Below are 57,671 nucleotides of genomic sequence, written 5' to 3' on the forward strand. Positions count from 1 at the left end.
TGTACAGGGCTGCGGAAACAGTCAGGGCAAACACCGCCGCTGAATTCAGGGGCCCGTCGTATTTGTTGGTCAGCATCAGTGTCTACTCTCTGGAGTCATCGGTGGCGGTGGTCGTGCAGTGAGACGAGCGTCCTGCCCAGGTCATGACGCTGTCAGGATAGCGCGCGTGAGCCTGACCCGTCCGGGGATGCCAGTCAAGCGAGCTTCCCCGGCCTCGTCCCCGGGGTGGCCGCGGCACGCCTCCACACGTGGGTCGCCGCCCCTCAGGCGTCTGGGTCCTGCCCACGCAGGAGCGCGCGCACCACATCGACGCCGGTCTCGGTGCCGAGAACGCGCCGCCGCCGGGGGTTGGAGGCGAAATAGTCAATGAGTCGCTCGAAGGCGATGTAGGAGAGTCCCGGATCCTTGAGACGCAGCCACATGACACCTTCCTCGCCATCCGAGGTCCAGTGGATGGCGGTCATGCCCTTGACGGTCTCGCCCACGCAGGTCACATCACACCAGTCCGCCATCCTGATCCGAGGAAGAATGTCTTTCTCGGCGAAGGCGAAACCCTCGGGGATGAGAATGAACTTCTGCGACTTGACGTCGCGCGGTTGTGGAAAGTACAGATACGTCTGTTTCACGAGAAGGGAAACGATAAGGAGGAACGCCCAGAGTGACATGAGAAAACCACTCTTGGGGCTCCAGGAGAATGAGAGGGGAATGAGCGAGATCAAAACGCCGCTCACTCCCCATGTGAAGCCGGCGAGCCGCATGCGACCAAAAGTGGTGTCTCCGGTGATCAACAGCTCGGTGACCGTGCGGTCCTTCTCGCGCGTCGTGGTGGCAGTGACACTCGGCGGGCGGCAGGGTGCGCGCGCGTAGGCAACGGCGGCTGGAATGAAGGCGACGAGGAGAATGCAGACGATAGTGAGCCCGTAACGCAGGCTGAGGGCGGGGAAACCGAGTGTGATGAGGGCGACGAGAATAAGTGCTGCCGCGACTCCAATGGCGTAGAAGCACGCGGGGGCGATCCATGCTCGTCGCATGATGGCGTCGGCTTGTGCTGGGGTGAGAGGACGGCGGATGAGCGTCAGGGGGAGCATGCGCCTAGCCTGCCGTCAGGATGTCGGTGACGAGCTGCGGTCCCTGCGGTGTTCCGAGCGTTGCTCGATCCTCGGGATGGGCGACAAAGTGGTTGATGAGACGCGCGAGTTGCCAGTAGCAGATGGGCATCCCCTTCATATCGAAAAGAGCCTGTCAATTTTTCTGTGTATGGGGGTTAGAGGTAGGGGGTGATTCGGTCGGGGTAGGCGGTGGTGAGTTGGGCGAGGGCTTGTTTCCAGTTGGTGGTGGTGTGTCCTTGGATGAGGCGGGTGTGTCCTGTTCGTTTGTTGGGGGGTTTGCCAGCGTCTGTGAGGCGCTGGGCGGCTCTTTTGTCTTCGATGTTGCAGATGGCGAGCCACAAGAGTTTGACGGCGGCTTCTTCGCTGGGGAAATGCCCGCGGTTCTTGGTGATTTTGCGTAGCTGGTAGTTCAAGGACTCGATAGCGTTGGTGGTGTACACGACGCGGCGCAGCATGGGCGGGAACGCCAAGAACGGCGTGAAGCGCTGCCAGGCGCGCTGCCAGGTGGCAACCGTTTGGGGGTAGCGCGCTCCCAGGTCGCTGGCCGCGAAGTCCTCCAGCGCCCCTCGGGCGGTTTCCTCGTTGGGCGCGCTGTACACGGCCTTGAGAGCCGCGGCGACGCTCTTGCGGTCCTTGTAGGACACGAAACGCATGGAGGCGCGGATTAAGTGAACGACGCAGGTTTGGACCATGGACTGGGGCCAGGTCGCTTCGATGGCTTCAGGCAGGCCAGTAAGTCCGTCGCAGCACACGATCAGGACATCGCGTAGGCCTCGGTTGGCCAGCTCGGCGCACACGTGGGCCCAAAAGGAGGCGCCTTCATCGGCTTGGACCCAGATGCCCAGCACGTGCTTGACCCCCTCCATGTCCACTCCGACCGCCAGGTGAGCGGCCCGGTTCTCCACCCTGTGATCGCATCGGACTTTGATGCGGATCGCATCCAGGTAGATCACCGGGTAGAACGCTTCTAAGGGGCGGTGCTGCCACTCCAAGACGGCCTCGCACACCGCGTCAGTGATCGTAGAAATCGTCCCAGCGCTGACCTCCACGCCCAGGGTGGAGGCCAGGTGATGGCGGATATCGCGTACCGTCATCCCCCCGGCATACAAGCTGATAATCATCGAATCCAAACCATCAAGGCGCCGCTGTCCTTTACGCACCAGGCGCGGGGTGAACGAGCCCGCCCGGTCCCGGGGAACCTCGATCTCGAAGGCTCCCACCTCCGACATCACGGTCTTCTTCGTCGTGCCGTTCCTCGTGTTCGAGCGCGCCTGCCCACTGGCCTGGCCCTTCTCATACCCCAAGTGCTCGGTCAGCTCCGCGGCCAACCCGCGCTCCAACGCCTCCTTAAGCAACGCCGGCAACAAGCCCTCGCTACCCGTCATCTCGACCTCGCCAGCATCAAGACGCTCAAACAACGCATCCAACGCCCCCGAGCGACGAAGCTCCTCCACCGTCTCACGCCCACTAGCGCGAGCCACAACAACATCATCATCATTCATCATGCATCAATCCTTTCAAACAAAAGACGGATACACAGACAATTAAACACGCCCATCGAAAACGAGCGCATCCTCGGAGTCTCGGGTGGATACGTGCATCAACTGATGCGACTCCTTGTTGGCGACGAAAAGCTCGAAACCCTCAATCTGGGGGTTGCGATCCCAACGGATACGTGTCGGGTTGTCCTGCAGGAGGGGCTGAATCGACAGGTGATCGGGCCCGAGCGTGATCAGTGGCGACCGGTGGATGCGCGAGGGGCGATATTTGCTTGTTACGAAGAGCGTGTAGGCAAGGAAAGAGAAGCAAAAGCCGATAATAATGCTGGTAATGCTCTCTGGCCGAACGAGATAGAACGCGACGGAAGCAGGTCCCCATGCCATCATCGCGATGAGGACTACAGGAGAAAAGCGAATCGCCGTTGTGTACGGATACAACGTCACTGCGCGATGCTCGACATGGAGCGCAGTTCCCCGGTGGCGACGTACAAAGCGCTCTACTCCGACGTAGATAACGCCAAGCGTGGCAAGTGACAGGTAGACAGCGAAAGGAACAGCAAAGCCCGCTGGCATAATAAAGCACAGAAAATAGCTCAAGGCGGTGCCTGCAACCAGCAATAGGATTGGTTTAAATAGCCGGTCAGCTGCATTGAGTTGTTCGTCTGCCTCGGACACGCTACGCAATGAACTTTCCGCCATCGTCTTCTCCTTCCTAGGTGACATCCCAGCATATGACATGCGGTCAGGACGCGCTGGCGGTCCCCCGGCCTCGTCCCCACCGCGCCCCCGGAAGAGCGGGGGATGCGAAACGTGATAGTTTCACCCTGGGCGCACGCGCGCCGCCGAGCACTCCCCATCCAAGGAGCCCGATCATATGAGTACCACTCCCGCCCCCCGCAACCGCGTCATCACGCGCCAAGTCGTCGAATGGGCGGCCTGGGACTGGGGGAGCGCCGCCTTCAACGCGGTCGCCACCACCTTCGTCTTCACAACCTACCTGACCAGCGACGGCGTCTTCACCGACGCTGGGACCGCCTCAAGCTGGCTCAGCAACGGCATGACCATCGCGGGACTGTTCATCGCGCTCCTCGCACCCATCACGGGTCAGCGCGCCGATCGACGAGGCCGGGGCGGGGTCTGGCTCGGATGGTTCACTGGCGCGGTCGTCGCCTGCATGCTCGCCATGTACTTCGTACACCCCGAATCGGTGCTCGGACCCAAGGGCGCCCTCATGCTCGGCATCGCCCTGCTGGGCCTGGGCAACGTGTTCTTCGAGTTCGCCTCCGTGAACTACAACGCGATGCTCAACCACCTGGGCGAGAAGGAGGACCGCGGCAAGATTTCGGGCTTCGGCTGGGCGTCCGGCTACATCGGCGGTATCGTCCTGCTGCTCATCCTCTACGTGGGCCTCATCGGCACCAACCTGCTCGGCGTCCCCACGGACGAGTACCTGCCGATCCGCATCTCCATGGTGATCGCCGCCCTGTGGCTCGGCGGCTTCGCCATTCCCGTCATCCTCCACCCGCCGCTGCCCAAAAAGATGCACACCGGCGGCGACCACGAGTCCATCTTCGACTCCTACGTCCTGCTGTGGCGCACCGTTCGCACCCTGAGCTTCGAGGCCCCGCATACCCTCTTCTTCCTCATCGCCTCCGCCGTCTTCCGCGACGGCCTGGCCGGCGTCTTCACCTTCGGAGCGGTTCTGGCCAAGACGGCCTTCGGTTTCAGCGCGGGCGAGGTCATGATCTTCGCGATCGCCGCCAATATCGTCGCCGGCCTGGCGACCGTCGCCTTCGGCTGGGTGGACGACAAGATCGGCCCGAAGAGAGTCATCATCCTGTCGCTGTCCGCCATGGTCGTCGCCGGCTTTGGCGTCTTCTTCCTCCACGCCCGCGGCCCCATCGTGTTCTGGACCCTGGGCCTGGCCCTGTGCGTCTTCGTGGGCCCCACTCAGTCCGCGTCGCGCTCCTTCCTGTCGCGCATCATCCCCGCCGGGCGCGAGGGCGAGGTCTTCGGCCTCTACGCGACGACCGGCCGCGCCGTGTCCTTCATGGCCCCCGCCATGTACGGCCTCTTCCTGCTGATCGGCAAGCGCCTGACCCCCGCCGGCGAGGACTACACCTACTGGGGCATCCTCGGCATCATGCTGATCCTCCTCGTGGGCCTGGGCCTGACCATCCCCGTGAAGGCGGACCGCGCCACGCTCCACCACATGGAGGGCTGAGCGCCCAGGGGCACGAGGCCGTCCAGGCGCGCCCCGGCCTCGTCCCCGAGGGTCCTGCGCCACACACATCGTCCCCGACGCGACCGAGCATGCTCTCGGGCGTCGGGGACGCGTCGTATATTGACCGACCTACGTGTAGTCCTTGCGGTCGCGTGAATGGACAAAGGAAGGCGCACCAAGCGTCGTTCGCCACGTCTGAATCCCAGGTGCTTGAAGGCGTTTACATCCTTCCCAATGGGCGATTTCAAGGAAACCTGATCGGTCTGTGCGATCAGCGTCGTAGCGTTCGATGACAGGAATCATGTCCGTGTCGTGACTGGCAAGAATCACCACATCGAACGCGCCGCTAACTGAAAGCTGGTAGGCCGTCAGTGCGACCAAGACATCAATGCCTTTTTCCTGTTTGCGCCAGTCGTTCACGGCTGAGTCCCACGAGTAGCGGAGGGAGCGATAGATGATTTCAACCCGTGGATCGCGAGTCCATTCAGCTTTCTGCTTCTGCGATCGGTTGTATGCTTCCGGATCTTTGTGGTTCGAAGGGCACCCTCGAAATACCATGACTTTCGCTAACTCGGCACGAGGGGGTAGATTGGGTTTCTGCGCCATGCGCTGTGGAGCCAGGGCCTCTTCCCTGCGCTTGATGACTTCTTCGGCGAAAAGCAGTGGATGGATGAGGGATTCATGTTTTGGGATTCCTGGCGGGGTAAAACGATCATGCCCAGTCAGGTGCATGTTCTGATAGTCCATGATGACGGCAACAGACGCAACCATTTCTTTTCTCCTATGAAAAGGCTCGCCAGTCCCGGAGGACGGCGAGCAGCTATGCGCATCATGGTACACCGGAAGCGCGGTGGGAGCAAACTGGTCCAGTTTGCTGAAAAAATCACGAGGTTGAGCTGACCCTGTGAAGTTGAAGAACCCTTGTTGTGAGGAAGTCTGCGTGTGGTGCCGTGCGGGGATGAACGACCTGAGGGGCCTCGCGCGCCACATCCACCGGGACAACGACGGTGGCCTCATCGCTCCCGGAGTAGCCGACGGCGGGCTGGGGGTCGTAGGATCGCTGCTTGTCCGCCTGGGGCGTGGGAAAGCTCCGCTGGAAGCTGACGATGATGACGACGGCCGCGATGACGAGCAGGACGAGTACGCCGACGCGCAGGGGCGCATCTGTGCGGCTGGCAGGCTTCGCTGCTGGTGCGCTGTTAGGCGTGCGATCGTTTACGGGACGCTCCTTCGCTGCGAACGGTGTTATGCCTCTGGCTGCGTCGGCGTGAAGGCGATGATCTGGCCGTTCGAGACGCCGACGAGCAGGTCGTCGAAGGCCCACACGAGGTTCTCCGCGCGATCCAGGTCACTGGCCACGTAGAGGGTCAGGCCATCCAGATCGACGAAGTACGAGGCCATCGTGGAGCCCTCATTGAGGCGAACGTAGGCCACCGTAGCGCCGGAGTCGGCGCGCAGGTCCGATACCTCGAAATCGTGCTTCCCATACGTGGATCCGAAGTAATCGGGCATATTGACGGAGCGCTTGTTCGCTGACGCGGTTGGGTACACGTGCAGTGTCGTGTCGTCGTGAGCGCGGCCCGCGTAGTAGAGGTCATCGTGCTTGAGATAGACGTAGGCTGTGGTCCACGGCGCTTGGTGGGAGGTGTCCCGCAGGAAGTCGGTGAGCTCCCCCAGCGTCGGGGTATGACCGTCGTAGGTCGGGCGTACGCCCCCGCTATGGATGTAGTCGGTCTCCACGAAGCGTCCCGTGGTGTCGTAGACGCTAAAGCTTTTCTCCCTCTCCACGACGAGCCCGTCGCTTGCGGGGATGAGCGTCGGGGGCTGTGATGCGGCGTTCTTGGGATCCTTCCCGAGGGTCGTGACCGCTCCCGTGCGAGGGTCCACGATCTGCGGGGCGAAGGTGGCTAGGCGAACGGGCACGATGACGGCGGCCGTCGAACCCTCGCCAATGACGCCGTTCGATGGGTGTGTCACCTCTGAGAACAGCAGGCCGCTGGCTTGTTGCGGCGAAGTCGCCGCGCTCCAGCGCTGCGTCCACGTGCCCGATTCGAGCACCCATCCGGTGCAGGTTGCGACCGTGTCGCAGGTGACCAGGTTGCCGTCGACGACCCCGATGGGTAGGTCGGCTCCCCAGGGGGCCAGGCTCTGGCCGCCGGTCGACTTGTCGACGATGATGCCGCCGATCAGGAGCTGGGTCTCGGTGACGATGGGGGCGGGCGCCCTCACGGCGCCGGCGCTGGGAGAGTGGGGTCCGGTTGTGGTCCAGACAGTGACGGGCTCCTTCCCGGAGATGTCGTAGGCGGTCACCCTCGTGTCAGCGTCGTCCTGCGCGCCCTCGAGCACGGCGTACAGGGTGGTTCCCTCTGTGATCAGCAGCGGCGCGGGTGAATCGTCGTCCAGCGGGATCGTCCACGCCGTCGCGAGGCCCGACACCCACTGAGGAGACAGCTCGTTCGTGTTGGCTGCCGTCCCGTGGTAGCCGATCGGGGTGGGATCCATTGACGACTCTGAGGCTGTCGGGGACGGTGTGGGGTCGGGGTCATCGTGGTGGATGTGGCGTCCCGTTGTCGCTGAGCCGACGAGGGTTCCGCTGATGCCGCCGACGGCGGCCGAGGCGACCAGAGCGGCGACGATCCCGAGCACCTGGAGGGACTTGCGCGCGCGCCGCGGGCTGGCGGCAGCGTCGACTGTCGGCGCGGAAAAGCCCTGCTGAGCGTTCACCGCAGAGGCGGTGCGGGCGTCCTGAGGCGGCTGGGGCGCCGGGGACTGGGTCGTCGGCTGGGGGACCGGTGGCTGGGTAATCGGGCTGCCCGTGCTCTGATGATCGTCGTTGCTCATACAACGTTTCTATCACACCCGCGCGCCGGGCAGTACCGGTTGGTCACCTCGGCGTCGTCAGGAGGAAGCCGGAACGAAGGCCGTGACTCCCGTCTTGCTGGTGCCGATCAGCATGTCGTCGAAGACCCACGTGTGCGATTCCGCTGCGTCAAGCTCGGCAGAGTTGAAGTTCTTATTCGTCGCCGTGTTGAAGAAGTAGCTGCCCTTCGGCGCGAGGGGGAAGTCGCGGATGTACATGGCCGATCCGTCGGCGCTCGCGCGCACGTCTTTGACCAGGAAGATACAACTGTCGGTCTGGTACGGACGGATGTTGTCGGGGACCGAGACCGTGCGCGTCGACGCGTCGGAGGTCAGGGTGAGCTCCAGCGTGGCGCAGTCATTGCCCGTGATCTCAACAACGCCCGTCGTCCATGAGGCGGTCTTGTCCTTCGTGAAGAAGTCACTGAGCTGCGCCAGCGTCGGAGCTCCTCCATCGCGCGTGGGCTGCGTGCCGTACCGATTTTGGCTGAAGGTCCCCCGAATGCCGCCGACGCTATCGTAGGCATACTTAGTCTTGAGCCATGGAGCTACGATGACACCGTCGCTTGCCTGGTCGAGGTCGTAGGAGCTTGTGTCGTCATATGGATCGCCCAGGTTCGTGAGCTCGCCGGTGTGGACGTTGAGGAGCTGGGGGACCTCGTCGTAGCCGGGGACAATGAGAATCGAGGCCTGCTCGCCGCTGCCGATAAGGGCACTGTCAGGGGTCGTGTAGTCCATGTGACCCAGGCCGTAGAAGCTCTGTTTCACCGTCGTCGCTTTCCAGACCTCAGTCCAGCCGCCGGAGTCCTGCGACCAGCCCGTGCAGTGGCCGTCGGTGAGGCAGGTGACCACGATGCCCTCGGAGACGCCCATGGGGTATGCCTCGCCCCAGGGGGCCTGGGTTATCGTCCCCGTCGCCTTATCGATAACGAGGTCGCGGAAAAAGAGTAGATCGTCATCCCAGACGAACTGAGGAGTGAAGGTTTTGTACGTGTGCGTCGACGTCTCAGCGTTCGTCTTCCACAGGAGCCTCGGCTCGGTTCCAGACACGTCGTAGGCCATGACCGTCACGCTCCGGCCCCGCGACGTCGTCGCCCGATCGAAGAAGGCGAGGTAGAGAGTCGACCCCTCAGCGTGGACGTGTGGGGCGAAGATAAACCTCTTGGGGTCGATGGGGATCGTCCATGCGACCGCGATTCCCGACGCCCACTCGGGCGACAGGGAGTGAGTGTTGAGCGCTGTTCCGCGGTATCCGGGCTCGCGGACCGGCTCGCCCGCCTGCTGCGAGAACGAGCGGAAAAAGGACGTCCCAATCACGATCGCGACGACGCAGGCACAGGCGATCAGGATGAGGCGCAGGTGCTTTTTCACGGGGGTAACGGATTCGCCGGAATCCTCGTGAGGCTCCGGTGCGTGTCCGTGGGTGATCGATTCGTGCTCGCCCGCGTCCTCGGCCGGGGACGAGGCCGGGGCTTGGATCGTCGGTCCGGGTGCGGTCGGCGCGGCCTCCGTTTCCGCCTGACCAGCCACGGCCTCGTCGTCGGACGTGGGTGGGGCGAACCTGAGGAGCTCCCCAATGTCGGGCAGAGGATCAACGCTGGGGTGGGGCGCGACGTCCGACCCCGGGACGCCTGCCTCCGACGTGCCGGTGTCCGCCTGGCCAGCCACGGCCTCGTCGTCGGACGTGGGTGGAGCGAACCTGAGGAGCTCCTCAATGTCGGGCAGGGGCGCCAGGTCCGGCAGCGGCGCGAAACCCATGTGCCCCGCGGTCTCGTCCCCACTCTCGCCCGAGGGGAGGGGTTGCGTCCCGTCGGGCGGGGACCAGCGCAAGTCGTCATTGCTCATGGGGCGTTTGTACCACACGCGCGTGCCGGCTGGCGCGGATCGGCCGCCTCGGCCCCGTACGACTCGTCCCCGACGCGACCGAGCATGCTCTCGGGCGTCGGGGACGAGTCGTGTAGAGAACCGCTTACAGGGTCCGTGGCGTCACGGCGATGACTTCGCCGCTACGCGCCCCGACGAGCAAGTCGTCGAAGACCCACACCAGGTTCGTGGCCTCGTCCAGCTCCGGCGACACGTAGGTCAACTCCCGTTCCATGCCGAAGAAGAAGGGACCGGTGGGGGACGACGGCAAGCACTGGACGAACAGCGCCTTACCGTCTGCGCTGGCGCGCATCTGTGTGGCAGGCCAGTTGGCCGGCAGGGCGTGGTCGGAGTATGACTCACCGGGGTTGATCGTGCGGCTGGAGTTCCCGCTGGTCGGGCTCACCGCCAGGAGATGACCGTTGACGTCCCCCGAATAGGGTTGCTCGACGGTGGCCGTCGTCCACGGGGCGCCGCCCTGCGTCATGAAAGAACTGAGTTCTGCCACGCTCGGGAGAGCGCGGTCTGACGCCGGGAAACGGTCGAGCGTCCACCCCGCCCCGACAGTGCCCACGACCTCGCCCGCGGTGTTGTAGGCAATACTCTCCTTCTCGTCGGCGACCAGTACTCCGTCGCTCGCCAGCGTGACCCTGGAGGCGGAAGGGCCTGCCGTGGAGGGGGCCTCCCCGAGCGTCGTGAGTGCGCCCGTGGCCGGGTTGATGAGCTGCGGGGCCTGGTGGGCCTCGTCGACCGGGACGGCCACGGCAGCGCCCGCGCCGCTGCCGATGACGGCGCTCGCGGGAGCCGTCAGACCCGAGTGGGCCAGGCCCGCGCGGCGCTGGGGTGAGGTCGTCGTGGACCACAGCCTCGTCCACGCGCCCGAGTCGCGGGACCAGCCGGAGCACGAGCTGAAGGTGTCGCAGGTGACGAGGACGCCGCCCGCCACCCCCATCGGCAGGTCGGAACCCCAGGGCGCCTGCGTCTGGGTACCGGTCGAGCGATCAACGATGATGTTGCTGAGGAGGATCTCCTCCTGTGTCGAGACGGAGGACGGGAACGCGTCGGCGCGAATTCGGGACGGTTGGGGCCCGGTCGTGGTCCACTGGGCGACCGGCTCGCTGCCCGACACGTCGTAGGCGGACACGGTGGTCACGGCCTCGCTCCCGCTCCCGTAGGCGAGCACGTACAGGGTCGACCCCTCTGCGATCAGATGCGCGGGCAGAAGAGCGTCGCTGGTGGGCAGGGTCCAGGCCGTTGCGACGCCCGAGGCCCACGCGCCGGAGAGCTCGTTCGTGTTGGTGGCCGTCCCCCGGTAGCCTGTCGCATCCGGGTTCGTCTGCTGCTCCGAGCCGGTGATGTGCGGAGGTGGGGTCGCCGCCGGGCCGGGCAGCTGGTGGGCGCTCGTGCTCAGCGAGGGCGCGAGGAAAGCCCCGAGGCTCGCGACGAGCGCGACGCCCGTCGTCAGGAAGAGGCGCGTCGGTCGCATGGGCGTCGTCCTCGCGGAGGCCGCGTACTGGGGGGCGTTGGTGCTCATGGGTGTGTCATTTCTGTCGTCGCTCGGGGTGGGGCGCGGGCGGGTGTTCAGGGGTTGGAGCCTCACGAGGCCTTCGGCGTGAACGCCACGACGCCGTCGATTGTCACGCCGATGGCCAGGTCGTCGAAGGCCCACGAGAGGTCCTCGGCGTCGTGGAACTCCGCCGACCCATGTCCCTGGCCGCTGGCCTTGTCGAAGAAGAAGCGGTTACCCGTGGTATTGGCTTCGACGGACTCGACGTACACGACCGACACGTCGGCGCCGGCGCGGACCTCTGAGGGCCAAAAAGTGCTGAAGTGGTACTGGTCGTTGTTGGCGGGATCAAGATCGAATGCTGGGCTTCCGTCACTCGGCGTCACCGTGAGGGCGACGGCCCCCGTCTGGGCAGTGACCACGGCATTCGACCACGCGGGCAGGCCTCCGACCAGGAAATCGGTGAGTTCCGATGTGGAGGGCACGCGTCCGTCGCGCGTTGGTCTTCTCAGCGACTTCTCGTAGGAGTGAACTCCCGTGATGAAGCCGTCGGCGTCGTAGGCGACGACAAGGTCGTCGTTGAACGCCACGATCCCATCGCTGGCAATGGCGAAAGACACCACGTTGTTGTCCCTATCCCTAAAGGGGCTCGCAGAGGCGGCGTCCGTGACCTGCCCGGTCCGCGGATCAAGGAGCTGCACCAGGTGAGTCGGCGAGTCGACGGGCAGGACGACCGACTGGTGTTCCCCGGTGCCGATCACGGGAGTATCTGGATAGGTGAGCATGGTCGACCTGCGCAGGCCGCCCTCTTGGCTGGCCGTGCTTGTCTCCCACCGGCGCACCCACGAGGAGGACTCCTGCGTCCAGCCCGAGCACGCCTGTTTGCCATCGCACGCCACGACGACGCCGTCAACGGCCGCGAGCGCCTTCGACCCCTCCCATGGGGCCAGGGACTGGGCGCCCGTCGCCTTGTCGATGACGATGCTTCCGACGATGAACTGGTCTCCATCTGACACGAAGGTGGGGCGCCCGAAGGACTCGGGAAGAGAGCCCGTCGTGCGCCACAGCTCGCGCGGCTGCTCGGAGGAGATGTCGAAGGCCGCGACGGTGGCCTGGTGGCTGGCATGGTCGGGGTTTTCGAAGAACACGTACAGGGTGGTGCCCTCAACGGTCGTGATCGCGCGGGGGCCGTACTGTGAGGACGGGAAGGGGATCCTCCACGCCGTCTCGACGCCCGAGGCCCAGGCGGGGGAGATCGCTCCCGTGCTCGTGGAGGACCCCGAGTAGCCGACGGTAGGGGCGGAGGTGAATGAATGGTGAGGGTCCTGACCCCCCAGGGTCTGCGTGAGCTGACGGATGCCGAGGACGGCGACGATGACGACGATGACGCACAGCAGAGCCACGAGGAGGACTGGCCTCCCGCGTCTCCTCGCGTGGGGCCGCGCATTGGCGGGCTGGGGGATTGGGGGCGTCCCGCTCGGCGACACCCACTGCTCGGCCTGCGGGGGAGTGTTTGTGCCCGGATGATCGTCATTGCTCATGTGTCGTTTCTACCATAGGGCAATTGCGGTGTGGTAATCCGATGCCGGCCTCAGGAGGAGGCGGGCACGAAGGCCGTGATACCCGTTGTGCTCATGCCGATCAGCATGTCGTCGAAGACCCAGGTCAGCTGCGTGGCCTGCGTGAGGCTTCTCGATGAGTCCGAGGAACCGTCGGCGGTATCGATGACGTAGCTGGTCCGATCCCGGGGGGCGAGGGACCTGACATAGAGGGCCGAGCCGTCCGCGCTGACACGCAGATCCTCCGGGGTGAGTGCGCAGTCATCGCGAGTGTACAGGCGTGCGGCATTGGGGACGGGGGCCTCGCGAGTCGAGTCGTCGGACGTGAGAGCGACCTCGAGCGTGCACTCGCCGGTGCCGGTCATGCGCGCTGTCCCCGTTGCCCACTCAGCCTTGCCCTGCGCCATAAAGGCCTCGATCTGCGACGTGGTCGCACGTGTGCCATCCATGCTGGGCACCGGCAGATTGTGCTCGGCTGTAAACGTCGACTGGAAGTTACCCTCGCTGTCGAAGACCCAGCCGCGAGAAGTGGACTTCTCGAAGACGATGAAGCCGTCGGAGGCGACCTCGACCAGTCGATCCGTGGCATCCCCGTCGTGACTGCTCAGGCTCGTGACTGCCCCGGAATGGACATCGATGATCTGCGGGAGCTCATTGCTGGCGGTGGGGACCAGGACGGAGGTGCGTTCGCCGCTGCCGGAGACGACGGTGCCCGCGGGAGCAAAGCCCAGATTGTTCTCACGCACCCCGTCGCTGGCCTGTGTTGCCGTGGTCGTCGTCCATAGGTTCGTCCATTCGTCGCCCTCCTGCGTCCACCCGCTGCACGTCGTTGTGGCCGAGCACGTCACCACGATGTTCTCGGCGAACGCGAGCGGAAAATCCTTGCCCCAGGGGGCCGAGGCCTCGTTCCCCGTCGCCTTGTCGAGGATGGTGCCCCGGAAAAAAATCTGGTCGTCGCCTGAGACGAACGCCGGCGCGTAGTCGGACTGGGCCGCCGGGGTGTCCGTGCGGACAGGCGTTGCCCACAGGGGTTGGGGCATACGCCCGGTCAGGTCGTAGGCCCCAACAGTGTAGGTGGAACTATTCGCGTGCATAGCGACGCCGTAGGCCACGTACAGGGTCGAGCCCTCCACGTGCATCGGGTGCGTCACGTTGGCCACTCCACTGGGCGTAGGAATTGTCCACGCGGTACTAATACCTGCGGCCCATGCGGGCGACAGAGCGTGCGTGTTTTGTGCGGTGCCGCTGTAACCGGGCGACGGCGTTGTCGGTGCCTGTGTGCTTGCCAGGTACGGCATCCTGACGGGAGCCGGGGTATTGGCCTTATTGCCGAGGTGGACCAGGTGGGCGATGAGGAGGGCGGCGGAAAAGACGAGCCAGAACGCGATCCTGAGGTTCCTGGAGGCTGTCTTGGTCTCTTCCTCGCTCGGGAGTTGCCTGGGTGCCGTGGCGTTGGTCGGCGCGGTGGTGCTGTCGGGCTCCGCCTGGGACGAGGCCGTGGCCACGCTCGTCGGTCTTGAGGCAGGCGTGCGCTTCGTAGTGGCTGAGCGCTTGCGAGAGCCCCGACGGCCGGGAGGAGCGTACTTGCTCAGTTCGGCCTTGGAGTACGCGTGGGGCGTGTCCGGCGCGGCAACGAAGTGAGTGGTCGGGTCGGCCTGCGCCGAGGCGTCGGTGCCCGCCCGGGTTGCCCCGGCCTCGTCATCGCCGGATGGAGGGGAGAACCTGGAGAGTGCGTCCCCCTCGGTCGCGGAGTCACAGTGTGTCTCGTCGGATGGGTGCCGGCGCGGCTCGTCGTTGCTCATGAGTCGTTTCTATGGGAGGGCAGTCGTGGTGTGGTGATAGGACGGTGATCTCAGGAGGAGGCCGGTACGAAGGCCGTGATACCCGTTGTGCTCATGCCGATCAGCATGTCGTCGAAGACCCACATGGTCTGTTTCGGCAGGTTGAGAAGGTTTGATGTGTAGGCGAGCCCGTTGGCGGTATCGATGAAGTACCGTCTCTCGTCCTGGTAGCTGAAGGTATCGGCGTAGAGAACCGAACCGTCCGCACTCACGCGTACTTCCCCAGGATTGAAGTAGCACGAGCTGGTCATGTACGTGCTCAGCACGCCGGGGACCGGGGTTGTGTGCGTGGACCCGTCGGAGGTGAGGGTGACCTGGATGGAACAGCCGTCCTCACCGAGGAGGCCTACCGTGCCCGTCGCCCAATTCGCGGTCTTCGTCGTCATGAAGGTCGTGATATCCGCGGTGCTCGGATTGTTGCCGTCACGGCTGACTGCGGGTAGACGGCGGTACCCGCCTGCGGAGAACGTGGATTGGAGGGCGCCCGAGCTATCGAGAAGGAGCCCCTGTTGTTGGCTGGCGTCGACGATGATGAAGCCGTCGGTTGCCACCTCGACGTATTGGCCGAGGCCTGACTGATCAGGAATGGGCAGCGTCGATGTTTCGCCGGTATGGATGTTGATGATCTGCGGGGCTTCCTGATAGTTGGAGGGAACCAGGAAGGAAGCTAGCGCGCCACTGCCGGAGAGGGTAGTGCCCGCGGGGGAATAGCCCAAGCCCTGGTAAGCCCACCCGTAGGAGGTCTGGGAAATCGTTGTCGTCGTCCACAGGTTCGTCCACTCGCCGGATGCCTGCGTCCATCCGTTGCAGGTGGATGGCGGCGTGCAGGTCACCACGATGCCCTCGGCCTGCGCGAGGGGAATCTCTATGCCCCACGGAGCCTGGGTGTGTTCGCCGGTTGCCTTGTCGACGACTACGTCGTGGAAAAAGAGCTGGGTTTCGTTCGACAGGAACGCGGGCTCGTAGGTGACGACCGCTGAATTTTCCGTGGGTCCGACCGTGTCCCACAGGAGGGCGGGTTCCTCACCGGACAAGTCGTAGGCCACGACTCTGAGGGTGGAGCCGCTTTGGTCCGTGCCCCTTGCTGTGGTGGCGATGTAGAGGACCTGACCATCGACATACATATGTGGTGTCAATCGAGTCATTTCTGGCGGCAGCTCGAGCGTCCACGCGGTGGCCACGCCCGACGCCCACTGAGGCGACATCGAGTGCGTGTTCGTGGCGCTCCCGCGGTACCCGGGGTCGCGGGGCGGCAGATTCTCCGCACGTTCGCGTACCTGAGTGCTCGTCGCAGCGGTGGCGTCCGCCGACGGCTTCGACGAAGGCACCGATGAGGACCCGAACAGACCGGGAACGAAGAGAACAATCCCGACGCTGAGCGAGGCAACGCCGGCGAGCGCGATCATGACGACGGACGGTTTGCGCTTGACAGCTGTCGTGTCCACCCACGTCCGCGAGGGCTCGGGGTCTGGGGCGCGCAGCGCAGTCGGCGTCCGGTCGCCTTCGGACGTCCTCCGCGACGAGGCCGTGGCGGCCGCTATGGACGCGACGTCACGCGAGGCAGGTTGTGGCTCCTCCGAGGTGGCCTCGTCTGGCAGCAGCTCGAATGCGCTTACGGAAGTGCTGGCCAGCACAGCGGCACCGCGAACGTTCCTCGCCGGGGCTTCCTCGGCCTGGGGCCAGGCGACGACGCTCTCCATCGGCTCTTTCTCATCGTCAGGTGCTGTCGGCTCTTCCGTGAGGGGCTGCGCGATGGCCGGCTGCGGCGCGAGCTCGGGCAGGGGTGCGACGCCCGCGAGCAGGTCCATCTCCTGCGGACCTTCTGGTTGTGCCTGTTCGGTGATCGCCTCGTCGGCGGGCGGGGTCAGAGTGAAGAAATCATCGAAATCCGGCAGAGGCGCTAGCTCCGGCAGAGGGGCGAGCTCGGGTAGCGGACTAAAGGTCGGAAGGTCACCAAACTCGGGGAAATCCGGGGTATTGGCCAACGGCTCCCCGTCCCGTCCACCGGAGGGGCGAGACTGCGCCTCGTCGTCGGGACTGCGGTGGGGGTCGTCGTTGCTCATGAGACGTTTCTATCATGCAACCGGGCCCGGAGTGCACTCGCGGCAGTGAACGGGAATGCGGGCAGGCCTCACGCTCGGCAGCCTCGACGGTGCCGAGCATTCGACAATGGGGGACCTACTCGGCGCGCACCATGAGGACGCTTGCCAGCGCGGCCACGCCCTCGCCTCGTCCCGTGAAACCCAGGTGATCCGACGTCGTTGCCGACACGGTGACCGTGCCGCCCGCGATCTCGCTCATGACCGTGCAGGCCTCGGGCAGGCGAGCCGCCATGCGCGGGCGGTTGCCGACCACCTGCACGGTCGCGTTGCCCAGCACCCACCCGGCCTCGGCGGCCATGCGGCGCACCTCCTCAAGGAGCGCGCGCCCCGACGCGCCCGCCCACTCGGGGCGATCCACGCCGAAGACCGTGCCGAGCTCGCCCAGGCCCGTGGCCAGCAGCATCGCGTCGCACAGCGCGTGCGCGGCGACGTCGGCGTCCGAATGGCCCTCAAGGGGGCGCTCGCCCGGCCACTCCAGGCACGCGACCATCAGCGGGCGCGGCGAATCGGGGGCGGCGAACGCGTGGACGTCAACCGCTTGGCCGACGCGGAAAGGCAGATCAGTCATGGAACCAGGGTAGCGTCACGACGAGCGGGGCGTGAAGGCCACGACTCCCTCCCAGGTCACCACGATGAGCAGGTCGTCAAAGGCCCACGTCAGGTTGGTCGCGTCCCTCAACGCCGGAGGGGTCAGGACCCTGGAGCCCTCCAGGTCAAGCACGTAGACGGTGTGCTCCCGCCACTCCTTGGTCTCGAGCACCATCGCTGCACCGTTAGCGCTGGCCCGCATCGAGCTCGGCTGGAAGGAACACAGGAATGCGTTGGTCTGCACCGTGTTGATGCGAGGCAGCGTCTTCGGCGGCAGGTCCGCACTGGGGAAGAACACGATGTCCTCGCACGTGCTTGCGTCGAAGCCGGCCGTTCCTGATGTCCAGGACGCCCTGCCGTCGCGCAAGAAGGCGCGCAGCTCCTCCAGAGTCGGGGGCGGGCCGTCATCCGTCGCGACGGCGTCCGCGTCGCGCCCTGTGAAGCGCTCGATAACCGCGCCGCTGGGATCAAGCAGCGTCACCTCGCTGTTCGTGTCGACGACCGCGATGCCGTCACTCGCACGATAGTAGACGGGCCGCGAGCGGAGCGATCCCGGGTCCTCTCCGATACGGGTGTACTTCCCCGTGCGAATATTGATCAACGACGGGGCGCTCTTGATGCTGCCAAGCGAGATGAAGGAAGCCTGCGCCCCGGTGCCCACGACGTGCGATCCGTGCAGGTGCCACGTGTTGATCAGGCCTATCGTTGAGCCCGTCTGTGTCGTCCACACGCGCCTCCAGGACCCCGATTCCTGTGTCCAGCCGGAGCATGTCGCCGCACTCCCACAGGTGACGACAATGTCGTCCACGGCCGCCATTGCGATGTCGCTCACCCACGGCGCCTGCGTTTGCTCGCCTGTGCGCCCATCCACGATGGCGTTGCCGACCAGCAGCGTGGTGCCGTAGGGAATGATCTGACCAGCCCGGTATCTGAGCGTCGTGTGCGCCTGTCCCCCGTTGGACACCCACAGTTGGCGCGGCGAGTCCGAGGCGATGTCGTAGGCGGCGAGCGTCAGATTGCCGTTCGTGTGCTCGGCGGAGGCGACGTACAGGGTCGTGCCCTCAACGAGCAGGTTCTGCGTGACTGCCGTCGAGTCCTTGCGTTTCTCGTTGGGTATCACCCACGCCGTGTCGACGCCCGACGCCCAGGCTTCGGAGAGCACACCCGTATTCGTCGCCGTCCCCGTGTAGCCCCGGGACCGCACAGCGGGACGCCCGTAAGCGAATCCCCACAGGGCCGTGATGGCGACGACGACAAGGACCGTCAACGCCCCGGTGACGAGAAGCGGATTCTTCCACAGCTTCTCGGGAGCGCGGCGCGTCGACGAGGCCGTGGCGCCCACGTCTGCTTCGTGACCGGGTGCGGGTGTCGACCGTGCGGCCCGCGCGGGCGTGGGTGCCGAGCGTTTGTCGGGGGCGGCCGTCGGAGCGCTCGCGGCGAGCCGCTCGGCAGCTTCCTGGGCGAGCCGCGCCCGACGCTCACGCCTGCGCTTACGCCATCCCTTCCTCCGCCTCTTGGTGCCCGGCGGAGCCCACTTGGAATAGTTGTTGCTCATGAATCATGCACCTGACGAGGAGGGCGTGAAGGCCAGGATCCCTTCGCTGCTCACCACGATGAACAGGTCGTCGAAGGCCCACGTCATCTCCTTGACACCCCTCAGCGTGACGGCGTGGTGGGTGTTGTTGACCATGTCGAGGGCGACGATGCGATCCTGGTGCCCCTCATGTGTCCCCACGAACGCGGCGCTGCCGTCAAGGGAGGCGCGCAGCTGGGTCGGGGAGAAGGAACAGGGGGAGGAACTGCTCGACGACAGCTGCTTGACGTCATCGACCCAACGAGGGGGGTAGTCGCCGGTGGGGGTGAGCGCAAGAGTGGTGCAGTAATCCCCTTCGACCCGCGCCGTGCCCGTCGTCCACGACGCCGTGCCGTCCGAGTAGAAGGCCTTCAGCTCCTCCAGCGTTGGCGTTCGTCCATCCTCGCTCGGCACCACGCCTTGTGCCCTGCTGCCCTCCTCGAACGTGTCGACGAGACGCCCCGTGACGTCGTAGGCCTCCATTGCTTTGGAGGAACGAATGACGACGACTCCGTCCAGCGCCAGTCGGAAATCCGACATGGCCGAGAGGTTCGCGCGCTCCGAATCGCCGAGCGTAACGATCTCTCCCGTGTGAGCGTTAACGAGCTGCAGGTTGTAGTGATAGTCGACGGGGACGAGGACAGAGGCCTCCTCGCTGAACCCGACGACCCGTCCCCCACCGTTCTTCCACGCGTCGCTGCCACGCGACTGCCTCGATGTGATGGTCTGCCACAGTCGAGTCCACGAACCGGACTGAATTGTCCACCCCGAGCAGGTCTCCAGAAACGAGCAAGTCACCACGACCTCGTCGACGGAGGCCATCAGCGTGTCCTCGCCCCACGGTGCCTCCTGCTGGCTGCCCGTCCCCTTAGACACGAGGATCGAATCAATGGCAAGCCAATCACCGGCCGACACCATATTCGGCGCGTCCAATGACATCGGATCCGCACGATTGTCTGCCTGCACCGCCCACGTCTGGCGCGGCTGCGCCGACGAAATATCGTAGGCACTCACCCCAAGCGAACCGCCGAACTCCGGAGCGGCCACGTACATGGTCGCACCCTCGACAAGCACCGACTGAACATACGCGCCGTCCGCCGACGAACCGGGAAGCGTCCACGCCGTCTCGACGCCCGACGCCCAATCCGGGGACAGCACGCCCGTATTCGTCGCCGCACCCACGTAACCCTGGGTGCGCGCACTCGTCACCGAGTTCGACGCGAGCATCGAGTGAGCGAAGACCACGACGATGAGAGCGCCGAGGATGAAGGCCGCCACGCCCAGCGGCCGCCGCCTCTCCGCGCCTTCCCTCCAACGAAAGGTCTGCGCCGGCTCCGCCGCGGCGCTGGGCTTACTCGCTCCGGCCGCACCCGAGCGCCGAGACCTGGCACGTTTGCGCGCCGGTGGAGCCGGGCGCTCACGCACAGGAACGTCCTCCCGCACACCCGAGCTGACCGACATGTCAGCCTTTGTGGGCACAGCGTTTGACGGGGCCGAATCCCGGCCAGGCCCCGACCTCGCCGACTCCTCGCCCTCGGCCGGGGGTGCCCACCTGTCGTCGTCGATACTCACCCGTCGTTTCTATCACACACCACCTGGCCGCGCCCACACCGCCTCCCCGCCCCGGCCTCGTCAAAACGTGACGAAGGACGACCCCCCTCGCTTCACACGCGCACACTCCGATAGGATCGGCCCGTGCGTTACATTTCGACCCGACGAGGCCCCACCACGCCCACCCGCTCCTTCAGCGACATTCTGCTGGAGGGCCTGGCGCCCGACGGCGGCCTCTACCTGCCCGAGGAATACCCGACGCTGTCTCGCTCCGACCTGGACGAGCTGCGCATCGTCCTGCGCGAGGAGGGCTACGCGGCGATGGCGGCCGGCATCCTGTCCCTCTTCGTCGACGACATCGACGCTAGCGACCTGTGCGCGATTACGGCCCGCGCCTACTCCACCCCCGCCTTCTCCGACCCGCAGATCGTGCCCGTTACCGCCCTGGAAGGCACCGACCTGCACATCGCCCACCTGTCGAACGGCCCCACCGCCGCCTTCAAAGACATGGCGATGCAGCTCCTCGGTGAACTCTTCGAATACGAGCTCACCCGCCGCGGCGACTGGCTCACCATCGTGGGCGCCACCTCCGGCGACACCGGCTCCTCCGCCGAATACGCACTGCGCGGCCGACGCGGCCTCTCCGTCGTCATGCTCACCCCCGCCGGGCGCATGACCGCCTTCCAGCGCGCCCAAATGTTCTCCCTCCTCGACTCCAACATCGTCAACGTCGCCGTCGACGGCGTCTTCGACGACTGCCAGGACCTGGTCAAGGCCATCAACATGGACGCCGACTTCAAAGCCACCTGGCACGTGGGCGCCGTCAACTCCATCAACTGGGCGCGCCTGCTCGCCCAGGTCTGCTACTACGTCGCCACCTGGCTGCGCGTCACCGAGGAAGGGGCCGACGCCTCGTCCACGGTCAGCGTCGTCGTGCCCTCGGGCAACTTCGGTAACGTGTGCGCCGCCCACATCGCCCGCCAGATGGGCCTGCCGCTGGGCACCCTCGTCGTCGCCACCAACGAAAACGACGTCCTCGACGAGTTCTTCCGCACCGGCGTCTACCGCCCCCGCTCCTCCGCGGACACGCTGGCCACCTCCAGCCCGTCCATGGACATCTCCAAGGCCTCGAACTTCGAGCGCTTCATCTTCGACCTGCTGGGCCGCGACGGCGACGCCACCCGTGCCCTCTTCGACGAGGCCCTGGCCCGCGACGGCTACTTCGACCTGTCCGGCACGCCCGAGTTCGCCTCCCTGCGCGACACCTACGGCTTCATCTCCGGCACCTCCACGCACGCCGACCGCCTCGCCGAGATCGCGCGCACGGAGAAGGAAAGCGGCTACCTCCTCGACCCGCACACCGCCGACGGCGTCCACGTCGCCCGCGCGGTGCGCCCCCAGATCGAGGGCCCGCTCGTCGTCATGGAGACCGCGCTGCCCGTCAAGTTCGCCGACACGATCCTTGAGGCCACCGGGCACCTCCCGCCCGTGCCCGAGCGCTTCGCCGGCATCGAAGGACGCGAAGAGCGCGTCACGCCGCTGGCCAACTCCGCCGAGGACCTCAAGGTCCTCATCCGCGAGCGCGTGCGCCCCGGCGCCTGAGTTTTCCCTGACTCGACGAGGCCCGAGCCCCCACCTGCGAACCCGCGCGGTTGCGTGGGCGGGGCCCGGGCCTCGTTACATACTCCCGGGACGCGCCCGTTTCCTTCGCCTCCCCTCCCTGCCAGGTAGGATTGATGCCATGCTGCACCTGTACGACTCCAAGAGCGCCCGCATCCAGCCCCTGAACCCGGTCACCCCCGGCAAGGTCGGCATCTACCTGTGTGGCGCCACCGTGCAGGGCTCCCCGCACGTCGGCCACCTGCGCGCCGCCGTCTCCTTCGACACCCTCATCCGCTGGCTGCGCCGCAGCGGCTACCAGGTCACCTACGTCCGCAACGTCACCGACATCGACGACAAGATCCTCACCAAGTCGGCCGAGGCCGGCTGGGACTGGTGGGCCTGGGCATACCGCTTCGAGCGCGAATTCACGCAGGCATACGAGACCCTCGGCGTTGAGGCCCCCACCTACGAGCCTCGCGCCACCGGACACATCCCCGACCAAATCGACCTCGTCCAGCGCCTCATCGACGCGGGACACGCATACTCGGACGGGCGCGGCAACGTCTACTTCGACGTCCACTCCCAGCCCGACTACGGGTCGCTCACCCGCCAGCGCCTGGTCGACATGCGCACCACCGAGGACGACGCTCAGATCGACGAAGCCGTCGAGGCCGGCAAGCGCGACCCCCGCGACTTCGCCCTCTGGAAGGCCACCAAGCCCGGCGAGCCGGCCACGGCCTCGTGGGACAGCCCCTGGGGGCGCGGCCGACCCGGCTGGCACCTCGAATGCTCCGCCATGTCGCGGCGCTACCTCGGCGACGAATTCGACATCCACGGCGGCGGCATCGACCTGCGCTTCCCGCACCACGAGAACGAGCAGGCCCAATCCCACGGCGCCGGCTGGCCGTTCGCGCGCCTGTGGGTCCACAACGCGTGGGTGACCACCAAGGGCGAGAAGATGTCCAAGTCCCTGGGCAACGTCCTCTCCATTGGCGCGCTGACCGAGGAGTATCCGGCCGTCGCCGTGCGCTGGGCCCTGTCGACCGTCCACCACCGCTCCGCCATCGAATGGGGCCCCGAGACCCTGCCCGCCGCGCACGCCGCCTGGGAGAAGTTCTCCACCTTCGTGGCCCGCGCCATCGAGGCCGCCGGGGAAGCTCCGGCTTTCGAGATTGCGCTTGCGCCCGCCGACCTGCCCGAGGCCTTCGTCGCCGCCATGGACGACGACCTCAACGTCGCCGGCGCGCTCGCGGTCCTGCACGAGCACCTCAAGGCCGGCAACGCTGCGCTGGCCGCTGGGGACGTGTCCGGCGTGTACCGCGAGCAGGTCCTGGTTCGCTCCATGCTGGACGTGCTGGGCCTCGATCCGGCCTCCGAGCAGTGGCGCGGTCAGGCCGGCATCGGCGCGGGCGCCTCTGGTGCTGCTGCGGCCGAGCACTCGGCGCTGGATGCGCTGGTTCGGGCCGTGCTGTCCGAGCGGGCTGCTGCCCGCGCCGCCAAGGACTGGGCGCGCGCCGACGAGCTGCGCGACCGCCTCGCCGCCGCCGGCGTCACCGTCGCGGACGGCCGCGACGGCGCCACGTGGAGTGTTGGCTGATTCGCTGTGTGCTGAGGCCCCGGCGCGAGCTCCCGGGGCCTTGTGCGTGTCGCATTCCCGCCGGCGCAAAACCTCATCAAACGTAGCGAGCTCCCGGGGCCTTGTGCATGTCGGCCGTCGTCTCGCAGATTCCGCGTTTGTTCTTGTGATTGGGTGCGCTGCACCCGATCCGTAGGCAATGCACCCCTTCTGTTCGGGTGCAGCGGCCCATAACGGGTGCAGCGCCCCATAACGGGTGTCGCGGCCCATAACGGGTGCAGCGCCACACAACGGGTGCAGCGGACCTCGCGTTGTTTCGGCTGTCGCTAGGCCCGCCCGTCCTCCGCGCGGCGCGATGTTCTCGTGCCGCTCAGTCGCCTCGCTGGCGTGGTTCCCCAGAAATGTCGCATGCAATTCACTTCCGCGTATTTCAAGGTTTGAAATCGGATCGTTGATATTCTGCGGTTTTCTCGATCCCTATGAAATGTGAGGGTACCCAAATTGCATGCGACTTTTGGGGTGAGCAGGGTTTTGTCTGGGCGTTACTCTGGAGTTAGGGTGAAGCCTTCCCGCAGAAGAAACGCGAGGTGGGGAGGTGGTAAGGCGAAAGGCAGGAGGATCAGCATGGAGTACGTGGCGCTGCTGCGCGGCATCAACGTCGGCGGCACAAACAAGGTCGTCATGAGCGAGCTGCGCGAGCAGGTCGCCGCCGCAGGCTTCGGACGCGTGCGCACCTACATCAACAGCGGCAACCTCCTCTTCGAGGCCGAGGCCTCGCGCGAGGACGTGGCCCAGAGGGTCGAGGACCTCCTGGCGAGCCGCTACGACTTCCCGATCCGAGTGGCACTCCTGACGGCGCAGGACTATCTCGAGGAGCTACACAACCTGCCCGACTGGTGGCACGGCGATGTAGCACGCCGAGATGCCCTGTTCTACACGCGTGGACTGGACCGAGACCACGTGCGCCAGCGCATCGAGGCCATGGAACTGGGCGACGAGGCCGTTTATTTCGGTGAGCACGCCGTGTTCTGGGGCAAGTTTCACGAGAAGGAATTCCTCAAGACCGCCTACCACAAGCGCCTCCTGCGCGAGGACTTCTACCGCGAGGTGACGATCCGCTCCGGCTCGACGGTCGAGAAGATCGCGGCGATGCTCGCGCGGGAGTGAGACGACGCCCGCTCGGCGGCATCGGCGAGGCCCCAGCGAGTGTGGGCGCGGTGTGCGTGAGGGGGGGCGTCGTGCTGCCAGGCGCCGTGATCGCAGGGTTCCCCAGAAATGTCGCATGCAATTCCCTTGCCTGTATTTCAAGGTTTGAAATCAGATCGTTGAAATTCTGCGGGTTTCTCGATGCCTAAGAAAAGGTAGGGTACCCAAATTGCATGCGACTTTTGGGGAGAGCGGTGGGGTAGAAGAGACGAGGAAGGCGCGGCGTAGCGCGGAACCTGCCCGATCGTGATTTTGGCCCCCGCGCGCGCCCCTGCGGCCCCGATGCGGCCCAAAACCCGTAGGCTGGTGTCAGTTCATGAGAAAACGAGGAGACACCATGGCCTCACACAGCGGGCGCCCCGGCGCCATCCGTAAGAAGGGCACGAAGAAGGGCGCGCAGGTCGGCACCGGCGGCCACTCGCGCCGCCGCCTCGAAGGCAAGGGCCCGACCCCCAAGGCCGAGGACCGCACCTACCATCCGGCCTACAAGCGCAAGGTGAAGCGCGAGGCCCGCGAGGCCCAGGAGGCCGCGATCGCGCGCGCCCGCGCCAAGTCCTCGATCCGCGTCAAGCCGGGCCATGAGCTGATCGCCGGCCGTAACCCCGTGGCCGAGGCCGCCCGCGCCTCGGTGCCGATCGAGCGCGTCTTCATCCTCGACAACGTGAAGGATGACCGCGTGGAGGAGGTCGTGCGCCTCGCCAGCGCCATGGGTGCTCCCGTTTACGAGGTCACCCGCCGTGACCTGGACGTCGCGACTGATGGCGCCGTCCACCAGGGCGTCGCCATCGAGGTGCGCGGCTACGAGTACGCAGACGCCTCGGACCTGATCGCCGGGTCGCTCCAGCAGCTGGGCCACCCGCTCCTCGTCGCCCTCGACCAGGTGACGGACCCCCATAACTTGGGCGCGGTCCTGCGTAGCGCGGGCGCGTTCGGTGCGGATGGCGTCATCATCCCCGAGCGCCGCAGCGCGGGCGTCAACACGACCGCGTGGAAGGTGTCGGCCGGCGCGGCTGCCCGCGTGCCCGTGGCTCGCGCGACGAACCTCGTGCGCGCCCTCGAAGAGGCCAAGGCGGCCGGCTACTTCGTGGTCGGCCTGGACGGCGGGGGAGACGCGCCCCTGCGTGGCCTGTCGCTGGCGGACGGCCCCCTCGTGGTCGTGACCGGCGCCGAGGGTGCGGGCCTGTCCCGCCTCGTGCGCGAGACCTGCGACCAGATCGTGTCGATCCCGATCGCGTCGACCGTCGAGTCCCTCAACGCGGCCGTCGCGACGGGCATCGCCCTGTACGAGGTCGCCTCCCTGCGCGCGCAGAGCTGAGTATTCCGAACTGTCTGTCGTCTCGCCGTGGGCGCGCGCTAGCGCCTGCGGCGAGACTCCTTTGTGGCGGCCTGGCGCATTGCGATCACGTTCCGTCCCGCGAAGAGGTGGTCTGTTGGTAGATCGCCCTCAAAGAGGAGCTCGGGCTGTGCAAGCAGTAGCTCATCGAGCTGCAACGTGACGGCGAGGTCCTGGAGGTAGTGGCCGATGTCTTCCTTGGTGGTGGGGGTGTTGCGCTGGCTCACCCGGGTATCGAAGCACCACACCTCGCTCGCGACTCGTCCGCCGAGCGACAAGGACCGTGCTGCAACCAGGATTCGTGACGTCTGAAGGCGTGTGGGTGCCTGTGGCTGAGAGTCAGAATGGGGGAACAGGTCGCTGCGCACAATCGGGTCAGCCACGGTGGAAAATAGTTCGCGCATCGTATCGAGGCCGTCGGCGATCTCGGTGCCAACCCACCCGTTCAGGGTGAGCTGATCGCGCATCCCCGGCGTTTCCACCGGGGTGCTTCTCCACTTCGATGCCCAGTAGTTGATGCAGCGAGCGGCCGCCTCATGCGGATCGGTTGCGATGAGAGCGTGCAGGTACCTGCGACGGAAGACGATCCGGCGCAGTGAGAAACCTGGGGTCATGATCGCTCCTTCGACGGGAGGAACTTGGTGACGGGATCGAGGAAGCTGCCCCGCATCCGGTTGAGGTTGTCGGGGGAGAGGGGGTGGTCCTCGGGCAGTTCCTCACCATCGACGAGGCGCGGGGGTCCCACGAGGACGCCCTGCTGGAAGAGAGCGGTGTGCAGATACTCGAAGACGCGGGCGAAGGGATCCTTGCCGGGGCGGGCGCGCTGAATCGCCGTATCCCAGGGGAAACACCACAGCTCAGTGGATGCCTGTGCGGCGTCGGGCGAGGGTCGCGCCGCGATAATGATGCGTGTCTTGTTGAGGTGGCGCAGCTGCGCGCGCACCGCCTTCGCCGACAGCTGGATGGCAAGGCCGCCCAAGGCGAGGGCTGGGGAGATCTCGGCGACATCCAGAAGGGTGTCGTGGTCGCGGATGCGCGACCGTTTTCGGTTTTCGGCCTGTCCGGGCATGACCGTGACCTCGGTGCCCGACCAGCCGATGCCCGCGAAACGCTCGGACATTGTGGTCGACTCGCGCTTGATGCCGATGGTGCGCCAAAACGCCGCGCAACGCGCGACGGCCTCCGCCGGTGGACACGACACGGTGTACACCGTCATGGGGCGCCTCTTCAGGAGGGAATTCAGCGGCAGATGCGGGGGAGTGATATCCATCGGCATTCCTGGGGGTCGGGGTAACGAGGCCAGGCTAGCAGTGTGAGGCGCCCGCTCACATATCGGGCCGCTATGATCGCCCCATGAGCGTCCTTGGAACCGTCATCGTCGGCATCGTCATCCTCATCGGAGTGATTGGCGCGGTCGTGCAGATTTGGCCGTCCGCGCCCGTCGTCGGCGGCGCGATCCTCGTGTGGTCGTGGATGACGGGCACGCGCTCCGCGTGGATCATCTTCGCGATTGCGGCGATCGTCCTCATCGTCGGAACGGTCCTGAAATACGTGATCCCCGCCCGCGGCATGAACAAGGCGGGAATCCCCCAATCCACGCTCGTGTGGGGCGCCGTCGGCGGCGTCGTCGGCTGGTTCATCGGACTGCCCCTCGGCCTCGTCCTCGGCATGATTGTCGCCATCTTCGGTGTCGAATACCTGCGCAGCCGCGACACTGCCAGCGCCTGGACGGCCACCCTCCACGCCCTCAAGGCCTTCGGCTGGACAATCGCCATCGAGCTGATCGCCGCCCTCACGAGCGCCACAGCGTGGGGCGTCGGCGTCGCCCTGGCCGCCACCGGAAACTGACGCGACCAGCCGGTACCCCGGCCTCGTCGTTCCTCCGGTACGATGGGTCTGTTGCGCGCACCCGCGCGACTCACCCAACTTAACGGAGATACTCATGCCCGCCGTCATCGTGCTCGGCGCCCAATGGGGCGACGAAGGCAAAGGCAAGGCCACTGACCAGCTCGGCCAGCACACCGACCTCGTCGTGAAGTTCAACGGAGGCAACAACGCCGGACACACCGTCGTGATCGACGGCGACAAGTACGCGCTGCACCTCCTGCCCGCCGGAATCCTCTCCGAAGGCGTCACCCCCATCATCGGCAACGGCGTCGTCGTCGACCTGGACGTGCTCTTCGAGGAGCTCGAGGACATCACCTCGCGCGGCGTCGACTGCTCGCGCCTGCGCATCTCCTCCAACGCGCACATCATACCCCCGTACAACCGCCTCATGGACCAGGCGAACGAGCGTGCGCGCGGCAATAACCTGATCGGTACGACGGGTCGAGGTATCGGCCCCACCTACGCCGACAAGATGAACCGTATCGGCCTGCGCATCCAGGACCTCTTCCACCCCGAGGAGCTGCGCGCCAAGGTCGAGGCCGCCCTGGCCCCCAAGAACACCATTTTCGAGGCCGTGGACCTGCAGGTGCTCGACCCCGCCGAGGTGGCCGACCACCTCCTGTCCTTCGCGGAGCGCGTCAAGCCGATGCTGTGCGACGTGTCCCTCGTTGTCAACGACGCGCTGGACCGCGGCGAGACCGTCCTCTTCGAGGGCGGCCAGGCCACGATGCTCGACATCGACCACGGCACCTACCCCTTCGTGACCTCCTCCAACCCGACCGCGGGCGGCGCGCTCACCGGCTCCGGCGTGGGCCCGACCCGCATCGACCGAGTCGTCGGCGTCGCCAAGGCGTACACGACGCGCGTCGGCGAGGGCCCGTTCCCCACGGAACTGGACGACGAGGTCGGCGAGGCCCTGCGCGCCAAGGGCGGCGAATTCGGCGTGACCACCGGTCGCCCGCGCCGCACCGGCTGGTTCGACGCCGTCGTCATGCGATACGCGACGCGCATCAACGGCCTGACCGACATCTGCCTGACGAAGCTTGACGTGCTCTCCGGCTACGACACGATCCCCGTGTGTGTCGCCTACGAGGTCGACGGAGTGCGCACCGAGGAAATGCCCCTCGATCAGGCCGGCTTCGAGGCCGCCGTGCCCGTGTACGAGGAGCTGCCCGGCTGGAGCGAGGACATTTCGCAGTGCCGTTCCTTCGAGGAGCTGCCCCAGGCCGCCCAGGACTACATCACGCGCCTGGAGGAGCTGTCGCGCTGCCGCATCCAATCGATCGGCGTGGGTCCGGGCCGCGAGGCCACGATCGTGCGCTATCCGCTCATGTGACGGCTCACTGAGACACTAGTGGGGGCCGGTGCCGCGTTGCGGCGCCGGCCCCCACCCGTTTGACGCGCCGCCGTCGGCGCGCATGTACGACGAAGCACGCCGAACCGAATGCGCCTGTCGGCGCGAAGGCCGCTCGTAGCGGCAGAGTGTGGAGCCCGGGGCATACCGGTCCGGCGTGCCCCTCAACCCTACGACTAAGCCCCGCGCGCACGCTCGCCGTGGGGGCGTGGATCAACCCACACAGGGGAGTGCGCCACAGTCGCCACCGCGTCGACCACCAACGACGAGGCCGTGGCCGCCTTCCCCGCGAACCCTCCCATCCCCCGTGGCGGAGCCGACCCGCCTGGGCGGCCCCGGCCTCGTCGAGTGCCCACATGTGGGACCATGGAAGCGTGATGACATCGACCCCGCCCACGCGCCCCCGAACCAACCGCGGGCGCCGCCGCGACACCCTGGCCACCCGGCGTGTGCCCAACAGCATCGGCACCCTCACCGTCACCCTGCTGGCGGTCCTCACGATCGTCGCGTGGTGGCTGCCCGGCTCACGATGGAGCGTCGGCCCCATCGTCGCGCTCGCCTCCTTCCTCCTGGCCCTCGGGTGGCCGACCCTGGCGCGGCTGCACATGCCGTGGCTCGCGCAGGCGGTCCTCGCCCTCGGCGGGGCGCTGACCCCCATGGCCGTCGCCTACTGGAAGAACCTCGACATCGCTGTCCCGCTGACCGGCATCGCGCTGGTCGCGCTGGTGGCCGCCACCATCCTCGACGCGCCCGCGCCGCGCGACCACTCGGTGGGGCACACGAGCGAACACTGGGGCTCCACTGCGCTCAGCGCCGCGCTCGCCTCGTCCGTGACCGCGCTCCTCATCATCACGTCGGCCTCCATGTGGGTCTCCCTCACCGTCCACGAGCGCTGGTCCGTCATCGTCCCCATGGCCGCCCTGATCGCCATCGTCGGCGCGGCGGCTGCACGCGCCGGGCGCAGCGCGAAAGCCGGCGTCGTCATGGCGATGCTCGCGGGCATCGTCGCGGGCCTGGTCGCCGCGTCGATCGCCTGGTTCCTCGGGGAGACATCGGACCTGCTGCCCGTCGTCTTCCCCTTCATCGCCAAGCGTTTCGGCGACTTCGCCGCATTCCTGACCCTGGGCGGCGTCACCGGCTTCGGCGTCGGCTTCGCCGTGTCGGTCGTTGACGCGCTCCTGGGCGAGCGCGCCTCCTCCGCGCAGCTCGCCAACGTTCTGGGCCGAGGCGCCGCGAAGTTCCTCGTCGCCGCCCTGCCCGTCTACGCGATGATCCGCATCGGCGGCATCTGAGGTATCTCGGCGGCTGAGTTATCGAGGTGTCTCAGGCCCCACGGTGTCTCATACCCCACGGTGTTTCAGGCCCCACCCGGGCCAGGTGCTGCCCGCCCCCGTGCCGCGCGCGCTGCCCGCGCCTCGTCCCTGTGCGCCCCCCGCGCCGCGCGGTGCGCGCGCACGCCACGCGCACGCCACGCGCGCACGCCACGCGCGCTGCCCGTGCCCACGCCACGCGCGCTGCCCGTGCCCACGCGTTAGGCTGGAGGCATGATGGTGATACCCGCTGACTTGCCCGCACTCGTCGCTCCCGTCGCGTGGATGCTCGGAACCTGGGAGGGGTGGGGCATGCGCGCCGTCGCGCCCACCCCCGGCCAGGATCGGCCCGCCGAGGACGCTCCCGCCGACGCCCCCGTCGTCGAGGAGATCCGCGGTGACGTCGTCGGCGAGCAGATGCGCCTGGTGACCCGCGTGTACGCGGGCCAGGCCTCGGTCCCGGTCGATCCCACGTGGGACGCCGCGCAGGGCCTGGCCGTGATCCAGAAGGGCGACCTGATCAGCGAAGAGACCCTGTACGTGTCCGTCGCCCCCTCCGACGCGCCGCTGCCCCCGCCCGGCCAGTACAACTCCCGCGAGTTCACTGCGACGTCCGCCTCCACTGAGGGCCACAGCGCCGTGTGGGACGGCGTGAGCGTCGGCCCGCGCGTGCAGATGGTCTCCGACGCGATCGCGCTCGGCGCGGACGCGACCCGCCTGACGCACCTGGGCCGCATGTTCGGCCTGGTCGCCGGCGAGCTCATGTGGACGCAGGAGCGCACGCTCGACGGCGAGGACGAGGCCGACGTCGAAATCTCCGGCCGACTGCACCGCACCGAGCAGGCCTCGACCGCCTCCGGTGAGGTCATCGACGGCATCGACGACTCCCGGGAAGGTTTCCTTGTCTGAGTCCGCGCTCGATTCCGAGTTCGTCGACGAGGCCGTGGCCTCCTTCGGCGCGACCCCGCACTTCGGGGACCCGTCGGGGGAACAGTGGGCCCTCGAGTCCGGGCGTGCGCTGGTGCGCCGCCCGGACCTGGCGGTCATCTCCGTGTCGGGGGCCGATCGGCTCACCTGGCTGACGTCGCTGGCCTCCCAGGTCGTCACCGGCCTCGTGCCCGGCGCGAGCCGCGAGCTGCTGATCCTCTCGCCCGAGGGGCGCGTTGAGCACTGGGCGGGCGCGAGCGACGACGGGGAGGCGCTGCACCTGATCGTGGAGCGTGCGGATTGTTCGGGATTCGTGGAGTTCCTAGACTCGATGCGCTTCGCGCTGCGCGTTTCTGTTGCCGAGCGCGACGTCGCCGTGTTCTCCTCGGTGCGCGTAGGCGCAAACACGCCCGAGGCTGTGGCCGGCCTACCCGGTCACCTGTGGACCTGGGAGGACCCGTGGCCTGGTGTGGTCGAGGGCGGGGCCGCCTACTTCCAGGGAGCGCGCCATCCCGGCGCGCGTACCCCCATGATGTTTCACGCTGTTTCACGGCAGGCCGCGGACGAGTTCGAGGCCGCGTGGCTTGCCGACGGAGCTGTTTCCGGCGCTACCGAGGCAAACGCAGCGCCCTCTTCTGCTCCCGCCGCGGTACCCTCCTCGGTGTCGTCCCCAGCAGGCGGTAAGCGCCGCCGAGCCGGGTACCTGGCGTGGGAGGCGATGCGCATCGCCGCGTGGAAGCCGCGCCTGGGCCGCGACACCGACGCCCGCGCGATCCCACCCGAGGTCGACTGGCTGCGAACCGCCGTCCACACGTCGAAGGGCTGCTACCGCGGGCAGGAAACCATTGCCCGAGTCCTGAACCTGGGGCGGCCTCCGCGCCGCCTCACCTACCTGCAGCTGGACGGCTCTCGCTCCGACCTGCCCGCGCCGGGCACCCCCATCGAGGTGGGCGGGCGCCAGGTCGGCGTCATTACCTCCTCGGCCCGCCACGCGGACGAGGGCCCCATCGCACTCGCGCTCATCGCCCGCGCCGTGCCCGTGACCACTGTGTTTGACATCGACGGTGTCGCCGCCGCCCAGGAGGAGATCGTGCCCGTCCATGGCAAGTCCTCCGTCTCGCCGCAGACCCGCCCGGGTGCCGACCTCTCCCGCGAGGCCGGCCAGCGCGGCGGTTCCACGGGCTTCGGTGGCCTCGGCTCGGCCCTGGGGGCGCGCTGATGCGCGCCGTCATCCAGCGCGCCACCTCCGGCGAAGTCCGCGTCGGGGGCCGCGTCGTCGGCCGCCTCGTCTTCGATCCTGTCGACGAGGCCGGGGCTGGCTGTGCGGGGCCTGCCTCGTCGGGCGGGGTCGTGTCCAGTCCCGGCGAGCAGAACCCAGCCACCCCCGCGGGGGAGTGGTCCAGCGGAGCACGCCAAGGCCTCGTCGTCCTCCTGGGCGTCCAGCGTGGCGACGGCCCCGACCAGGTCGCCACGGTCGCCCGCAAGATCGCCGAGCTGCGCATCCTCGACGACGAGCGTTCCGCGCTCGATGTGGGTGCCCCGATTCTCGTGATCTCGCAGTTCACCCTGTACGGGGACACCCGCAAGGGGCGCCGCCCGTCGTGGGCGCACGCCGCTCCCGGGGAGGAGGCCGAGCCCCTCGTCGACGCGGTCGTCGCTGACCTGCGAGGCCGGGGCCTGCACGTGGAAACCGGCCAGTTCGGGGCGATGATGGAGGTCTGCCTGGTCAACGATGGCCCGTTCACGGTCCTCGTCGAGGCATAATGCGCCAGGGATTGTGGGCCTGGAGCTACGGGCCTGGTCCCCGGTTGCCGGGCTGCGCCGGGCACGGTCGGCCGCGAGAGGGTGCGCGTGAGAGTACCCAGTGACGTGGTGTTCCAGCACTTAGCGGGGCATTACACCGGTTAGTAGGTGGTGTGATGCTCCCGTACTGGTGTAGTGCTTCCGACGCGGGGCATGTTTTTGGAGTCGTGTTCCTGGTGTTGTGGCGTGGGTCATCTTCGACGTGTCTTCGCCTGTTTGTCCTGGTGTTGTGGCTCGCCTTCGCTGGCTGCTTGGGGGGAATTACGACCATAGGAGGTGTGTGGCGGCGTGTCGCCGGCGTGTCGGTGGTCTATGGTTGCAAAATCCCCCGCGGGTTGCTCAAAGTGCAGTCCACTTCGGCAAAATGTGTCGGAAATGGGGTGTTTGGGGCGAGGTGGACTGCGGTTTGAGCGCGGTGTCGTGAGGTGAGGGGGCTGCGGTTTGAGCGCGGGTCTCGATGGGACGTTATGAACGGATACCGCGTGCTGATCGTCGCTGAGGTCGCGGTGTGGCGGGAGTCGTTGCAGGTGAGTCGGCGTCGTCGAGGAGCTGCGGCCGAGCCATCGCAGGAGAATCGACGCGTTGTGGCGTCGGGGGCGGTTCGGAGGGTTGATGGTTTCCCAACAATGTCGCATGCAATTCCCATGTAAACCTTTGAAACATTGAAATGGTGTCGTTGGAATTGCAACGTTTGTGGCGAATATTGAAAGTTCAGGTAATTGAATTGCATGCGAGATTGAGGGGCGTTGTGGAGGGGTCTGGCGTTCATTGGCGTCCTCATCTTGCCCGGGCCTCGGCGCGCTGCCGCCAGCCCCAGTCCCGGTGCCCTGCTCCCAGCCTCCGCACCCAGCCCCAGCCTCAGCGCTCGGCGCGAGTCGCTGGCGTTCGGTACGCCGGCGCGCTGCCTTAGCCGCGGGCCCTTGGCCTCGTACCCCGGCCTCGTACCCCGGCCTCGTCCCTGCGCCCGTCCCTGCGCCGAGGGCGAAAGCGCGCGCACGCCGCCGGAGCTTTCCGTAGGCTGTAATCAGTCAACTGGGACGGGTGTGTGCCGAGCTGCGGTGCCTGCCCCGAAGCAAGGAGAGACATGTTCGAACGCTTTACCGATCGCGCACGCCGTGTCGTCGTGCTCGCGCAGGACGAGGCCCGCGGTCTTAAGCACAATTACATCGGCACGGAGCACCTGCTGCTCGGCCTGATCTCTGAGGGCGAGGGCGTCGCGGCGAAGGCCCTGGAGACGATGGGCATCAAGGGCGAGGCCGTGCGCGCCTCGGTCATTGAGATCATCGGCGAGGGCGAGAAGCCGGTTGAGGGTCACATTCCCTTCACGCCGCGCGCGAAGCGCGTCTTCGAGCTGAGCTTGCGTGAGGCCCTCCAGCTGGGCCACAACTACATTGGCACGGAGCATCTGCTGCTCGGCCTCCTCAAGGAGGGCGAGGGTGTGGCCGCCCAGGTCCTCACCAAGCAGGGCGCGGACCTGGCGCAGGTGCGTCAGACCGTCATCCAGATGCTCAGCGGCTACCAGCGTGGTGACGAGGAGGGCCGCGAGTCCGTGGGCGCGGGCGTGGGCGGCTCTGGTGGTCCCGAGCGCTCGAACTCTGCGATCCTCGAGCAGTTCGGCCGCAACCTGACGCAGGCCGCGCGAGAGAACAAGCTGGACCCCGTCATCGGCCGCCGCGTCGAGATGGAGCGCGTCATGCAGGTCCTGTCGCGCCGCACGAAGAATAACCCGGTCCTGATTGGCGAGCCTGGCGTTGGTAAGACGGCGGTCGTCGAGGGCCTCGCCCAGGCGATCGTGCACGGCGACGTGCCCGAGACCATCAAGGATAAGCAGATTTACAGCCTCGATATGGGGTCGCTGGTTGCGGGTTCGCGCTACCGCGGCGACTTCGAGGAGCGCCTGAAGAAGGTCCTGAAGGAGATTCGCACGCGCGGCGACATCATCTTGTTCATCGACGAGATTCACACGCTTGTGGGTGCGGGTGCGGCAGAGGGCTCGATCGACGCTGCACAGATGCTCAAGCCGATGCTGGCGCGCGGCGAGCTCCAGACGATCGGCGCGACGACGAACGACGAGTACCGCAAGCACATCGAGAAGGACGCGGCTCTCGAGCGTCGTTTCCAGCCGGTGAAGGTCGAGGAGCCCAGCGTCGAGGAGACGGTGGAGATTCTCAAGGGCCTGCGCGACCGCTATGAGGCGCACCATCGCGTCATCATCACGGATGCCGCGATCCAGGCGGCCGCCGAGCTGGCGGACCGCTACATTTCGGATCGGTTCCTCCCCGATAAGGCGATCGACTTGGTCGACGAGGCCGGGGCGCGTCTGCGCATCCGTCGCATGACTGCGCCGCCGGAGCTGCGCGAGCTGGACGAGAAGATCGCCGAGGTGCGCCGCAACAAGGAGGCGGCCATCGACGATCAGGACTTCGAGAAGGCCGCGTCGCTGCGCGACGAGGAGTCGAAGCTCGCCGATGAACGCAAGGCGAAGGAGGAGGCGTGGAAGGGCGGCGAGTCTGACGAGATCGCCGAGGTCGGGGATCAGGAGATCGCCGAGGTCTTGGCCATGTCGACGGGTATCCCGGTCGTGCGCCTCACTCAGACGGAGACCGCGAAGCTGCTCAAGATGGAAGATGAGCTGCACAAGCGCGTCATCGGCCAGGACGAGGCTGTCAAGGCCCTCGCCCAGTCGATTCGTCGCACGCGCTCGGGTCTGAAGGATCCGAACCGTCCCGGCGGCTCATTCATCTTCGCGGGCCCGACGGGCGTGGGTAAGACCGAGCTGGCGAAGGCCCTCGCAGAGTTCCTCTTCGGCGACGAGGATGCCCTGATCCAGCTGGATATGTCCGAGTTCTCGGAGAAGCACACGGCCTCGCGCCTCTTCGGTGCGCCTCCCGGCTACGTCGGCTACGACGAGGGTGGCCAGCTCACGGAGAAGGTGCGCCGCAAGCCGTTCTCGGTCGTCCTCTTCGACGAGGTCGAGAAGGCTCACCCGGACATCTTCAACTCGCTGCTCCAGATCCTGGAGGAGGGGCGCCTGACGGATTCGCAGGGCCGCAAGGTGGACTTCAAGAACACCGTCATCATCATGACGACGAACCTGGGTACCCGCGACATTAACAAGGGTGTCCTGACGGGCTTCCAGACGGCGGATAACTCGACGCACGACTACGGTCGCATGAAGGCGAAGGTCGCGGAGGAGCTCAAGCAGCACTTCCGTCCCGAGTTCCTCAACCGTGTCGACGACACGATCGTGTTCCCGCCGCTGACGAAGCCGGAGATTGCTCGCATCGTCGACCTGATGATCGCGAAGCTGGCCAAGCGGATGGAGGCGCAGGATATGCGCCTGCAGCTGACGGATGAGGCTCGCGAACTGCTGGCCGACGTGGGCTTTGATCCGGTCCTCGGCGCGCGCCCGCTGCGTCGCGCGATTCAGCGGGAAATCGAGGATGCGCTGTCCGAGCGCATCCTGTTTGGAGAGCTGCAACCCGGTCAGGTTGTCACGGTTGGCGTTACCGGAGAGGGTAAGGAGCGGACTTTCACCTTCAACGGAGAGTGATTTACTCGCCAATTGTCCAGGCGTGACAAACCCCATATTGCCTAAGAGCGGCCCGTCTCACAAGGATGGGCCGCTCTCTGGTTGTCAAGTAATCACACCTCTGATAGATTCTCATTAACCATGGATGTCTTGCGAAGTCATGCCACACTATCTGCGAGGCACTGTTCGTGATATGAGAGAGGGTCTATGAACGCACAAGCGCGACGAAACCTGACCAGCGCGAGACGACGCCTGCCGGCGCTCGTCCTCATGCTGGTCGTTGTTGCGCTCTGCGTCGCCGGCGTCATCTACAAGGGTGCCGAAATCACCCAGGTTGACGTCAACGATGGCGGAATTTGGGTGACAAACAAGTCCAAGCAGATGGTCGGGCACCTCGACTATGAGGCCCGAATCCTTGACGGGGCGCTGCGGACGGAGGCTACCAACTTCGACGTCGGTCAGTCCGCCGAAACCGTCACTGTCTCCGACCTGACCTCACTTACTGTTGCCCCGGTCAATGTTACGCAGGTGTCCCTCGGGTCCCCGACGGCGCTGCCCGCGGGCTCGGCCGTCATGCAGGGTGGAGACGTCCTCGGCGTGCTCAATGCGACGGATGGCACACTGTGGACGACCTCGGCCACCTCCCCGAGCCCCACCGCCCTCTCCGACGGCGCCGCCGTGGCCTCGAACATGGGTGCGAGCGCCTTCGTGACCGGCATGGACGGAACCGTCTACGCCCTCTCCTCCTCCGGCACCCTGACGACCGTGAAGCGCCAGGGTTCCGTCGACCAGGCGAAGACCTCGACGATTGAGGGCATCCCCGCCGACGCCCAGCTGTCCATGACGGTCGTCGGCGACCAGGTCGTCGCCCTCGACTCCGCGTCCAACACTCTTTTCCTGCCCGGCGGCCGCACCCTCAACCTGAACGCCGCCGGCGTCGAGGAGGGCGGCGTCCTCCAGCAGGCGGGTCCCAAGGCGGACTCCGTTCTCCTGGCGACCCCTTCCACCCTGGTGACGATCCCCCTCAAGGGCGCCGCTCCCACGATCACCCCAGCCGCTGAGGGCTCGCCCGTCGGCACCCCCGCGGCCCCCGTGCGCCACGAGGGCTGCGCCTACGGCGCCTGGACCGGCTCGGGCGCCTACCTGCGCTCGTGCGACGACCCCGCCTCCAACAGGCAGCAGGTCGTCGACACGCTCACGAGCGCCCGCGAGATCGTCTTCCGCACCAACCGTAAGGCCATCGTCCTCAACGACGTCGCCCAGGGCAGCGTGTGGCTGCCCGACTCGAACATGGTCCTCATGGACAACTGGGACGAGGTCGAAAACCAGCTCGAGGAAACCGAGGAGGAGCAGGATAGCCCCCAGCTCACCAACGAGATCGCCGACCCCGAGCAGCGCGAGGAGAACACCCCGCCCGAGGCAGTGGATGACGAGTTCGGTATCCGCCCGGGGCGCTCGACGATCCTGCCGGTCCTGGACAACGACTCCGACCTTGACGGAGACGTCCTGACCGCCTCCCCGACCTCCCAGCCGGCGTGGGGCGCGGTCACCGCTGCGCGCTCGGGACGAGCCCTGCAGATCACGGGCGTGAGCGTGGATCAGACCGGATCGACGTCCTTCTCCTACGAGGCCTCGGACGGCCTCGCGTCCGCCGCCGCGCGCGTGCAGGTCACGATCCACCCCTACGGGCAAAACGAGGCCCCCACGCAGCTGCGAGCCTCCTCCGTCAAGATCGGCGCGGGTGCCCAGATCCAGTACCAGGCGCTGAGCGACTGGCGCGACCCCGACGGCGACCCGATCTACCTGAAGAACGCCGAGGCCCCCGAGGGGCTGAGCGTCACCTTCACCGAGGACGGCTCCCTGACCATCACCGAGGAGGGCGGCTCCGCCGGCCCCAAGACCGTGGTCCTGACCGTCGCTGACGACCAGGGCGGCGAGACGCGCGGTGAACTCACCGTCAACGTCCAGGAGCCGGGCAACCTGCCGCCCACGGCCAACGGTGACCTCTACCAGGCCCACCCCGGCGAGACGGTGACCCTCGACCCGCTGAAGAACGACACGGATCCCAACGGCGACTCGCTGAGCCTGGCCGCCGTGTCCGGCGCGCCCGCTGGCGCCTCCATCACGCCGGATCTGGACCGCGGCACCATCGACTTTGTCGCGGCTTCTCCCGGCTCCTACTCCTTCGCCTACACGGTCTCCGACGGCATCGCGTCGACGCTGGGCATGATCCGCGTCGAGGTCGTCGAGGCCGCTGCGCTGCCGCCCGTCGCCGAGGACGATACCGCGGTCCTGCCGCAGGGTGGCTCGGTGCTGGTGGCGCCCCTGGGCAACGATTACGATCCCACGGGCGGCGTCTTGACGATCACCTCGATCGACTACTCCTCCGTTCCCGGCCTCGAGGTCGCCCTCATCGACCGCCACCTGCTGCGCGTGACCGCGCCCGCGGGCCTCGACAAGAGCGTGTCCTTCTCATACTCCGTCACCAACGGCCAGGGATCGGCCACCGCTCAGGTGACCGTCATCCCGGGTGCCTCCGACCGCACGGACCTGCCGCCCGTCCTCAAGCCCGACCGAGCCAAGGTGCGCGTCGGCGACGTCGGAACCGTGTCCGTCCTGTCCAACGACCGCTCCCCGGCCGGCCTGAACCTGCAGGTCGAGTCGACGCTCGAGTACGACCCGACCACCGCCCTGGGCACGCCCTTCGTGACCGGCAACCAGGTGCGCCTCGAGGCCGGGGACACCCCCGGCACGATGGATGTCACCTACTCCGTCATCGACTCCGCGGGCAACCGCGCCTCCAGCACCGTCACCTTCGAGGTCTTGGCCGCCTCCGACTCCAACCAGGCGCCGCGACCCCGCGACATCACGGCGTGGGCGACGGCCGGGCAGACCGCCCGCATCCCGGTGACCCTAGACGGCATCGACCCGGACGGCGACTCCGTGACCCTCAAGAGCCTGGACTCTTCGCCGCAGAAGGGGTCGGCGACCGCGAAGGCCACGTGGATCGAGTACACGCCGAACGCTGACGCGTCGGGCACGGATTCCTTCACCTACACGGTTGAGGACCGCCAGGGCGCCCGTGCTTCGGCGCGCGTGCGCGTCGCCGTCACGCCCGTCCCGGCGCTCAACCAGAACCCCGTCGCCGTGCCCGACACGGTCCTGACCCGACCCGACCGTATGGTGACCGTCAACGTCCTGGCCAACGACCTCGACCCGGACGGCGATCCCCTGACCCTGGAAGAGGGCAGCCTCGAGACGGCCACGCCCGAGCTCGACCCCCAGGTCCGCTCGACCACGACCGTCCAGGTGCACACGCCCTCCCAGGCCGGCACCTACCTCGTGTCCTACACGGTGAGCGACGGCCGCGGCGGGGTCGCGCGCGGCACGCTGACGGTGTATGTCCAGGACGACGCGCCCCTGAAGGCGCCGATCGCCCGCGACGACTACGTCGCCTACGAGGACCTGCCGACCGATGGTTCCGCCGTGCGCGTGAAGGTCCTCGACAACGACGAGGACCCCGACGGCAGCATCGACGAGCTGACCGTGACCACCGCCGAGGCGGGCGTGAGCGTCTCCGGCTCCGAGCTGCTCATTCCCGTCACGGACTCCAAGCGCCTCGTCGTCTACACGATCACCGACCGCGATGGCCTCACGAACTCGGCCGTCGTCACGATCCCCGGACGCGACTCGACCGCGCCCTTCCTGAGCTCGGCGAACCTGCCGATCGAGATGGACGCGGGTACCTCGCGCACGATCAACCTGTCGGATTACGTCATCACTCGCGCCGGGCGCACCCCGCGCCTCGTCGAGGGCTCCTCCCCAGTGCCCCAGAACGGCCTCGACTCCGTCGTGGCTGACTCGGACACGCAGCTCACCCTGACCGCCAACGCCTCGTTCTCGGGCAACTCCGCGTTCCTCATCCAGGTCGCGGACGGCGACAGCAGCGACGCCGGCGCGCTGAGCGCCTCCCTGTCGCTGCCCGTGCGCATCAAGGCGACCACGAACCAGCCGCCCACCTTCACTCCGACCGCGATCCGCGTCGAGGCCGGCGGCGAGGCCGTGACCCAGAACCTCGCGCTGGGCGTGCGCGACCCCGAGGGCGTGGACGTCACGACCTTCACCTACGCGATGGACTCCTCGCCGTCCACCATCACGGCGTCCCTGTCGGGCACCACCCTGACCGTGTCCGCCCCCGAGGGAACCCCGAAAGGTTCCGCGGGGTCGATCGCGGTGAGCGTCACCGACGAGGACAACAACAAGGTCAGCGCGCAGATTCCCGTCGAGGTCGTCGTCTCCGACAAGCCGCTCATCCAGGTGCCCGCGTACACTCTGACCGCCAAGATCGGCGACACGGTGAGCGTCGACGTGGCGTCCTCCGCGACCAACCCGTACCCGGAGTCGCCGATCACCCTGGAGAGCGCCACGCTGTCTGCGGGCAGCGCGACTGTCGCCACGTCGGGCACGACCGTGTCGGTCACCCCGAGCGCGTCCGGCACGATCACCGTCAGCTTCAAGGTCAACGACAAGCTGGGCGACCCCGCGCGCGCCGTCCAGGGAACCATTACCGTCACGGTGACGGGCAAGCCGGCCGCCCCTACGCGCGTGACGGCCGAGGCCGAGGGATCGAATGGCGCTCGCGTGACCTTCAACGCGCCGGAGTCCAACGGCTCCCCGATCACCGAGTACCGCGTCTTCGACCAGACGGGACGCCAGGTCGCCACCTGCTCCACCAACGTCTGTAGCGTCGCGGGCCTGAGCGACGGCCAGACCTACTCCTTCACCGTCGAGGCGGTCAACAAGGAGGGCACGTCCGAGCGTTCGACGGCCTCGAACACCATCACGATCTCCGGTGCGCCGGGACGCCCCGGCACCCCCCAGCTGTCGGCCGGAAACACGACGATTAGCGCGTCGTGGTCCGCTCCCGTCGACAACGGCTCTGCGATCACCGGCTACATCGCGACCGCGACGACCGCGACCGGCGAGGCGGGCTACTGCGAGACCACCGGCGTGACCTCCTGCGTCATCCAGGGGCTCAAGAACGGTCAGACCTACACGGTGACGGTGCGGGCACGCAACGCCAAGGGAGAGTCCGCGCCCTCGTTCGGCGCGAAGGCAACCCCGACCGCACCCCTGGCGGACCCGGACACGCCCTCCATCATGAGCGCAACCGTGCGCAACGCGGCAGACCGCAACAAGGTGGAGATCACCCTGACGTGGAGCTACTTCAAGTCTGGCGGTGAGGGCTGGGGCGCCACGACGGTCACCGTCAACGGTGAATCCAAGACCGTGTCCGGTGGCTCTGGCAATGAGACGAACGGAACAGGCACGACGACCATGACCGTCAATCGCGCGGACGTGCTGCGGGCGACCGTGACGGTGAGCAACACGGGAGGCCGCACGGCCACCTCGCCCGCCAAGAACTACACCCCGCCCGCGCTCGAGCCCGAGCACGAGGCCAAGACCACTCCGCTCGCCCCCGACGCGCCGAGGATGGGCCCGACCTCGGACAACGCCCTGGGCAAGATTCGCATCACCAACGTGCGCCTGAAGGAAGGCAACGGCTACACGGTCAACGACCTGGAGATGTACTACCAGGACAGCGCGGAGGGCTGCACGACCAACGGCAACCCCGTCGCCTTCAACAACGGTCAGACCGCCGATTTTGATCTCGGCCCGCTTACCCCGGGTTCGACGATGACCTTCTACTTCTGCCAGCGCGGCAAGAAGGATGACGGCTCCTACGTCTGGAGCCCGGTGACGGCGGCTAGCGGCACGGTCGGCAACGGCCAGCGGTCGGGCCCCGATGATGACGACGACACCCCGATCCCCGTGTTCAACGTGTCGGTGACCCCCTACATCAACAGCGCGTCCGTGTCGTGGACTGTGCCCGCCGGCGTTAACCCCGCGCAGATCAGCGTGTGGGTGAAGGGAATGGAAGGGTCGACCAAGCAGACGTTCAGTGGTCCGATGACCTCGTGGACGGTCTCGGGTCTGGCGCCGGTCAACCAGTACACGGTTGTCGTCGAGATGGTCAGCGCTGGCGGGGCACACCGTCAGGTCGAAGCCACCTTCACAACCACCGAAGCCGCGGAGAATGTCGGCGCGACTTTCGACGGAAAAACCACGTGTTCGAACGGACAGGAATGCGGCTCGATGACGCTGACAGCCAAACGAGCCTCCCAGTTCGGACCGGGGGTCACCCTCGTCTGCACGGTCAGCACCGGGCGCCCCGCCCAAAACACCGAATTCCGCTTCTCACGGGACACGCCGAGCATACCGGGTATCCTGACGGAAGCAATCACCGCCAAAGAGCTCAATGCGCGGAACGTCGTAAAGAGCTGCCGAGTCGAATAGACCACCCCTGATCGAGCAATACTAGAAACGTAGGACAACTCATGACCCTTTCCATTGAGGACGCAACCCGGTTCGCCCAGGTCTTCAAGGGCCTCGTCGACGGCGTGTCGGTCGCGGTTCTGGACAAGCGCCAGGCAGTGCGACTCGCGCTGACGACCATGTTCGCAGGCGGTCACCTCCTGCTAGAAGACGCCCCCGGTACCGGCAAGACCGCGCTGGCGCGCGCCATCAGCGCCACCATCGACGGCACGCACTCGCGTATCCAGTTCACCCCCGACCTGCTGCCCTCGGATATCACGGGCGTCAACATGTTCAACCAGAAGACGGGCGAGTGGGTCTTCCACGCCGGCCCCGTCTTCGCGGAGATCGTCCTGGCCGACGAGATTAACCGCGCCTCGCCCAAGACCCAGTCCGCGCTCCTGGAGGTCATGGAAGAAGCCCAGGTGACGGTCGACGGCGTGCGCCGCCCCGCGCCCCAGCCCTTCATGGTCATCGCGACCCAGAACCCCGTCGAGCAGGCCGGCACCTACCCGCTGCCCGAGGCCCAGCTGGACCGCTTCCTCATGAAGACCTCCATCGGCTACCCCTCGCGCGCCGCCATGATCGACGTCCTCGACGGCTCGGCCGCGCCCGACCGCTCGAAGAATCTGCGTCCCCTCGTGAGCGGCAAGGACATCGTCGCCTGGTCGGCCCTGGCCTCGGGAAACCACACGGACCGCGCCGTCCTCGACTACGTGGCCGCCCTCGCTGAGGCAACCCGCGAGGACGAGTCCTCGCTGCTGGGTGTGTCCACCCGTGGCGCCATCGGCATGGTGCGCTGCGCCCGCGTGTGGGCGGCCGCGCAGGGCCGTAACTTCGTCCTGCCCGACGACATCAAGGCCCTGGCCGTGCCCGTGTGGGCGCACCGCATTATCGTCGACCCGGACGCCGCGTTCTCGGGCGCGACCTCCGAGGGCGTCATCCAGCGTGCCCTGACCTCGGTGCCCGCCCCGGCGGTGGGCGCGTAACGCGCCGATCTGCGACCGCGATGGAAGGGACGCGCAGGGAACACTCGACGATGGTCTCGCCCCGCAGGGCGCAGGCCTCCCGTCCGCATCCCCTCAAAGCCCTGGCGAGCGCGGTGACGCCCACCGGGTGGGCGCTCGTCGTGCTTATCGCGGTGGCCCTCATCCTGGCGGCGACGCTGGAGTGGGTCGAGGCCCTGGCGTGCGCGCTCGCCGGCGTCGTCGCCCTGGTCCTGGCCGCCACCCGCGTCGCCTGGAAGTCCCCGCACGTCGTGTCGATTCGCGTGCCGAACGAGCGCATCGTCGCAGGCCAGACGGCCGTCGGCGAGATTTTGGTGCGCAACGAGCGCGCCCGCCCGGTGCGCTCGGGCATTATCGAGCTCCCGATCGGTTCGGGCACGGGCGAATTCGTGGTGCCGCCGCTGGGCTCCCACGAGAAGTGGGACGAGATGTTCCTGATCTCCTCGCGTCACCGCGGCCTCATTCACGTCGGCCCGGCCCGCGCCGTGCGCTCCGACGCCCTGGGCCTGCTGCGCCGCGTGCGCGTGTGGGACGAGCCCGTCGTCCTGCACGTGCACCCGCGCACGGTGCGCGTGCCCTTCGACGCGACCGGCTTCCAGCTGGACGTCGAGGGCGTGTCCACCGGCAAGCTGTCCAGCTCGGACGTGTCCTTCCATGCGCTGCGCGACTACGAGCCGGGCGACGATCGACGCGCCGTGCACTGGCAGTCCACGGCCCGCCTCGGAAAGCTCATCGTGCGCCAGTACGAGGAGACGCACCGCTCCCACCACGTCATCGTGCTGGACACCTCCCGCGACGCATGGGACTACGACTCCTTCGAGACGGCCGTGTCGGTCGCGGGCTCGCTGGGCCTGGCGAACCTGCGCGAATCCCGCCCGGTGTCGGTGACGACGACGGAGACGTGGCTGCCCTCGACGGTCGCGATGCGGCTCCTGGACTCTCTGTCCGAGGTCTCTGCGCGCTCCTTCGGTGACCTGGCCCTGCGCGTGCGCGAGGCCGTGGCGCAGCGCCCCGGTGTCTCCGCCCTCACGCTTATCGTCGGTCCTCAGACTACCGATTCGGACGCCGCGCACCTGGCCCGCCTGGCGCCCATCGACGTGCCCGTTTCCATCATTCGCATCGGCGCTGATCGGGCGCGCGGACGCCGCGACCTCGGCCGAGGCGTCCTCCTCGACTGTTCGACCCTGGATGACCTGCCGCGCATCATCGTCGCCGGGGGTCTCGCATGAGTAATTCCACCAACACGAAGCCTCGCGCTCAGCGCATCGACTCCCAGGACGAGGCCGTGGCGGCCCCGCCCGTCAAGACCGAGCCGCACGCGCAGGCGGAGCCTATCCAGCCGTCCCCGCCCCCCGCCTCGGGGTCGGGTGCCGAGAAGCACGCGCCCAAGCCGAGGACCACGCGTAATCGCCTGCTCACGATCACTCAGCGCTTCGCGACCTATCGCACGCGCATGCCGCTGTGGTCGCTGCTGGTCCTCGCCCTCCTTTTTGTCGGCCCGGTCGCCGCGTTCGAGCCCGTCTTCGGCGGGGGAGTGGGGGCGATCGCCGCGGGCGCCGGCGTGGCGTGCGGCCTGGGAATCGCCGCCGCATCGACCAGGTGGCGCTGGGACGCGGTCACGACCGTCCTTGCTGTCCTGGCGACCTACTTCCTGCTGGGCAGCGCCGCGGCCCTGCGCTCCGAGGCCCTCTTCGGCGTCCTGCCCACCGGTAAGACGCTGCAGGTCATGGTCCTGGGGTCCTTCCGCGCGTGGAAGGACCTGCTGACGCTCACCGCGCCGGTGTCCGCCTACTCGGGCCCCGCCCTCGTACCGTGGATGAGTGGCCTCGTGCTGGCGGCCCTCGCCGGCCTGATCACCGCCCGCGCGGGGCGCGCGATCCTAGGATCCATTCCCCTGGTGCTCATGGCCGTCGTTTCCGTCTTCTTTGGCCTGTCTGAGCACCCGCTGCCCGTGTGGGCGGTCCTGGCGTGGTGGGGGACGTTGGCCGCCTGGTGGGCCGCCGCCGCCCAGTATCAGCGCATCACGCTGGGCCAGGACGTCCTGGTCGGGCGCTCGGGCGCGCGCGGCTCCGAGAACACCCTCGGACGCCAGTCCCGCTCGACCGTGTACGTGGGGACCCGCATCGTCGGCGCCCTCCTCATGATCGCTATCTCCGTGGGCGTGGCTTTACCGGCCGCGTCCTGGCTGGGGTCGGGGGGCACGCGCGTCGTGGGCCGCGACCTCGTGGAGCCGCCGCTGGACATCCAGGACTACCCCTCGCCCATGGCCTCGTTCCGCCACTACACGACCGACCTGAAGGACGAGACCCTCCTGACCGTGTCGGACCTGCCCGAAAACCAGCGCGTGCGCATCGCCGCGATGGACGTGTACAACGGCACGACCTTCGGCATGTCCGAGACGAGGGGAGACGGCCACACCGGCTACATTCCCGTCGAGACGACCATCCCCGGTCGCGAGGCGGGCGGCGAGGCCGTGGAGGTGTCCACCATCGGCATGTCGGGGCCGTGGGTTCCCGTCCTGGGCACGCCCTCGCAGATCACGTTCTCCGGAGCCGACGCGGACGCGCAGAAGGACGGCCTGTTCTTCGACTTGTGGTCCAACGCGGCGCTGACGACTGGGCCCGCCGGAACCATGACCTACTCCGTCGAGGCGACGTTCACGGACCCCGTGCGCGACGAGGACCTGGAGTCGCTGGCGGTCGTGCCCAACACGGTCCGGGACACGAACGTCCCCGAGGGGATCGCCACGAAGACCTCGGAGCTCACGCAGAACGCGACGACGTCCCTCGCGGCGGCCCGCGCCATCGAGCACTACCTGTCGACGAACGGCTTCTACCTCAACGAGAACACGCAGTTCTCGCGTCCGGGCGTGCGCACCGACCGCCTGGAGCGGATGCTGTCCGGGGACGAGAACCTGATCGGCGACGACCAGCAGTACACGGCCCTCATGGCGCTCATGCTCCACCAGATGGGCATCAACGCCCGCGTCGTCATGGGCGCCTACCCGGAGGGCGGCTCCCAGGGCGGCGCCGCCTCCCTGCGTGGCTCCGACATTCGCGCGTGGGTCGAGGTCGAGTTCGCGGGTGGCATCTGGGCCGTCTTCGATCCGACGCCGCCGCGCGACCACACGCCGCAGACGCAGGTCCCCAAGCCTCGCTCCGTGCCGCGCCCGCAGGTCCTCCAGCCGCCGGAGCCCCCGGAGGCGCCCGCCGAGCTGCCTCCCACGACGCGCGACCAGAACGCGGATCCGACCAAGGAACCAGAGGATCCCTTCCCGTGGGGTGTCGTCGTCGGCATCGCTGGCGGATTCCTGCTGCTCCTGCTGCCGCCGCTCGCGGTCTTGGCCTACAAGGCGGGGCGTCGTCGCCGCCGGCGCCGCTCGGCCGCGGTGAGCGCCCTGATCGGCTCGTGGGATGAGGTCGTGGACTTGGCGGCCGACTCGGGCCTGAGTATTGAGGTGGGTCGCACCCGCCAGGAGACGGCCTGGTCGTTGGCCTCGCAGTGGGATCTCGGCGAGCACCCGGGCGACCCCTTCGCCCTGGTGACGGGCGAGGTGCGCCACGGCGATGACGGGTCGATTGACTCCATCGAGTTCGACGAGGCCTCGGCCTCCTCGGGACGTTACGTGATCGACGGGTGGAGCCGCTTCGGCGACGACGTTCCCGCGCCGGTCGTGATCGCGCGCTACGCGGACGTCGCGGACTTCGCGTCCCACGGCGCCTCCCGCGACCGTGCGCGCGACGCGTGGGTGCAGGTGGGCGAGCTGCGTGCGCAGGTGGCCAAGCGTTCCGGTTTCTTCGCGCGGGTGCGTCGCGCGCTGTCCCTGCGTAGCCTGCGCATGCGCCGCAAGCTGCGCCTGAGCGCGTCCATCGCGCGCACGATGCATGAGGAGAAGAAGCAGTGAGCCCAGCTGTGGCCGGCATGCGCGGACCCGAGATCCCCGGTTTCCGGTGGGTGCGCCCGCTGGGGCAGGGCGGTTTCGCCGACGTGTTCTTGTACCGTCAGGAGCTGCCCAGCCGCGACGTGGCGATCAAGGTGGTGCGCGCCCAGGGCGATGAGCGCGGCACGCAGGAGCTGCACCGCGAGGCCGACGCGATGACGCTGCTGGCGGGACACCCGTCGGTGGTGGAGCTGCACGGCGTGGGGACGACGTCCGACGGACGCGCCTACCTGGTCATGGAGTACTGCCCGGTCGCGGATCTGCTCACGCAGGTTCGAGCGCGCCCGATGTCGCTGGAGACGGCGCTGGACACGATGATCAAGGTGTGTGGCGTCGTCGAGATGTTCCACCGCCAGGGCTACGTGCACCGCGACATCAAGCCGTCGAATATCATGCTGGACGCATACGGGAAGCCGGTGCTCGCGGATTTTGGTGTGGCCTCGAAGGTGGGTCGCCTGGAGGTCGGCGCGTTTGACGGTTTCTCGGTGCTGTGGGCGCCGCCGGAGCAGCAGGACGTGAATTCCCCGGCCTCGCCCTTGCAGGATGTGTGGGCGCTCGCCTCGACGACGTGGACGTTTATCACGGGTCGCAGCCCGTTCGAGGATCCGATCGGCGATAATTCGGCGGCGTCGATCGCTAATCGCGTGCAGCGGGGGCGTATGCGCGGCCTGGGGCGCGCGGATGCGCCGGCGGAGCTGGAGCGCGTGTTGCGCGCGGCGATGGCGGTTGATCCGCGGGAGCGCACGCCCTCGGCGATGGAGTTCGGGCAGGGACTGCAGCGCGTCCAACAGGAGCTGGGCCTGCCCCGCACGGAGATGGAGATCAAGGAGAAGCGCTCCAAGGCCTTCGCCGCGCCCGCCGCCGGGGACCAGAAGACGCGCCTGCGCGGCGCGCCGGTCATCGACCCGGATAAGACGCGCCTGCGCTCGTCCACGTATTCCTTCGAGGGCGGGGCCGGCTCGGGCGGCGTCGAGGCCGTGGCTGATTCGTGGAAGATTGATCGTTCCTCGGACGCGGACGAGGCCTCGGAGCGTCGCGTGGTTGAGGAGTCCTCCTCGTCGAAGCGCGGGATGAGCCCGGTGGCGGGTGTGATCTTGGCGCTGCTGGCCGCGGTGATCGCCGCCGGCCTGGCGGTGGGTATGCTGCGCGGGGAGGGGTCTTTCACACGCATCGCTCCCGCGCAGGAGACGACGAGCGCCTCGACGAGGCCGGAGGACGCGCTCGGCGCGGCCCCACCGCAGGTGACGAACCTGTCGGGGGAGTACGCCGACGGCACGGTGACGTGGACGTGGAGCGCGCCGCAGGGCGCCGCCCAGGCCGACCTCACCTACACGTATGAGTCGTCGGGCGCGGGCGCAAGCGCGAGCGGCAGCGTCGAGACGACGACCGTGAGCGTGGACGGGGCCAGCGGCGAGAACTGCATGCAGATCACGACGGTGTCGCGTTCGTCTGGGCGAATGTCGGATCCGGTGCGCCAGTGCACGGTCGTTCCCTGACCGCGCGTGTGGCGCCTCACGGGGTGTGGAGCGGGGGTCGTACCCCCCTTTGTTTTGAGATAGGCTGTTGAGGACCCTGCGTTCGGGCGGGGCAGGTTGTTGGGAGAGTGGTGAGCATCGTGGCGAAAAGTGACCGCGCCGTGAAGGCGCTTCGTCGGGTGTCGCGTCGTCTTCCCGCGATCGGTGTGTTGCTGCTGGCGTCGATTCTCGTCGTCGTTGCACTCATCCATCGCGGCATTGAGGTGACGGAGCTCGACGTGGACGACGGCGGCATCTGGGTGTCGAAGGGGTCGGACCTGTCTCTGGGCCACTTGAACTACGATGCGCTGACCTTCGACGGCTTCGTGTCGACGCCGAGCGCGCAGGTCTCCCTGGGCCAGGATGGGCGCACGGTGACGATCGGCGATGAGACGACTCACTCCGTGTCTTCCGTCGACGTGGCGGGCATGAAGCTGGGCGGTGCGATCACGGTGCCGGAGGGCTCGCAGGTCGCGCAGGGCGCAACGACGCTCGCGGTCCTCGACGCGTCGGCCGGATACCTGTGGGTGGGGGACGCGAACCGTCCCGACGCCCTGAAGTACGACGACACGGAGGCCATCGCCGACGGCTTGGCCGGGGGCGTGGTGACGGTGTCGATGAAGGGCACTGTCTACGCCTACGCGCCGCAGTACGCGACGCTGACGACGGTGTCGCGCGCGGGGGCGACCTGGTCGGTGTCGAAGTCCACGCTCAGCGGTATTTCCGCTGGCGATGACCTGTCGATCACCGCGGTCGGCGACAAGCCCGTCATTTACGACGCGACGACCAATACCCTCGTGCTGCCCTCGGGGCGCACGCGCGCGCTCAACGGGGATGGGATCGCCCCGGGCGCGTCCCTGCAGATGGCGGGCCCGGCCTCGTCCTCGGTGCTCCTGGCGACCGCCGATTCTCTCGTGAGCGTGCCGCTGGACGGCGGCGCCCCCACCGTGACGCCGGCGCAGGAGGGGTCGAGCATCGGCGGCGTCCCCGCGCCCCCGGCCTTCCACCAGGGCTGCGCATACGGCGCGTGGGGCACCTCGGGTGCGGCGATCCGCGTGTGTGAGAGCGGCACCCAGCGTTATTCGAACGTCGAGAACCTGGCCACGTCGAAGCAGCCGGTCTTCCGCGTCAACCGCACCCGCATCGTCCTCAACGACGTCGATGCCGGCACCGTGTGGCTGCCCGACCGCGACATGATCATGGTCGACAACTGGGATCAGGACAACCCGGACGCCAACGAGGTCGAGTCGGACGAATCCAACCCCGACCTGCTCGAGCAGATCAGCGACCCGCAGCGCAACGAGAAGAACACGCCCCCCACAGCCGTCGACGACGACTTCGGCGTGCGCCCCGGAAAGTCCACGCTCCTGCCCGTTTTGCAGAACGACTCTGATTCCGACGGTGACGTGCTCACCGCGGAGGCGACCTCGCAGCCTTCCTTCGGCTCGGTCGTCGTCACGCGCGGCGGGCGCGCCCTGCAGATCACGGGCGTCGGCGACGACGCGCAGGGGACCAGTTCCTTCACCTATTCCGCCTCCGACGGCCTGGCCTCGGCCACCGCGAACGTCTCCCTGCGCGTGCACCCGTGGAGCGAGAACGTCGGCCCCAAGCGCGTCCACGACGCCAACGTCAAGCTCGGCGCGGACGCGCAGATTGAATACAACGTCCTGGCCGACTGGATCGACCCGGATGGCGACCAGATCTTCCTGGAGAGGGCCGAGGGCTCCGAGGGCCTGTCGGTTCAGTTCTCCGAAGACGGTACCCTGTCGATCCGCGACATCGGCGCCAGCACGGGCGCCCACACGGTGTCCGTGTACGTGTCCGACGGCTGGCTGACCACCGAGGGTGAGCTGACCGTCCTCGTCCAGGAGCCCGGCAACATCGCGCCGATCGCGAACGCTGACTTCTACGTCGCGCGCGTGGGCGAACCCCTGGTGGTCGCGCCGCTGGCGAACGACACGGACCCCAACGGCGACGTTCTGACGCTCACGAAGGTCTCGACCGCGCCCGCGTCGACGACGCTGGTGCCCGACCTGGAGCTGGGTGTCGTGACCTTCACGGGCTCGCAGGTGGGCTCCTACGAGTTCACCTACACCGTCAGCGACGGGCCCGAGGCCGTCGTCGGCGTCGTGCGCGTGGACGTCGTCGCCGGCGACGAACACGCGGCACCGGTCGCCGAGGACGATATCGCGATCCTGCCCAGCGGTGGCTCCGCCCTGGTCGCACCCCTGGCCAACGACACGGATCCCTCCGGCGGCGTCCTCGTCGTCCAGTCCATCGAGGTCGACTCTGACGCGGGCATCGAGGTGGCCCTCATCGACCGCCACCTCCTGCGCGTGACCGCGCCCGCCGGCCTCGACGACATCGCGCGCTTCACCTACACGGTGTCCAACGGCTCGGGCGCCGCCACGGCCTCGGTGGCCGTCATTCCGACGCGCGCGAAGGACGATCGCGCCCCGCTCGAGCTGCAAGACGACTCGGCGAAGGTGCGCGTGGGTGACATCGCCTCCATCCAGGTCCTCGCGAACGACCGTTCGCCCTCCGGCCTGCAGATGAGCGTGTCCTCGTCCCTGGCGGGCACGGTCGACTCCGAGTACGGACACGCCTTCGTGACCGGTAACCTGGTGCGTTTCGAGGCCGGGCAGAAGACGGGCCGCGTCGACGTGACCTACACGGTGACCGACAGCGCCGGCAACACGGCCAGCGCGACGGCAACCTTCAACGTCATCGGCGCCGAGCAGGCGAATTCCGCGCCCCAGCCCAAGGCTCTGACGGCGTGGGCGGCCGCCGGCCAGACGACGCGCATCCCGGTGCCCCTCAACGGCATCGACCCGGACGGCGACTCCGTGACCCTGGTGGGCATCGACCAGCCTCCGACGATGGGCACGGCGACGCTGGGCACCGAGTGGATCGAGTACACGCCGAACTCGGATGCTTCCGGCACGGACGTGTTCACCTACACGGTCGAGGATCGCCTGGGCCGCCAGGCGAAGGCGCGCGTGCGCGTGGGCGTGGCACCGCCCTCGGAACTTAACCACAACCCGGTTGCGCTGCCCGACGTCATCCAGGCGCGCCCGTCGCGCACCATCGAGGTCAACGTCTTGTCGAACGACGTCGATCCCGACGGCGACACCCTGAAGCTGCGCGAGGGATCCCTGGAGTCCTCGAACAGCCAGGTGCAGGCCTCGGTCGTGTCGGCCACCTCCGTGTCGCTGACGACGCCCGCCGAGGAGAATCCTTTCGTCGTCACCTACGTGGTCGAGGACGGCCGCGGCGGATCCGCGACGGGTCAGTTGACGGTGAACGTCGCCGCGGACGCGCCGCTCATGGCGCCGATCGCGCGCGACGACCTCGTGTCGCTGTCCGACATGCCGCGTGACGGCGCCCCGGTCGAGGTCAGCGTGCTCGCCAACGACGAGGATCCGGATGGCGCCCTGTCGGAGCTGACGATCTCCTCGAGCGCCGACGGCGTGAGCGTGGATAACACGACGCACAAGGTGACGGTGACACCGCAGACGGATCGCCGCCTCGTGGTCTACTCGATCACGGACCAGGACGGGCTGTCCTCCTCGGCGGTCGTGTCGGTGCCCGGCGCGGAACGCAAGGTGCCCGCGGTGAACCCCTCGCGCGTGCCGATCCGCCTGAAGGCGGGGGAGTCCAAGACCCTGTCCCTCGACGATTTCGTGATGGTCAAGCGCGACGCGCACGCCTACATTCGCGACGTGTCGACCGTGCGCGGGGGCGCCGGCCTGACGAACCTGACGGCCGACGAGACGTCCATTTCTTTCACCGTCGATTCGAGCTACGTGGGTAAGACCTTCGTGAACGTCGAGGTCTTCGACGGGCGCGAAGGGGACGAGTCAGCGTCCTCGGCGTCGCTGACCCTGCCGATCCAGGTGGAGGCCACGCAGAACCACCCGCCGACGATCACGCCGACGGTGATCCGCGTCGCGTCGGGCGAAGAGACGTCCGTGAACCTGCCGCTGATGGTCTCCGACCCGGATACGCCCGACCCGTCGTCCTTCACCTACCGCGTGTCGGACATCCCCTCGGGTATCACGGTGCGTAATGAGTCGGAGACCCGCCTGGCGGTGAGCGCGGAGGCCGGTACGAGGCCGGGGTCCGCCGGCTCGCTGACGCTGAGCGTGGACGATGGCTCGGGCAGCCCGGTGAGCGCGAAGGTGCCGATCGAGGTCGTGGCCTCGACGCGCCCGCTCATCCAGACGTCCCTCGCGCAGATCGTCGCGGATGCGGGCAGCACCGTGAACGTGGATCTGACGCAGTACACGACGAACCCGTTCCCGGACACGCCGATCACGATTCAGCGGGCGACCGTTGAGGTCGGCGAGGGCACGGTGGACCCGCAGGGCACGGTCCTGGCGGTGAGCCCGCGCGCGGGCTTCCACGGGAACATGGTGATCGTCTATCGAGTGATCGATAAGACGCTGGATTCCTCGCGCGTGGTCGAGGGCCGCGTGTCGGTGACGGTGCGCGACCGCCCGGATCGCCCCGAGAACGTTCATGCCACCGCGACGGGTCCGGGCCGCGCCTCCGTGTCCTTCACGCCGGGCGCCGATAACGGTGCGCGCATCACGCAGTACATGGTGACGAGCTCGCAGGGTGGGGGCGCGGTGTGTCAGCAGACGGTGTGTGAGGTGTCGGGTCTGACCAACGGCGCTTGGCACAAGTTCACCGTCGTTGCCCGCAACGCCGTCGGCGATTCCGACCCGTCGGAGGCCTCGGCGGAGGTCCAGGTCGACGCGACGCCGGCCAAGATGGCCGTGCCGACCCTGTCGGCGGGCAACGGTCAGGTCACCGTGACTTGGAGCGCTCCGGACAACGAGGGGTCCCCGATCACGAAGTATGAGATCGCGGTCAATGGCGGCGATGGCTCCAGCAAGCAGACGACGGCCGACGCCTCCGCTACGTCGGCGACAATCGGCGACCTGGAGAACGGCGTCAACTACACGGTGTCGATCGTCGCCCGGAATGGCGCGGAGAAGCAGGCCGAGTGGTCCCAGCCGGCGAACACGACCCCGCACGGCAAGCCGGATCCCGCCAGTGCGATCGCGCTGAGGCACGTGGGCTCGAGCGCCGACGGGTCGACGGGTTCCGTCGACGTCTCGTGGAAGCTTGGCCGCTCCGGTGGCACCAACTGGGGGCCCACGACCGTGACCGTGGACGGGCTGGATCCGATAACGGTCGACGGCTCGACCGCCTTCGTCCATGTCGACGGCGTCACCCCCGGCAACTCGGTGTCCGTGACCGTGGATCTGTCCAACGCCGAGGGCGACCATTCGACGTCGACTCAGAGCTTCTCGCTATCGACCGTGCCCATGCCGATCGGTGCTCCGACGCTCGAGGGCACGGGCAAGCACGGCGAGCTGGTGGTCAGGAACCTGACCAAGGCGCCCGGTAACGGCTTCGCCGTCGGCGAGTTGAGCCTGCGCTACTCCTCGGATCCGGGCTCGTGTGTCAATGGTTCGGAGGCTCGCGACGGCATGCTCATCGAGGGCAGCGGTATTGCTGCGCGCACCTACTACTTCTGCCAGGTGGGTCTGGCGACCTCGGGTGAGACGGTTGCGTCGACTCCCGTGCGCGCCGATGGACAGCCCATCGCGCCCCCGACCCTGCAGGGCGTGACGGTCTCGAAGGCCGGGCCCGGCGCGGTCCGCGTGAATGTGGCCGTCGCCGAGGCCTACCCGGCCATGACGGAGTTGACGGTGACGGTGGGTGGCCAGCAGGTCAACATGTTGGGCTCGCAATCCGTCGTGGTCAACAACCTCCCCGAGGGCGCGCAGGTGAGCGCCCACGTGGTTGCCAGGAATTCGCAGGGCGAGGCCTCGGCGGACTCCAACGGCATCACCACCGAGCTGGGCGTGTCCACCAAGTGGGTCGAGAACTGCAGCCCGGGCGTCGCCGGGCAGGTCCCCGGCCAGGCGTGCCACACCTTCAACCTGGTGGCCCCCGGCTTTACGCCGGGCGTGTCCGTCCAGCACGTGTGCCGCGTCTCCTCCGACGTCGATCCCGGCCACCCCCGCGAGGTCATCGTGGGCGGCCCCGAGGTCGAGTCCGGCATCGCGACGCGGGCCGGCTCGCAGGCCGAGCTGAACGGGGCGGTGCGAGTGGAAAGCTGCGAGCCGCGCCGGTAGCGGCCGGGGCGTGAGAGGAACCGATCTGATGGGAGGAACGCCATGAAGCGTGTGAAGGCCGACATCGGCCTGACGGAACGACCGCGCGTCCTGCGGGCCGTCGCCTCGGCGCGTACCGCGCTGGATCGTCGTCTCCGCGCGATCCCGGGAATGCGCTACGTGCTGGCCGCGTGCGGCATCGTCACCCCCTTCGGGTGGCTGGTGATCGCCTCGGCGATCGCGGGACTGGTTGTCGCGGGAGTCGTGGGATGGGCCGAGGCCTTCGCGCTGGCCATCGCGTGCGTGGCCCTGCTGGTCATCGCGATCGTGCTCGTCGCCGCCCCCTCGCCCTACCGCGTGTCGCTGCGCCTGCCCCAGGAGAGGGTGACGGCCGGGCAGACGGCTCTGGGCGAGATCCGCGTCGTCAACGACACCTCCCGCCGCGGCGGCTCCGAGGTCATCGAGCTGCCCATCGGCGCCGGCGTCGCCGAGTTCGTCATCCCGGGCGTGCCCTCCCACCGGACGTGGGACGAGTTCTTCTCCGTCGTGACCCGCCGCCGCGGCGTCATCGAGATCGGCCCGGCCCGCACCGTGCGCTCTGACGGCCTGGGCCTGCTGCGCCGCGTGCGTTCCTGGGATAACCCGGTGACCCTCTACGTCCATCCGCGCACGGTGCGCGTGCCTTTCGACGCGACCGGCTTCCAGGTCGACGTCGAGGGCGTGGTGACGGCGAAGCTGTCCAGCTCCGACGTGTCCTTCCACGCGCTGCGCGACTACGAGCCGGGCGACGATCGACGCGCCGTGCACTGGCAGTCCACGGCGCGCCTCGGCAAGCTCATCGTGCGCCAGTACGAGGAGACGCACCGCTCCCACCACCTGATCGTGCTCGACACGGCGCGCTCCTCCTGGGATCGTGACGCCTTCGAGGACGGGGTGTCGGTGGCCGCTTCCCTCGCCCTGGCGGGGATTTCCGCCTCGCGCACGGTGTCTTTTGCCGCGGGCAAGCGGTGGATTCCGGCGACCGGGGCGGTCAGCATGCTCGACTCCCTGGCCTCACTGACGTACTCCGGGCGTTCGAACATCACGGCGCTCGTGCGCCGCGCCTTCGCCTCGTGCCCGTCGGCCTCCTACGTCAGCGTCATCGCGTCCCCCGCGGTCACGGACGAGGAGGCCGCGCACCTCGCGCAGGTCACTCCCCGCGACGTGACTGTACAGATCCTGCGCATTAACCCGAAGCAGCGCGCGCGTCGGCGGAGCTTGGAGGGCGGCGTGCTTTTCGATTGTCCGTCGCTGCGCGAGCTGGCGCATTTGGTGGGTGATATCCGGTGACTGTCGATGCTCTTGGTCGCGCCAGGCCCCGCCTGCCGCTCCTGTCCTTCGTCGCGTTGGCCGTGCTCTTTGCGGGGCCGGTCCTCACGCACGAGGCCGTCTTCGGGTCGTCCGTCGGCCTGATCGCCGCCGGTTCAGGCGTCGCGGTCGGCCTGCTTATCGCGGCTGCCTCGACGCGCTGGTCGTGGGACACGCTCTCGACCCTCGCGGCGCTGCTCGTCGCCTACTTCCTGCTGGGCGGCCCGATCGCCCTGCCGTCGACCGTGCGCTGGGGCGTCGTGCCCACGACGGACACGCTGCTGACCCTCGTGCGCGGCTCGGTGAGCTCGTGGAAGGACCTCCTGACGCTGACGCCGCCGGCGGCCTCCTACGTGGGCCCCGCGCTGGTCCCGTGGATCACGGGCCTGCTGTGCGCGCTGATCTCCGGCCTCGTCTCGGTGCGGTGGGGGCGTCCGCTCCTGGGCATCATCCCCGTCGCCGTGATGGGCGTCGTGGGTCTGGCTTTCGGCCTGTCCGGTGTCGTGCCGCCCGTGTGGCCGTTCATGGTGTGGTTCGCGGGCGCGTTCCTGT

General features: G+C 67.6%; 37 protein-coding genes (2 of these 37 only partly in view). 20 read left to right on the top strand and 17 right to left on the bottom strand.

Features of this window, described 5'->3' with window-relative positions; all coding sequences use genetic code 11:
• The 5 genes from QU663_RS01235 to QU663_RS01255 all read right to left on the bottom strand — a co-directional run.
• On the bottom strand, window positions 1–76 hold the beginning of the coding sequence (locus tag QU663_RS01235; protein WP_021612713.1) for a hypothetical protein. 770 nt of this gene lie to the left of the window's left edge; 76 of the gene's 846 nt are visible here — the first part of the coding sequence; the start codon lies at window positions 74–76; its stop codon lies off the left edge, out of view.
• A gap of 187 nt (window positions 77–263) precedes the next feature.
• Window positions 264–1,088 carry a hypothetical protein gene (locus tag QU663_RS01240; protein ID WP_021612712.1) on the bottom strand — a complete coding sequence of 275 codons (825 nt, stop codon included), beginning with the start codon at window positions 1,086–1,088 and terminating at the stop codon, window positions 264–266.
• A gap of 4 nt (window positions 1,089–1,092) precedes the next feature.
• A complete protein-coding gene (locus QU663_RS01245; RefSeq protein WP_304990632.1) occupies window positions 1,093–1,227 on the bottom strand; it encodes a hypothetical protein in 135 nt (44 codons plus the stop codon).
• A 37-nt stretch (window positions 1,228–1,264) separates the two neighbouring features.
• Window positions 1,265–2,614, bottom strand: coding sequence for an IS256 family transposase (locus QU663_RS01250; protein ID WP_304990633.1), 1,350 nt, complete (start codon window positions 2,612–2,614; stop codon window positions 1,265–1,267).
• Between the two features lie 39 nt (window positions 2,615–2,653).
• The gene (locus QU663_RS01255) at window positions 2,654–3,307 is read right to left on the bottom strand and encodes a hypothetical protein (RefSeq protein ID WP_034480571.1); all 654 of its coding nucleotides are present in this window, start codon (window positions 3,305–3,307) and stop codon (window positions 2,654–2,656) included.
• 175 nt (window positions 3,308–3,482) lie between these two features.
• Between QU663_RS01255 and QU663_RS01260 the strand changes: the two genes are divergently transcribed.
• Window positions 3,483–4,832, top strand: a complete 1,350-nt coding sequence (locus tag QU663_RS01260; protein ID WP_009059402.1) for an MFS transporter — start codon at window positions 3,483–3,485, stop codon at window positions 4,830–4,832.
• A 129-nt stretch (window positions 4,833–4,961) separates the two neighbouring features.
• Here QU663_RS01260 and QU663_RS01265 read toward each other — a convergent pair whose 3' ends face one another.
• From QU663_RS01265 to QU663_RS01310, 10 genes are all read right to left on the bottom strand, one after another.
• On the bottom strand, window positions 4,962–5,603 hold the full coding sequence (locus QU663_RS01265; RefSeq protein WP_051267737.1) for an NYN domain-containing protein: 642 nt from the start codon (window positions 5,601–5,603) through the stop codon (window positions 4,962–4,964).
• 474 nt (window positions 5,604–6,077) lie between these two features.
• Complete coding sequence (locus QU663_RS01270) at window positions 6,078–7,673, bottom strand: hypothetical protein (protein WP_021611193.1); 1,596 nt, start codon at window positions 7,671–7,673, stop codon at window positions 6,078–6,080.
• Window positions 7,674–7,730: 57 nt separating this feature from the next.
• On the bottom strand, window positions 7,731–9,536 hold the full coding sequence (locus QU663_RS01275) for a hypothetical protein (protein ID WP_021611192.1): 1,806 nt from the start codon (window positions 9,534–9,536) through the stop codon (window positions 7,731–7,733).
• 124 nt (window positions 9,537–9,660) lie between these two features.
• Window positions 9,661–11,088 (bottom strand): hypothetical protein, encoded by a 1,428-nt coding sequence (locus tag QU663_RS01280; RefSeq protein WP_021611191.1) that lies wholly within the window; start codon window positions 11,086–11,088, stop codon window positions 9,661–9,663.
• Window positions 11,089–11,150: 62 nt separating this feature from the next.
• The gene (locus QU663_RS01285; protein WP_021611190.1) at window positions 11,151–12,602 is read right to left on the bottom strand and encodes a hypothetical protein; all 1,452 of its coding nucleotides are present in this window, start codon (window positions 12,600–12,602) and stop codon (window positions 11,151–11,153) included.
• 50 nt (window positions 12,603–12,652) lie between these two features.
• Window positions 12,653–14,422 carry a hypothetical protein gene (locus QU663_RS01290; RefSeq protein WP_156912122.1) on the bottom strand — a complete coding sequence of 590 codons (1,770 nt, stop codon included), beginning with the start codon at window positions 14,420–14,422 and terminating at the stop codon, window positions 12,653–12,655.
• Window positions 14,423–14,472: 50 nt separating this feature from the next.
• The gene (locus QU663_RS01295; protein WP_021611187.1) at window positions 14,473–16,524 is read right to left on the bottom strand and encodes a hypothetical protein; all 2,052 of its coding nucleotides are present in this window, start codon (window positions 16,522–16,524) and stop codon (window positions 14,473–14,475) included.
• 115 nt (window positions 16,525–16,639) lie between these two features.
• Window positions 16,640–17,131, bottom strand: coding sequence for a 2-C-methyl-D-erythritol 2,4-cyclodiphosphate synthase (ispF, locus tag QU663_RS01300; RefSeq protein WP_021611186.1), 492 nt, complete (start codon window positions 17,129–17,131; stop codon window positions 16,640–16,642).
• Window positions 17,132–17,146: 15 nt separating this feature from the next.
• The gene (locus QU663_RS01305) at window positions 17,147–18,706 is read right to left on the bottom strand and encodes a hypothetical protein (RefSeq protein ID WP_156912121.1); all 1,560 of its coding nucleotides are present in this window, start codon (window positions 18,704–18,706) and stop codon (window positions 17,147–17,149) included.
• Between the two features lie 3 nt (window positions 18,707–18,709).
• Complete coding sequence (locus QU663_RS01310; protein ID WP_304990634.1) at window positions 18,710–20,185, bottom strand: hypothetical protein; 1,476 nt, start codon at window positions 20,183–20,185, stop codon at window positions 18,710–18,712.
• A 234-nt stretch (window positions 20,186–20,419) separates the two neighbouring features.
• On the opposite strand from QU663_RS01310, the gene thrC reads away from it, so the two are divergent.
• The 4 genes from thrC to rlmB all read left to right on the top strand — a co-directional run bounded on the left by thrC (window position 20,420) and on the right by rlmB (window position 25,974).
• Window positions 20,420–21,877: a threonine synthase gene (gene thrC, locus QU663_RS01315; RefSeq protein ID WP_021611182.1), complete on the top strand. Its 1,458-nt coding sequence runs from the start codon at window positions 20,420–20,422 to the stop codon at window positions 21,875–21,877.
• A 139-nt stretch (window positions 21,878–22,016) separates the two neighbouring features.
• Window positions 22,017–23,474 (top strand): cysteine--tRNA ligase, encoded by a 1,458-nt coding sequence (gene cysS / locus QU663_RS01320; RefSeq protein WP_304990635.1) that lies wholly within the window; start codon window positions 22,017–22,019, stop codon window positions 23,472–23,474.
• A gap of 603 nt (window positions 23,475–24,077) precedes the next feature.
• Entirely contained in the window at window positions 24,078–24,620 is a 543-nt protein-coding gene (locus tag QU663_RS01325) for a DUF1697 domain-containing protein (RefSeq protein ID WP_021610777.1), read from the top strand.
• A gap of 376 nt (window positions 24,621–24,996) precedes the next feature.
• The gene (rlmB, locus tag QU663_RS01330) at window positions 24,997–25,974 is read left to right on the top strand and encodes a 23S rRNA (guanosine(2251)-2'-O)-methyltransferase RlmB (RefSeq protein WP_021610779.1); all 978 of its coding nucleotides are present in this window, start codon (window positions 24,997–24,999) and stop codon (window positions 25,972–25,974) included.
• A gap of 38 nt (window positions 25,975–26,012) precedes the next feature.
• Here rlmB and QU663_RS01335 read toward each other — a convergent pair whose 3' ends face one another.
• Window positions 26,013–26,606 carry a hypothetical protein gene (locus tag QU663_RS01335; RefSeq protein WP_021610780.1) on the bottom strand — a complete coding sequence of 198 codons (594 nt, stop codon included), beginning with the start codon at window positions 26,604–26,606 and terminating at the stop codon, window positions 26,013–26,015.
• Window positions 26,603–27,262: a hypothetical protein gene (locus QU663_RS01340; RefSeq protein WP_034480157.1), complete on the bottom strand. Its 660-nt coding sequence runs from the start codon at window positions 27,260–27,262 to the stop codon at window positions 26,603–26,605. Before QU663_RS01340 ends, QU663_RS01335 begins: the two co-directional genes overlap by 4 nt.
• Before the next feature lie 83 nt (window positions 27,263–27,345).
• On the opposite strand from QU663_RS01340, the gene QU663_RS01345 reads away from it, so the two are divergent.
• From QU663_RS01345 to QU663_RS01415, 15 genes are all read left to right on the top strand, one after another.
• Complete coding sequence (locus QU663_RS01345; protein ID WP_021610782.1) at window positions 27,346–27,840, top strand: DUF456 domain-containing protein; 495 nt, start codon at window positions 27,346–27,348, stop codon at window positions 27,838–27,840.
• 94 nt (window positions 27,841–27,934) lie between these two features.
• Complete coding sequence (locus QU663_RS01350; RefSeq protein WP_021610783.1) at window positions 27,935–29,215, top strand: adenylosuccinate synthase; 1,281 nt, start codon at window positions 27,935–27,937, stop codon at window positions 29,213–29,215.
• Between the two features lie 395 nt (window positions 29,216–29,610).
• Entirely contained in the window at window positions 29,611–30,525 is a 915-nt protein-coding gene (locus tag QU663_RS01355) for a hypothetical protein (protein ID WP_232210898.1), read from the top strand.
• A 252-nt stretch (window positions 30,526–30,777) separates the two neighbouring features.
• Window positions 30,778–31,452 carry a heme-binding beta-barrel domain-containing protein gene (locus QU663_RS01360; RefSeq protein WP_021612463.1) on the top strand — a complete coding sequence of 225 codons (675 nt, stop codon included), beginning with the start codon at window positions 30,778–30,780 and terminating at the stop codon, window positions 31,450–31,452.
• A complete protein-coding gene (locus QU663_RS01365; RefSeq protein WP_021612462.1) occupies window positions 31,445–32,689 on the top strand; it encodes a folate-binding protein YgfZ in 1,245 nt (414 codons plus the stop codon). Before QU663_RS01360 ends, QU663_RS01365 begins: the two co-directional genes overlap by 8 nt.
• Window positions 32,689–33,234 carry a D-aminoacyl-tRNA deacylase gene (gene dtd, locus QU663_RS01370; protein WP_021612461.1) on the top strand — a complete coding sequence of 182 codons (546 nt, stop codon included), beginning with the start codon at window positions 32,689–32,691 and terminating at the stop codon, window positions 33,232–33,234. The genes QU663_RS01365 and dtd overlap by 1 nt, the downstream gene beginning before the upstream one ends.
• A 1,123-nt stretch (window positions 33,235–34,357) precedes the next feature.
• Window positions 34,358–36,826 (top strand): ATP-dependent Clp protease ATP-binding subunit, encoded by a 2,469-nt coding sequence (locus QU663_RS01375; RefSeq protein ID WP_021612458.1) that lies wholly within the window; start codon window positions 34,358–34,360, stop codon window positions 36,824–36,826.
• Between the two features lie 186 nt (window positions 36,827–37,012).
• Window positions 37,013–43,162 carry an Ig-like domain-containing protein gene (locus tag QU663_RS01380; protein WP_304990636.1) on the top strand — a complete coding sequence of 2,050 codons (6,150 nt, stop codon included), beginning with the start codon at window positions 37,013–37,015 and terminating at the stop codon, window positions 43,160–43,162.
• Window positions 43,163–43,203: 41 nt separating this feature from the next.
• Window positions 43,204–44,169, top strand: a complete 966-nt coding sequence (locus QU663_RS01385; protein WP_009058572.1) for a MoxR family ATPase — start codon at window positions 43,204–43,206, stop codon at window positions 44,167–44,169.
• 50 nt (window positions 44,170–44,219) lie between these two features.
• A complete protein-coding gene (locus tag QU663_RS01390; protein WP_198010231.1) occupies window positions 44,220–45,416 on the top strand; it encodes a DUF58 domain-containing protein in 1,197 nt (398 codons plus the stop codon).
• Window positions 45,413–48,091 carry a transglutaminase domain-containing protein gene (locus QU663_RS01395; RefSeq protein WP_021612454.1) on the top strand — a complete coding sequence of 893 codons (2,679 nt, stop codon included), beginning with the start codon at window positions 45,413–45,415 and terminating at the stop codon, window positions 48,089–48,091. The genes QU663_RS01390 and QU663_RS01395 overlap by 4 nt, the downstream gene beginning before the upstream one ends.
• A gap of 17 nt (window positions 48,092–48,108) precedes the next feature.
• Window positions 48,109–49,623, top strand: a complete 1,515-nt coding sequence (locus QU663_RS01400) for a serine/threonine-protein kinase (RefSeq protein WP_021612453.1) — start codon at window positions 48,109–48,111, stop codon at window positions 49,621–49,623.
• Window positions 49,624–49,742: 119 nt separating this feature from the next.
• Window positions 49,743–55,793 (top strand): Ig-like domain-containing protein, encoded by a 6,051-nt coding sequence (locus QU663_RS01405; RefSeq protein ID WP_232210947.1) that lies wholly within the window; start codon window positions 49,743–49,745, stop codon window positions 55,791–55,793.
• 42 nt (window positions 55,794–55,835) lie between these two features.
• On the top strand, window positions 55,836–57,101 hold the full coding sequence (locus QU663_RS01410; protein ID WP_009058590.1) for a DUF58 domain-containing protein: 1,266 nt from the start codon (window positions 55,836–55,838) through the stop codon (window positions 57,099–57,101).
• Window positions 57,098–57,671 carry the start of a transglutaminaseTgpA domain-containing protein gene (locus QU663_RS01415; RefSeq protein WP_021612451.1) on the top strand. 1,997 nt of this gene lie beyond the right edge of the window, so the window shows 574 of its 2,571 coding nt (coding positions 1–574); it begins with the start codon at window positions 57,098–57,100; its stop codon lies off the right edge, out of view. Before QU663_RS01410 ends, QU663_RS01415 begins: the two co-directional genes overlap by 4 nt.

Origin of the sequence: Schaalia sp. HMT-172 (assembly GCF_030644365.1) — a bacterium.
Taxonomy (GTDB): Bacteria; Actinomycetota; Actinomycetes; order Actinomycetales; family Actinomycetaceae; genus Pauljensenia.

Excerpts from the sequence above, each read along its gene's own strand:
- QU663_RS01345 (WP_021610782.1), top strand. The coding sequence starts at position 27,346 with ATGAGCGTCCTTGGAACCGTCATCGTCGGCATCGTCATCCTCATCGGA.
- QU663_RS01290 (WP_156912122.1), bottom strand. The coding sequence starts at position 14,422 with ATGAGCAACGACGAGCCGCGCCGGCACCCATCCGACGAGACACACTGT.
- QU663_RS01285 (WP_021611190.1), bottom strand. The coding sequence starts at position 12,602 with ATGAGCAATGACGATCATCCGGGCACAAACACTCCCCCGCAGGCCGAG.
- QU663_RS01245 (WP_304990632.1), bottom strand. The coding sequence starts at position 1,227 with ATGAAGGGGATGCCCATCTGCTACTGGCAACTCGCGCGTCTCATCAAC.
- QU663_RS01260 (WP_009059402.1), top strand. The coding sequence starts at position 3,483 with ATGAGTACCACTCCCGCCCCCCGCAACCGCGTCATCACGCGCCAAGTC.
- QU663_RS01355 (WP_232210898.1), top strand. The coding sequence starts at position 29,611 with ATGACATCGACCCCGCCCACGCGCCCCCGAACCAACCGCGGGCGCCGC.
- QU663_RS01390 (WP_198010231.1), top strand. The coding sequence starts at position 44,220 with ATGGTCTCGCCCCGCAGGGCGCAGGCCTCCCGTCCGCATCCCCTCAAA.
- QU663_RS01310 (WP_304990634.1), bottom strand. The coding sequence starts at position 20,185 with ATGTCGGTCAGCTCGGGTGTGCGGGAGGACGTTCCTGTGCGTGAGCGC.
- QU663_RS01335 (WP_021610780.1), bottom strand. The coding sequence starts at position 26,606 with ATGACCCCAGGTTTCTCACTGCGCCGGATCGTCTTCCGTCGCAGGTAC.
- cysS (WP_304990635.1), top strand. The coding sequence starts at position 22,017 with ATGCTGCACCTGTACGACTCCAAGAGCGCCCGCATCCAGCCCCTGAAC.
- rlmB (WP_021610779.1), top strand. The coding sequence starts at position 24,997 with ATGGCCTCACACAGCGGGCGCCCCGGCGCCATCCGTAAGAAGGGCACG.
- QU663_RS01270 (WP_021611193.1), bottom strand. The coding sequence starts at position 7,673 with ATGAGCAACGACGATCATCAGAGCACGGGCAGCCCGATTACCCAGCCA.
- QU663_RS01295 (WP_021611187.1), bottom strand. The coding sequence starts at position 16,524 with ATGAGCAACGACGACCCCCACCGCAGTCCCGACGACGAGGCGCAGTCT.
- QU663_RS01385 (WP_009058572.1), top strand. The coding sequence starts at position 43,204 with ATGACCCTTTCCATTGAGGACGCAACCCGGTTCGCCCAGGTCTTCAAG.
- QU663_RS01240 (WP_021612712.1), bottom strand. The coding sequence starts at position 1,088 with ATGCTCCCCCTGACGCTCATCCGCCGTCCTCTCACCCCAGCACAAGCC.
- QU663_RS01395 (WP_021612454.1), top strand. The coding sequence starts at position 45,413 with ATGAGTAATTCCACCAACACGAAGCCTCGCGCTCAGCGCATCGACTCC.
- QU663_RS01360 (WP_021612463.1), top strand. The coding sequence starts at position 30,778 with ATGATGGTGATACCCGCTGACTTGCCCGCACTCGTCGCTCCCGTCGCG.
- QU663_RS01350 (WP_021610783.1), top strand. The coding sequence starts at position 27,935 with ATGCCCGCCGTCATCGTGCTCGGCGCCCAATGGGGCGACGAAGGCAAA.
- QU663_RS01305 (WP_156912121.1), bottom strand. The coding sequence starts at position 18,706 with ATGAGCAACAACTATTCCAAGTGGGCTCCGCCGGGCACCAAGAGGCGG.
- QU663_RS01255 (WP_034480571.1), bottom strand. The coding sequence starts at position 3,307 with ATGGCGGAAAGTTCATTGCGTAGCGTGTCCGAGGCAGACGAACAACTC.
- ispF (WP_021611186.1), bottom strand. The coding sequence starts at position 17,131 with ATGACTGATCTGCCTTTCCGCGTCGGCCAAGCGGTTGACGTCCACGCG.
- QU663_RS01380 (WP_304990636.1), top strand. The coding sequence starts at position 37,013 with ATGAACGCACAAGCGCGACGAAACCTGACCAGCGCGAGACGACGCCTG.
- QU663_RS01265 (WP_051267737.1), bottom strand. The coding sequence starts at position 5,603 with ATGGTTGCGTCTGTTGCCGTCATCATGGACTATCAGAACATGCACCTG.
- QU663_RS01375 (WP_021612458.1), top strand. The coding sequence starts at position 34,358 with ATGTTCGAACGCTTTACCGATCGCGCACGCCGTGTCGTCGTGCTCGCG.
- QU663_RS01325 (WP_021610777.1), top strand. The coding sequence starts at position 24,078 with ATGGAGTACGTGGCGCTGCTGCGCGGCATCAACGTCGGCGGCACAAAC.
- QU663_RS01250 (WP_304990633.1), bottom strand. The coding sequence starts at position 2,614 with ATGATGAATGATGATGATGTTGTTGTGGCTCGCGCTAGTGGGCGTGAG.
- QU663_RS01340 (WP_034480157.1), bottom strand. The coding sequence starts at position 27,262 with ATGGATATCACTCCCCCGCATCTGCCGCTGAATTCCCTCCTGAAGAGG.
- QU663_RS01410 (WP_009058590.1), top strand. The coding sequence starts at position 55,836 with ATGAAGCGTGTGAAGGCCGACATCGGCCTGACGGAACGACCGCGCGTC.
- dtd (WP_021612461.1), top strand. The coding sequence starts at position 32,689 with ATGCGCGCCGTCATCCAGCGCGCCACCTCCGGCGAAGTCCGCGTCGGG.
- QU663_RS01275 (WP_021611192.1), bottom strand. The coding sequence starts at position 9,536 with ATGAGCAATGACGACTTGCGCTGGTCCCCGCCCGACGGGACGCAACCC.
- QU663_RS01400 (WP_021612453.1), top strand. The coding sequence starts at position 48,109 with ATGCGCGGACCCGAGATCCCCGGTTTCCGGTGGGTGCGCCCGCTGGGG.
- QU663_RS01280 (WP_021611191.1), bottom strand. The coding sequence starts at position 11,088 with ATGAGCACCAACGCCCCCCAGTACGCGGCCTCCGCGAGGACGACGCCC.